The following is a 56,516-nucleotide window of genomic DNA, read 5'->3' on the forward strand; positions in this document are numbered from 1 at the left end:
GGCGCCGGTGTGGACGATTGGGGCGGCGTCTCACCGCTCACCCCCGATCACGTCAACCCGGAGCGGCCGTGGCCCGCGCTGGACGAGCTGGCTGCCGTCACCGCCGAAGCCGGTTACGACCTGGTGCAGCGGCTGACCGCGCAGCCGCAGTACGTGCAGGCCGGCGCGGCGTGGATCGATCCGCGGGTACGCGGGCACGTCGACGCGCTGGCCGACCCGGACACCGGCCTGGCGCGTGACGTCAACCCGGTGGGGCGGCCGTGGCAGGAGCCCGACGAGGCCACCGAGTCACTGGGGCGCACGGATCTGCACACCGCGATCGACTCCGAGGGGCGGCTCACCGAGACCCGCAGCGACCTGGGTAGCGCGTTCGGGGACTGGGAGTCCATTCGCGAGAAGGTGCACGAGCTGGCCGCCCGTGCCCCCGAGCGCGTCGACACCGACGTGCTGGCGGCGCTGCGCTCGGCCGAGCGCGACCCGGCCGGCTGCAGTGACGACGAGTATCTGGCGCTCGCCACGGCCGACGGACCGGCGCTGGAAGCCGTTACGGCACTGGCTGATTCGCTGCGCCGTGACGTGGTCGGCGACGACGTGACGTTCGTGGTCAACCGCAACATCAACTTCACCAACATCTGCTACACCGGCTGCCGGTTCTGCGCGTTCGCCCAGCGCAAGGGCGACGCCGACGCGTACTCGCTGTCGACCGAGGAGGTCGCCAACCGGGCGTGGGAGGCGCACGTCGCCGGCGCCACCGAGGTGTGCATGCAGGGCGGGATCGATCCCGAGCTTCCGGTCACCGGCTACGCCGACCTGGTGCGTGCGGTCAAGGCGAAGGTGCCCTCGATGCACGTGCACGCGTTCACCCCGATGGAGATCTCCAACGGCGTGACCCGCAGCGGCATTTCGACCCGCGAGTGGCTGACCAGCCTGCGCGAGGCCGGGCTGGGCAGCATCCCGGGCACCGCCGCGGAGATCCTCGACGACGAGGTGCGTTGGGTGCTCACCAAGGGCAAGCTGCCGACCTCCGCGTGGATCGAGGTCATCACGACCGCGCACGAGGTGGGCCTGCGGTCGAGCTCGACGATGATGTACGGACACGTCGACACCCCCAAGCACTGGGTCGGACACCTCAACGTGTTGCGCGACATCCAGGACCGCACCGGCGGGTTCACCGAGTTCGTCCCGTTGCCGTTCGTGCACCAGTCCTCGCCGTTGTACCTGGCCGGCGGAGCTCGTCCCGGCCCGACGCACCGCGACAACCGGGCCGTGCACGCGTTGGCCCGGATCATGTTGCACGGCAGGATCGATCACATCCAGACCAGCTGGGTCAAGCTCGGTGTCGAGCGCACGCAGGTGATGCTCACCGGTGGTGCGAACGATCTCGGCGGCACGCTGATGGAGGAGACCATCTCGCGGATGGCCGGCTCCGAGAACGGTTCGGCCAAGACGGCGGCGGAGCTCGCCGCCATCGCCGAGGGGATCGGCCGTCCGGCCCGGCAGCGCACCACCACGTACGCCCCGCTCGCCGCGTAGTCCCCTTCTCCCGCGAGCGCGTGTCTGTCGCACGGCACGCCAGTGTGTGACCTGCAAACGCGCGCGCTCGCGCGCCAATCTGTGGATCGTGCAAGGAAACCCCCCGACTAGGAGCGTCTCTCTTTCGCGCGTGTGGTGTCCATCACATGATGCTGGCATCTGCTGCGAGCAGGAGGTCCATCATGCAGTTGACGCAACTGAGTGTGGTGCTCATCGCGCTGGGTGTGGCAGTTGCCGTTGCCCTGTTGGTGTGGCGCGGGAGGCGACGCCGTCCGGCCGGCGAGGATGCGGAAGCCCGATATCGTCGGGACGCGCACGCCCTACGCAGCGCACGCAAGGTCCGGGCCGCCGTCCCTGGAGATGTCTGGTCGGCCGGGGCTTCGGATGGTCCGCAGTCACGGGCGAAGAAGACCACTGCCTGGGTGGCTGTGGCGTCCACGTGCGGTGGCTGCGGCGGGTGTGGTGGCTGCGGCGGCTGCGGCGGTTGCGGCGGTTGACCCCTACGTTCAGTCAAAGTCATTGGATGGCAACATGAGTGACAAGATGTGGCGTCGGCATGGCACCGGGTTCGATCGGTCGTTCGCTGCGGTGGCAAACCTCGAGCTCCCGCCTGCAGTGTTCAAGACGTGCCCGTGGCAGCCACGCGATCTCGTCGAGACCGGTTTGCGGCAGTGGCTGCGATGTTGCGCGGCCGGGCTGCGTGACCGCCAGGTGATTGGGATGCCATCGCACGCGGTGGACGAGGCATGGCACGGCCTGATTCTGCACACCGCGCACTATCAAGCCTTCTGCACCAAGGCTTACGGACGATTCATGCACCACCACCCGGCCGGCGCTCCAACCGAGGGCATGCCAGCCATGGATCCGATGGACGAGCAGTTGCGGAGGACCGTCATCGCGTGGTCGCTGGTTGCGCGGCCCGGCGAACAGTGTGTCCTCTGGGATCTCGACAACCGTGTCGGAGTGCACCAGCCGTGGGGCCTCGAGCCGGCTCGCATCGAGACGATCGAGCTTGCCGTAGCCAGACTCGGCCCCCGCCTCCGGAATTGATGTACTCCGAACGCCGCGCACGCCGACGAATCTGTGGATCGTGCAAGGAAACACCCGGATGAACCCCACGCCCATTCCATGCGACGTGGCGCGCGTCACATCATGGTCGACACCAACGACAAGAGGAGGCACATCGACATGCAGTCGACGGAGCAGGCCAGTGGCGGATCGCGTCGCACGAGATCCGTTGCCGGCAACGTGATCCGCGGATCGCTCGGCAACCTGATCGAGTGGTACGACTGGTACGCCTATGCGGCGTTCAGCATCTACTTCGCGAGTGTCTTCTTCCCGTCGGGCAATCCGACGGCGCAGCTGTTGAACACCGCTGGCATCTTCGCGGTGGGCTTCCTGATGCGGCCGCTCGGCGGTTGGCTCTTCGGGATGTATGCCGACCGATTCGGGCGCCGAGCGGCACTGACCCTTTCCGTCACCATGATGGGCGTCGGTTCGCTCGCCATCGCCTTGACTCCGGGGTATGGCCAGATCGGTGCGCTGGCACCGATACTGCTCGTCCTCGCGAGGCTGTTGCAGGGGCTGTCACTGGGCGGCGAATACGGAACCTCCGCAACGTATCTCAGCGAGGTGGCGACCCCACACCGCCGCGGGTTCTACTCGTCGTTCCAGTACGTGACGCTGATCGGCGGCCAACTCCTCGCGCTGGGCCTGCAGATCGTCCTGCAGCAGACGCTCACCTCGGCGCAGATGCAGTCGTGGGGCTGGCGAATCTCGTTCGTCGTCGGTGCAATTGCGGCGGTGACGGTCATGTGGCTGCGCCGCACCATGGATGAGTCGGAGAACTACCAGCTCGCTGTCAAGGAAGACACCGAACGGGGCAGCCTGAAGGTCTTGCTCGCGTACCCGCGCGAATGCCTGACCGTCGTCGGCCTCACCTTGGGCGGCACCATCGCCTTCTATACGTTCACCACCTACATGCAGAAGTTCATGATCAACACGACCGGCCTGCCGAAGGAGCAGGTGACGTGGATCAACTTCGTCGCGCTGCTGCTGTTCGTCGGGCTGCAGCCGCTGGTCGGCGCGTTCTCGGATCGCGTCGGCCGTCGCCCTCTGCTGATCGCCTTCGGTATCGGCGCGACACTGGGCACGGTGCCGTTGCTCACCGCGGTCGGTCACGCCGGTTCCGCGCTGTCCGCGTTCGGCCTGATGATGATCGGCCTCGTCATCGTGTCGGGTTACACGTCGATCAATGCGGTGGTCAAGGCGGAGCTCTTCCCCGCTCGGATCCGGGCGCTCGGCGTCGGTCTGCCATACGCGCTGACGGTCGCGATCTTCGGCGGTACGACGGAGTACGTCGCGTTGGGGCTGAAGAACATCGGCCACGAGAATTGGTTCTTCTTCTACGTCGCCGGCTGTGCGTTGATCTCGCTCTTGGTCTACGTCTTCATGGGCGAGTCTTCACGTCGTTCCCACTTGGAACGGGAGACAAAAGAACTCGATGCAGACAGGGCAGAGCCCGCAACCGCCTAGGTGGTTGGGTGCCAGGGTCATACCATCAGCAACATGCAGGTGTTGCTCGTCGAAGACGACGAGGGTGTCGCGTCGGCGCTGGCCGAACTTCTCGGCCAGACCGGCGCGACCGTCGTGCGGACCGGCCGTGGCGCCGACGCTCTGCACCGCGTCAAGGGTTGCGATCTCGTCCTATTGGATCTCGGGCTGCCCGACATGGATGGCCTCGAGGTTTTGCGCACCCTGCGGCGCGCATCGGCCGTGCCCGTGATCATCATGACCGCACGGGACAGTGACGGCGCGGTGGTGCTGGGGCTGCGCGCGGGAGCCGACGACTACTTGGTCAAGCCGGTGCGAAAAGCGGTGCTGCTGGCGCGAATCCAGGCAGTGATGCGGCGCGTCAACCGGTCCGGGAGCGACGCCGCTGCGCATGCCGCGCCGGTGGTGGCCGGTCCCGTGACCATCGACCGGGAGCGCCGAGAAGTCACTTTGGACGGCACCCCACAGACGCTCACGAAGACCGAATTTCAGCTTCTCTCCTTGCTGGCCGGTCGCCAAGGCGAGGCGGTCAGCCGCGAAGAACTGATGCTCGAAGTGTGGGGAACCGCGGTCGTGGGCCGTTCGCGGTCGCTGGACTTCTTCATCGGCCAGGTAAGGGCCAAACTCACCGGCCTTCCGCTGCAGACGGTGCGCGGGTTCGGCTTCCGGCTGGACACCTGACATGGGCCTGCGGGTTCGCATCGTCCTCGTCGTGCTTTCGCTGCTCACCACCGTCGCACTTGCCGTTCCGCTCGCGGTCAGTTCGGCGGCCCGGCGCACTGCAGTGCTCGCCGAGGAGCGGGGCAGGCAACTCACCGCGCTCGCGGATTCGGCCGCCGTGGCAGGCATGCCCGTGCAACCCCTCGTCGACCGCTACTACGACGTCTACGGGGAAGGCGTGCTGATCGTCGACACCGACGGACAGCCGCTTGCCTCGCGTGGACTCAGCACCGACGAATCGGCCGTCGCGTCCGCGGCGAATGGCGCGCTGGTCGATGCGCCCGCGCCACCATGGGCGCGAATCCTGCCCTGGCACCCCGATCCCGTCCTGACTGCCGTGGGTGTGCGACGCGACGGCGAACTGGTCGGCGCCGTCGTGGTGGCGGTGGACACCACGACGGCGGCACGCGATGTCGCCCGCGCCTGGATGTGGGTGGCGTTGGGCTGCTTGGGTTTACTGGCCTTGGCCGTCCTCGCGGCTCGCGCGATCACGAGGTGGGTCCTTCGGCCGCTCGATGGGCTCGAGCGCGCGGTGGCTGAGATGACGGAAGGCGTTGCCGGACCGCCCGTCGACGTCACGGGTCCGCCGGAAGTGCGCCACTTCACCGCCGCCTTCAACACGATGGCACGTGCGGTGCGGGCGTCGCTCGACCGCCAACGCCGACTCGTTGCCGACGCGTCTCATCAACTGCGCAATCCGCTGGCCGCCGTCCGGCTGCGCGCGGACAGCCTGGACCACTACGTAGCGGAGGACGGGCGATCGACGTACGGCTCGATGACCGCGGAGTTGGATCGTTTGGAACACCTCCTGCAGCAGTTGCTCCGACTGGCCCGGGCAGAGGAGGTCAGCGGCAGTCGCAAGGTCGGTCTGCATGCCGCCGTGGCCGAGTCGACCGACCTCGATGACCTCATCGGCGAGCGCATCGCGTTCTGGCAGCCCGTCGCCGAGGGGCAGAATCAGCGACTGCGCCACCACGCCGGCCCCAGGGGTCTCGCAGTCCGGGTCGCCCGCCACGACGTGGAACAACTGCTCGACGTCGCGCTGGACAACGCGCTGCGCTACGCCGGTGCGGACACCACGGTCAGTGTGTCGACCGTGGTGAACGATCAAATGGTGGAGCTGATCGTCAGCGACGACGGACGCGGACTGCCCAGTGCGGACCTGCAACGGGCAGCGATGCGGTTTTGGCGAGGACAGCAGGACGGTGGTGCAGGGACGGGCCTCGGCCTGGCGATAGCCGGCGAGATCGCGTCTGGGTACGGCGGGGCAATCTCGGTGGAGGCGTCGCCGGAGGGCGGCCTGCTCGTCCGTTGTTCGCTCCCCATGGCAGGGGATGAGACGTGATCGACGGGCGATCGGCCGAAATGAGCCGTCGCGCATTCGTTCTCGGGGCCGCTGTGCTGGCGGCCAGCGCGTGCGTCCCCGGCGGTCCACGCGCCAGTGTGCGCCTTGCGGCGGGACAACGGGGCGGGCTCTACATCGCGTTCGCAGCGCTTCTCGCGGAACGCATCCAAGCCCGCTATTCGGGCATCGGCGTCGAGGTGGTTCCCACGGAAGGCAGTGTCGACAACCTCGCGTTGCTGCGGGCTGGTGATGTCGACCTGGGGCTCGCACTGGCCGACGTCACCGAGCAGGATCGGGCCGCAGGTGCGGTGGGCACCGCACCGCCGGCCGTTGCCAGGGTGTACGAAAACTACCTACAGGTCGTGGTGCGTGATTCCGCTGCCGTGCAACGACTCTCAGACCTCGCGGGAAAGAGGGTCTCCGTCGGCGCTGCCGGATCCGGCGCTGCGGCCACCAGCCAGGTGCTGTTCGACACCGCCGGCCTCACCGGTCGCGTCCAGATGTTCGGGTATCCCCTGCAGGAGAGTCTCTCTCGACTCGGGGACGGCACCGTAGACGCACTGGTGTGGTCCGGAGGAGTGCCGACGCCCGCCCTCGCCGAGCTGGACGCCACGGTGCCGCTGCGGATGGTCGACCTCGGCCAGCAGGCGACCTTGATGGCGCGTTCCGGGTACCCCTACCTCGCCCGCCGCGTGCCGACCGTGAACTACGTGCCGCCCGGACTGCGTTCGATCGGCGTGCCGGATCTCCTGCTGTGCCGCCAAGACACGGCGTCCGACGTGGTCGCCGCGGTGGTCGACGTCCTCGCCTCCGAAGCCCCGCGGCTGGTGCCGCCCTACGTCCGCGGGCTGCAGTATCTCGACCCGCCGGCGATGATCCAGACCGGTCGGGTGCCGTTGCACTCGGGCGCGGTGGGTGCGTACCGCAAGCTGCACGGCTGACGTGAATCACCTGAAACGGGCCGGATATCTAGCCGTCGGGTCCGTTGCTGCCAGCCGAACCGTTGCTGCTGCCGGGCGTGCCGGCACCCGCACCGCCGGAACCTGCGGCACCTCCCGGCGCGCCGAGCCCACCGGCACCGCCGTTGCCACCCTGGCCGCCATGACCGACGCCGGCAGTGGAAGTACCGGCACCGCCGACTCCGCCAGGACCGCCTGCTTGTCCCGGCGAGCCGCTGGCGCCGTTGCCGCCGGCGCCCCCGCTGGCCGTCCCTGGGGCCGTGCTGGTGCCGGCGCTGACGGCGCCTCCGCCGTTGCCGCCTGATGCTGCTGCGCCGGGGCCGTTGCCGAGAACGCCGCCCTGGCCCGCGTTCCCGCCGTCGCCGCCAATGGCATCACCGCCATTGGTGACCGCCCGTCCGCCGTTTCCGCCGTCACCGCCGATGCCGGAAACACCGGTGCGCCCACCATCGCCGCCCGCTCCGCCGCTGGTGTTACCGACGCTGGTCTCGACGTTGCCGCCGTTGCCACCGTCGCCGGCATCGCCTGCGACGACCCCGCTTTGGCCGCCATTGCCACCCGCACCGCCGCTTGCATTGCCGGTTACGCTGATGCCACCGCCTCCGGCACCGCCGCTGCCGCCGCTACCCGTCAGCAGGCCACCGTTGCCACCCGTTCCACCATGACCGCCGGTGACGTCGACATCCTCGCTGAGACCCGTAGCGCCTCGACCGCCGTTACCGCCGTCGCCGGAAAGGATGCCACCGTTGCCACCGTTTCCTCCGGCACCGCCGATGGCGACGTCATTGCTCGCGCTGGCCGAACCGCCGGCACCGCCGTTGCCGAACAGGCCTGCGTTGCCGCCATTTCCACCGGCCCGTCCTGCGAGACCGACGCCGCCGTTGCCGCCGTTGCCGAACAGCAAGCCGCCGCGGCCGCCGTTCTGGCCTGGGAGGCCGTCGCCGCCATTGCCGATCAGCAGCCCAGCGTTCTGTCCGGGACCGCCGTTGCTGATGAATATTCCGATGACGCCGCCGATGAGGGTGCCGATCGCGTCACCGGGATTGACTGCGGCCATCGGCACCGGCGCGTCGGCGGTGCCTGGGCTGATCGCCGCCAGGGCCGCGGGGCCGACGAGGCCGGATGGCCCGCCGCCCGGTACCGCCGTTGAGTGTGCGAACACACCGGGAGCGAACATGCTGGGCGTCAACGGGTTCAGCGCGGGTGCCGCGACGCCGATGGTCGTTGCCGCTGTGGTGTGGTCACCAGTGTCCGCGGCCGGCCCGGACCTGGCTGTGCGGCCGACGCCTAGGCTTCCGCCGGGGCGCACCACCATCAGCCGGGGCACCCCACCTGCGGCGAACAGGATGTTGGGTGTGATGACCGCAGCCAACGCCGGAGCCGAAATGCTCACGGGGGTCGTGGATGTGGCCGACGACGCGATGGGCGGCGCGCCTGTCGGCATGGCGGTGCCCGCGCCGGCTAACACGCCCGCCGCCAACACGGCGGTGATCATGGTGGATTGCTTGGTCATGGTCGCTGTCGGAACCTTCCCTCAAGGCAGAGGGTTTCGGTCCTCGGCCGGCTAATCAACTTGGGATGCTTTTCGCAAAGTGTTCGGTACCGCGACCTCGACTCGAAAGGACTCGGTTCACTGAGCGGACCGGCCTTACCAAGGCGGGCAGCGTTGCGGTCGATCAGCTAGCTGCGTATCCGTGGCTTGGCTTCGTTTTGCTTCACAGTCAGCATCGATGACTGCTCGAGCGGTGCCAATGACCGAGAACCCGGAAATCCTGTCCGGAACACCGGATCGCGTGGTGATGTCGGTCGATTGCTTGGCAAGCATTGCTTCTGAAACCTGCCCTCAAGACAGAGGGCGTTGGTCCTCAGCCGCGAATCACCCTGGACGGGTGTGCCGCAGAAGTTTTCGCCACCACGACATCAACGCGAAAGGGCTCGGTGCACTGAGCGGACCGACATCACCCACCGGCACGCCCAAGGTTGCGGGTGATCTCGCGTGTGGCCTTCAGCACCAGCTCGGGCAGTCCGGCAGGCACGGAGGACGTGAGCGAGATGGCGCTGATCGACGCGATCAGCTCACCGTCTGGGCACCGAACCGGGGCGGCCACGCAACACACGCCGGCGAGCACCTCCTGATGGTCGACCACTAGATTCCCGGGCCGGGCAAAATCGGCGTGTGCCTGACGCCACTGCGAGGAAGTGAAACCGGAAGGCGGTTCGTCGTTCGGGCCCCGCTGGGTCAGCCGTAGCAGTAGGCCGCCGGCGTGGGTCGGCGGGATCTCGTCGTATGGCTGCATTCGCGGAACGTCGGTCACCACCCCTCGAGTCGCCGTCACGACCCGGACCCGATCCTCGTGCAGTACCGAGATGGAGACGACGGTCGTGGTCAACGCCGACAACGTCCGCGCTGGCGCACGAGTCGCGCCCTGCAAACCGGGGTGCGGTTGCCAGGCGTTGCCCAGGCGAGCGAGTCCCGGTCCGACGAAGTAGCGGCGGTCGTGGCGCTGCGCCACGCCGAGGTCCACCAGCTGCTCCAAGAGCCGATACGTCGTCGACTTGGGGAGCGCGGCTTGGCGGGCGATCTCCGACAGGCCGACGCCTACCTGCGACTGGGCCAGCACGCCGAGCACTTGAAATGCGCCCTCAAGCACGCCACGTCCACCGAGATTCCCAGCAGAAGCCAAGCCGGTGATTATCTGGCCGACGTCTGGGTCAGCCCCGTCGCGACCACCCGTGTCCACAATGGAGCCTCGTTCCCGGCTGCAAACGCGCAGCTCGAGGAGCATACTGCCTGGTCTGCCCCCAATGCGATCGAACGTAAGCACCCACGGACGAGGCAGGTTCGATCCGGATGCGCGTCCACGACGTATATAGGGGGAGACGACCATTGCGGCGTCCGATCCGCCGAGCCGAGGAGCAAGTGTGTGACCACCATTAGCGGGTTGCCCGCCCATGTCTTGTTCGTGCACGCCATCGTCGTGCTGGCGCCGCTCACCGCGGTGTTGGAGATGCTGTGCGGCGTGTGGCCCGCCGCGCGTCGCCGATTGGTGTGGCTCGTCGTGGCGCTCGCCGCGGTGACGGCCGTGCTCACTCCGCTGACGACGGAGGCCGGCGAGTGGCTGTACGACCAGCGGCCCCAGGTCAGCCCTATGCTCGCGGAGCACGCCTTGCGAGGCGGGTGGATGATCTACTTCTCGGTCGCGCTGCTGGTGGTGGCGGTGGCTCTGGCGGTGTTGCACCTGCTCGAGGGGCGGTCGGACAAGCCGAGGACCGTGGCGACCGTCGTGGTGGCGGTCGTCGCCCTTGCCGTCGGCGTGTCGTCGATCGTGACCGTGGTGCGAATCGGGGACTCCGGCGCGCAGTCCGTGTGGGGCGGCGGCTGAGCGTCGGTCAGCCGTTTGGGCGGCGGCGTGCTAGTCAGGAGTGTGACTTCACCCCAGACGCACACTGCTGACGGACGACCGCGGGCCCGTGGGCTCGGGATCGACCTGCCCGGCGAGCCAGGACCGCTCAACGCGATCACCGACGTCGCCGGCGTCGAGGTCGGAGCCGTCACCCTGATCGACGGGGAGGGTCCGCTGGAGGTCGGTCGGGGACCGGTGCGCACCGGTGTCACCGCCATCCTGCCGCGCGGGCGTGACGGCGTCGGGCAACCGTGCGCGGCGGGCTGGTTCTCACTGAACGGCAACGGCGAGATGACCGGCACGACGTGGATCGAAGAGTCCGGCGCCTTCAATCTGCCTGTGGTGCTGTCGAATACGCATGCCGTTGGCTCCTGTCACACCGGGGTGGTGAGTTGGGTGAACCGGGTGCATCCAATGGTCGCTCGACAATGGCTGCTACCCGTCTGCGCCGAGACGTGGGACGGCTACCTGAACGACATCAACGGCAACCACGTGCGGCCCGAACACGTCGAAGCCGCGCTCGATGCCGCCGTGTCAGGCCCGGTGCCCGAGGGATCCGTCGGCGGCGGCACCGGAATGAACTGCTACGAATTCAAGGGCGGCAACGGCACCGCGTCCAGGGTCGTGCGGTACGGCTCGCACGACTTCACCGTGGCGGCGTTCGTGCAGGCGAACTTCGGCTCGCGCAGCGAGCTCACCGTGGCGGGCAGGTACGTCGGTGCGCTGCTCGCCGACGACAACCCACTCGACGAGGACTGGTTCGCGGCGGACCTCGGCGTGCGGCCACCGCCCGGTGCGGGGTCGGTGATCGCCATCGTCGCGACCGACGCGCCGCTGCTGCCAGGACAGTGCAAGGCGCTGGCCCGCCGGGTGCCGCTGGGGCTGGCGCGGACGGGCACCGCGGGCAGCCACTTCTCGGGCGACATCTTCCTCGCGTTCTCGACGGCCGACGCCCCCGGCCTGCAGAGCGCCTTTCCGCTCGGCCCGCCCGGCGACGACGAGTTCGGCACGATGCGCTTCATCCCGTGGGGCCGGATGGATGCGTTCTATGCCGGCGTCGTGCAGGCCGTCGAAGAAGCCGTGCTCAACGCGCTGGTCGTGAACGACGACATGGTCGGCCGGGACGGTCACCGGTCACCTCGGCTGCCCCTCGACCGCCTGACGGAGATGCTCGCCTGAAAAATCCGGACCGGAGTCCGGAACAAATTCGGACTGTGGTCCGTTTGGACTGGGTGAGGCGCCGGGAAGGCCGGCGCTCCCAGCCAAGGAGAACGACATGACCGCAGCAGTAGCGACCGACCTGAGCACCGGCACCTGGGCCATCGACCCCGCACACTCGTCGATCGGCTTCTCGGTTCGCCACCTCGTGGTGAGCAAGGTCCGCGGCACCTTCGAATCGTTCAGCGGCGCGATCGTCGTCGCCGAGGACGGCACTCCTTCGGTGAGCGCCGAGATCGCGGTCGACTCGATCCACACCGGCAACGAGCAGCGCGACGAGCACCTGAAGGCCGCTGACTTCTTCGACGCCGCCAACCATCCGACCGCTACCTTCGTCTCGACCGGCGTGCGCGCCGATGGCGACAACTACCTGCTCGACGGTGACTTCACCCTCAAGGGCATCACCAAGCCCGTCACGCTGGCGCTGGAGTTCGACGGGGTCAACCCGGGCATGGGACACGGTGAGGTGGCCGGCTTCGAGGCCTCGGTCGTCTTGAACCGCAAGGACTTTGGCATCGACATCGACATGCCGCTGGAGACCGGTGGCGCCGTCGTCGGCGACAAGGTCACCATCACGCTCCAGATTGAGGCGCTCAAGCAGGCCTGAGTTACAGCTTCGCGGCGAGCTCGGTGCCTTGGCGGATCGCACGCTTGGCATCGAGCTCGGCCGCGACGGCCGCACCGCCGATGACGTGGGGCTCGATACCGTTGCGGCGCAGTCCTTCCTCGAGATCACGCACTGGCTCCTGGCCGGCGCAGATGATCACGTTGTCGACTTCGAGCAGCCGCCGATCGGAGTGGTCGGGCCCGAAGCTGATGTGCAGGCCGTCGTCGTCGATGCGCTCGTAGTTGACGCCCGACAGCTGATGCACGCCCTTGGCCTTCAGCGACGCGCGGTGCACCCAGCCCGACGTCTTGCCGAGTCCACGGCCCTGCGGCCCCTTCGTCCGCTGTAGCAAGTAGACCTCGCGGGCGGGCGGCGCAGGCAGGGGAGTGGTGAGTGCGCCGCGGGCCTCCTGCGGATCGACGACACCCCACTCGGCCTTCCACTCCTTGAGGTTCAGCGTCGGTGATTCGTCCACGACGAGGAACTCGCTGACGTCGAAGCCGACCCCACCAGCGCCGACCACCGCCACGGTCTTGCCGACGGGCTTTCCGGTGATGGCTTCGGCGTAGGACAGCACCATCGGGTGATCGATGCCGGGGATGTCGGGCATCCGCGGCGACACGCCAGTCGCCAGCACGACGTCGTCGAACCCGGCCAGCTCGTCGACGCCCGCTCGGGTCGCGAGCCGCACGTCGACGCCGTGCTTGTCGAGCATCCGGGTGTAGTAGCGGATGGTCTCCGCGAACTCCTCCTTGCCGGGAATCCGTCGTGCCAAGTCGAATTGGCCGCCGATCGTGCTGCTCGCCTCGAAGAGCGTGACGTGGTGGCCGCGCTCGGCCGCCGTCACTGCCGCCGACAGACCCGCGGGTCCGGCGCCGACCACCGCGACCCGTTTGGCGCGCCGCGTCGGTCCCAGCACCAGCGTGGTCTCGTGGCCTGCCCGCGGATTGAGCAGGCAGGACACCGTCTTGTGCACGAAGGCGTGGTCGAGGCAGGCCTGGTTGCAGGCGATGCAGGTGTTGATCTCGTCGGCAGCGCCGGCTAGTGCCTTGTTCACCCAGTCTGGGTCCGAGAGCAACGGGCGCGCCATCGAGATCAACCGCACCTGGCCATCGGCGAGGATCTGCTCGCACGCCTCGGGCATGTTGATCCGGTTCGACGCCACCACCGGAATGCCGACGTGCTCGGCCACCGCGTTACTGACGTCGACGAACGCGCCGTTGGGCACCGACGTCACGATGGTGGGCACGCGGGCTTCGTGCCAGCCGAAGCCCGAGTTGATCATGGTAGCCCCGGCGGTCTCGACTTCCGTTGCCAGCGCGACGATCTCATCCCACGTCTGGCCGCCCTCGACGTAGTCGGCCATCGACATGCGGTAGCAGATGATGAAGTCCTCACCGACCGCGGCACGGGTCCGGCGCACGATCTCCACCGGCATGCGGCGCCGCTTCTCGGCGGTGCCGCCCCAGGCGTCGGTGCGCTTGTTGGTCCTCGGCGCGAGGAACTGGTTGAGCAGATACCCTTCGCTGCCCATGATCTCGACGCCGTCGTAGCCGGCCTCGCGGGCCAGCAGCGCACAGCGCACGAAGTCGTCGATGGTGCCGTTGACGTCCCGCAGCTTGCGCGGCCGGAACGGATTGATCGGCGCCTTGATCGACGACGCGCTGACCGAGAGTGGGTGGTACGCATAGCGTCCGGCGTGCAGTATCTGCAGCAGGATCTTGGCGCCCTCATCGTGGACGGCCTTCGTGATGCGACGGTGTCGCCGGGCTTCCGACGAGGACACCAGCTGCGCGGCGAACGGAAGCAGCCACCCGGTGCGGTTGGGGGCATAGCCGCCGGTGATGATGAGCCCCACTCCGCCGCGAGCGCGCTCGGCGAAATACGTTGCCAGCCGGTCGATGTCGCGGCTGCGGTCCTCCAGCCCGGTGTGCATCGAACCCATGACCACGCGGTTGCGCAGTGTGGTGAAGCCGAGGTCCAACGGCGACAACAGGTTCGGATACGGGTGTTCAGGCATGTGTTCCTCCCAATGCGGTCAGCACTTCGTCGAGCCAGTCGACCGAGCCTTCCTCGGCGCGGATACCGCCTCGCAGCACCAGATACTGATGTAGGGCTGCACCGTGCAATCCGGCCGGATCGGGAAATTGGCGTTTCGCGAAATTCAGGTAGGTGTCCAGCAATTCGGCGCGTTCGCGCCGCAAACCGGCCACCTGGTGACGAACCGCGGCGAGCGTCGACTCGTCGCCGTACGCGGCGCCGCGGATCTTCACCGCCAGCTCGCGGGTCCGGGCGTCGGTGACGGAGCTGCCTCGGCCGGACAGTGGTTCGGCGATCCAGCGGATCAACTCGGCGCGGCCGGCCTCGGTCACCCCGTACACCTTCTTGTCCGGCCTGCCGTGTTGCTCGACGACGTCGACGTGCACCCAGCCGTCGTCCTCCATGGCGCGCAGCGTCCGGTAGATCTGCTGATGAGTGGCGGACCAGAAGTAGCCGATGGACCGGTCGAACCGGCGGGCCAGCTCGTAACCGGAGCCGGCCTGCTCACTCAGCGACACCAGGATCGCGTGGGGCAGGGCCATCTCGGCAGCGTAGGTGATACCGGGAGTCCTATGCAACTAGTTGCACAGCATCGGATCGGCAGCCGGTGTGGCGACTGGTCGACTTGTATCTGCAACGTCTAGTATCAGTAACCACGCGCGCCACCCGTCATACGGGCGGCGCGCAAAGTTAGGGCACACTGAGACAGGCGTCCAGGTTTGCGCAACGCATACTTGCGGCGGCTCCTCACCGAGCCCGAACAGACTGAACCAACCGGCAGCCCTAACAGGAGTCGAGGAGACCTTCGTGACGTACACGATCGCCGAACCTTGCGTCGATATCAAAGACAAGGCATGCATCGAGGAATGCCCTGTCGATTGCATCTACGAGGGCGCCCGCATGCTGTACATCCACCCCGACGAGTGCGTGGATTGCGGTGCCTGCGAGCCCGTCTGCCCCGTCGAGGCGATCTACTACGAGGACGACGTCCCCGACCAGTGGAGCGGCTACACCCAGATCAACGCCGACTTCTTCGCCGAGCTCGGCTCGCCGGGTGGCGCTTCCAAGGTCGGGCAGACCGACAACGACCCGCAGGCCGTGAAGGATTTGCCGCCGCAGGGCGAGGACTGACCAACGGCCAGGTCGCTCACCGGTCCGGTTTCCGGATCGCTGCCCGTATTTCCCTGGGACACCCTCGCCGACGTCACCGCTGCGGCCAAGGCCCATCCCGGCGGCATCGTCGACCTGTCGGTCGGCACGCCGGTGGACCCGGTCGCCAAGCTGATCCGCCAGGCACTCGCTGACGCGAGCGGCGCGCCTGGCTACCCGACCACGGCGGGCACTCCCGCCCTGCGCGCCTCCGCGACGGCGGCACTGCGCCGCCGCTACGGCATCACCGACCTCGCCGACGACGCGGTGCTCCCGGTGATCGGCACCAAGGAACTGATCGCCTGGCTGCCCACCCTGCTCGGTTACGGGGCGGATGACCTCGTCGTGGTGCCGGAGCTGGCTTACCCGACGTACGACGTCGGTGCCCGCCTGGCCGGCGCGCAGGTCGCCCACGCCGACTCGCTCACCCAACTCGGACCGCGCGTCCCGAAGCTGGTGTACGTCAATTCGCCGAGCAACCCCACCGGCGCCGTTCTCGGCGTCGAACACCTCCGCAAGGTCGTCGGCTGGGCGCGTGACCGAGGTGTGCTCGTCGCCTCCGACGAGTGCTATCTCGGGCTGGGCTGGGAGGTCGAGCCCGTGTCGGTGCTGCATCCGTCGGTCTGCGACGGCGACCACACCGGCCTGCTCGCGATGCACTCGCTGTCGAAGACGTCGTCCCTTGCCGGTTACCGCGCCGGCTTCGTCGCCGGTGATCCTGCCGTCGTCGCCGAGCTGTTGGCCGTGCGCAAGCACGCCGGGATGATGGTCCCGACGCCGGTGCAGGCCGCCATGGTCGCGGCGCTCGACGACGACGCCCACGAGAAGGAGCAGAAGGAGCGCTATGCGCGCCGACGTGTCGCTCTGCTGCGTGCGGTGCGCGACGCCGGCTTCACCGTCGACCACTCCGATGCCGGCCTCTACCTCTGGGCGACGCGCGGCGAGCCGTGCCGAGACACGCTCGCGTGGCTGGCGCAACGCGGCATCCTCGTCGCCCCTGGCGAGTTCTACGGGCCGCGCGGCGCCGAGTACGTGCGGATTGCCCTGACCGCCACCGACGAGCGCATCGACGCCGCGGTGGCACGCCTGGCGGCCTAGCCGTGCCAGAGGGCGCCATCGCCGGACCACACGGTTCGATCCACTACCGCACCGTCGGTGACGGGAATGCGGTGCCGCTGTTGGTGATTCACGGTGGACCCGGCATGCCGCACGACTACCTGCGTGACCTGGACGCGCTGGCCGACGAGCGGCAGGTGGTCTACTACGACCAGATCGGCTGCGGCAGATCCGACCGGCCCGAGGACTCCGCGCTCTGGACGCTGGGCACCTTCGTCGACGAGATCGACACCGTACGCAGCGCGTTGGGCCTCGACCGGGTCCACCTGCTCGGCCAGTCCGCAGGCGGCTGGGTTGCCCTCGAGTACGCACTGCGCGACCCGTCCGGGCTCGTCAGCCTGCATCTGGCCAACACCTGCGCGAGCATCCCCACCTTCGAGCGCGAGGTCGCGGCGCTGAAGGACGCACTGCCCGACGGGGCCGGCGCCGTCATCGACTGCCACGAATCAGCCGGAACCACAACGGATCCCGAGTACCTGGCCGCCTTCGCGCTGTTCAACCGACTACACCTGATGGGTAGCGACGCCGTCCCCGAGCACGTGCGGACCGCGCTGGCCGGCATGAACGAGGCGGTCTACGCGGCGATGATCGGCGCGGAGTGGAAGTTCACCGGCACGATGGCAGGCTGGGACGTCACGGATCGACTCGGCGAACTGGACCTTCCGGTACTGGTGACGTCCGGTCGCCACGACGAGATGACGCCCGGCTGCGTCCGGCCGATGGTCGATGCGATCCCCGGCGCGCGGTGGCACGTCTTCGAGGCGTCCGCCCATCTGCCCATGGTCACGGAGACCGACGCGTTCATTCGGACGGTGCGGCAGTTCCTGGCGTCGGTGTGACCGAGGGATCGGGTCAGCGCGGCCCGTAGGCCGGCCACTCGATCATGGGACAGCGGTCCATCACCACGGTGAGGCCGGCGGCCATGGCCCGTTCGGCGGCGGCTTCGTCGACCACCCTCAGCGGCGTCCACACGCCGGCAGCCCCGATCTCGACGGCCTCGTCGAAGTGTGGGCCTGCGAATTCCGAACGGCGGTAGACCGCCACGACGTCCACCGGGAACGGGATGTCGCCCAGCCTGGCGTATCCGCGTTCCCCGAGGACCGACTGGGCGCTGGGGTGAACGGGCACGCAGCGCACGCCACGAGGGCTCAGGAAGTCCGCCATCTCGAACGCGGTGCGATAGGGGTCGTCGGTCAACCCGACGAACGCCCAGGTCTTCGCGGCCAGGAGTCGACGGATGGCCTCCGGGTTGCTGTGCGTCGTCGCTGTGGTCACGGCATCTCTCCTCTCACCAACTGGTTTCCGCGTACCCCTCGGAGGCTCGGTCAACCCGTCGCGCGCAGGCTCAACGAAAGCAACAGTCGCACATCGGCATCGGCAAGTGACGTGCCCAGCGTCTCCTCGAGCCTGCGGATGCGGTAGCGCACCGTATTGGGGTGTACGTGCAGCCACTGGGCCGCGGCGGCGACGTCACCGAAGCTGTCCAGGTAGGCCCGCAACGTCTCGGCCAGGACGGCGTCCTTCTCGCGGAGTTCGCGCACCCGCGGGTCGATCAGCCGTTCGTCGGCGCCGATCATCGTGACGATCTCGTCGAGCAGGACCGTCGTGCGCGCCTCCGCGAGGGAGGTGACCTGCCCGATGGCACCGGGATGGCGCCCCGCGCTGTCGAGTACCCGGTCCACCTCGGCGCGCGCGGCGGCGACCGCGCTCAGTCCCGTTGCGGGCGTGGCGATCACGGCCCGCAGCTCGAGGCCCAACTCGGTGCGCAGCGCCCCGATCGTGCCGCGGATCCACGACGTCACCGATGCGGCACGGCCGGTGTGCGGGAACAACACGTAGACCCGCGATCCGCTCGCTGCCACCTGCGCGTCGTGCCGAAACGCGCTGGCGCTCAACGCGAGAACGTCTGCCAACCGTGACGGCGCGTCGGTGGCGCAGTCGAAGCCGACGACGGCGGCGCGTCCGTCGGCGACGATGCCGAGGTCGCGGGCGAGTTCGGCGACGGGCGTTTCGTCACCGCCACCCAGGCCCAACAGTTCCTGCACCTGCACGGCATGCGTCGAGGGCGTCGCTGCCAGCCGCGACATGATCCTGGCGGCCAGCACCGCTGCGCCCCGCAGCACCTCGTCGGCGTCGTCGGCGAGCGGACGCGACCCCTCCTGTACCCAGATGGTGCCGACGAACATGGCGGCGCGGCGCCGATCCGTGCCGGGCTGGTGGATGCCGATGGCGCGGCGTGGCCGCAACCCCAGCTCGGGGCGCTCGGCGACGCGGACGACGTCGTCGCGGGCGCGCAGGGCGTCGAAGATGCCCCACTGGCCGATCCATGCGAGGTGCTCGGGTGGGCCCGCGCGTCCCAGGATCGAGAGCCGCCGCAGCTCGTCGGCCTCGTCGTTGGAGGCGGAGTAGGCCAACACGTGCGACTGGGCGTCCTCGATGCTGACCATGCCGTGGGTGCGGTCGGCGATCGACTGTGCGAGGCCGAATAGGTCGGTGCCCGAGTCGTACATCGGATCGCCGTGGTCGCCGTGATGTTCGAAGACGTGATCGACCAACCGGTAGAGGCGCTCCCAGCGCGCCCGCGGTTCGACGGCCACGACCGCCGTCCCCGCCGCGACGGCCCGCGCCACCACGGCGGCGGCGGGCTCCTTGACGAAGAGGGCCGCGGGGACGCGCCGTTTGACCTGCTGGTCGAGCCAGCCGACCGCGTCGTCGTCGCTGATGCCGAGCAGGAAGAACACGTCGGCCGAACCCGAACCCGCCGCCAGACCGAGCCGGACGTCGTCGCCATCGATGAGTGCGGCCGACGCGACGGGCAGGTCCAACCCTCGCGGCGCCTCGACCAAGGTCACCATGGTTGCGTCCAGCGCCAGGATCAGCTGACCGAGGCTCACGCCGGACTTCATCATGTTGTGTGATCTTACCGACACTATGGGCAGAGCTTGTCCGATCGGCCAAAGGTTCGCGGACCGGAGTGCGAGATCGTTGTGCATATGAACGCCTTCGCCGCCATCACCGACGTCCCGGCGCCGTCCAACGAGCCGGTCCGCGAATATGCCCCAGGCAGCCCCGAACGCGCCCGCCTGACCGCCGCGCTGGACGCGCTCGTCGGCGACGCCATCGACCTTCCCCACGTCATCGGCGGCACGCACGCCATGAGCGACGGGGAGCGCATCGACGTGGTGCAACCGCACCGCCACGGTGCGGTACTCGGCACGCTGACCAACGCCGGGCACGCCGAAGCCGCTGCCGCGGTCGACGCTGCCATCGCCGCCAAGGACGCATGGGCGGCGACCCCGTTCGACGAGCGGGCCGCGGTGTTCCTGCGTGCCGCCGATCTGCTGGCCGGCCCCTGGCGCGAGAAGTTGTGCGCGGCGACCATGCTCGGCCAGTCCAAGTCGGCGTATCAGGCCGAGATCGACGCGGCGTGCGAACTCATCGACTTCTGGCGGTTCAACGTCGCGTTCGCCCGGCAGATCCTGGCACAACAGCCGGTCAGCGCGAGCGGGGTTTGGAACCGCACCGACTACCGTCCGCTCGAGGGTTTCGTCTACGCCATCACGCCGTTCAACTTCACGGCCATCGCGGGCAACCTCCCGACCGCGCCCGCGTTGATGGGCAACACCGTCGTGTGGAAACCGTCCGTCACCCAGACGTTCTCGGCGTACCTGACCATGCAGCTACTCGAGGCTGCGGGCCTGCCGCCCGGCGTGATCAACCTGGTCACCGGTGACGGCTACGCGGTCTCCGACGTGGTGCTCGCCGATCCGCGGCTCGCCGGCATCCACTTCACCGGATCGACCCCGACGTTCCAGCACCTGTGGCGCGAGGTCGGCACCAACATCGACCGCTACCACACCTATCCGCGGCTGGTCGGCGAGACGGGCGGCAAGGACTTCGTGGTCGCACATGCATCGGCACGGCCAGACGTGTTGCGCACGGCGCTGATTCGCGGTGCCTTCGACTACCAGGGGCAGAAGTGCTCGGCGGCATCGCGGGCGTTCGTCCCGCGATCGGTGTGGCAGCGGATGGGCGACGACTTCCTCGGCGCGACAGAGGCACTGACCTACGGCGACGTCACCGACCTGTCCAACTACGGCGGCGCGCTGATCGACGACCGCTCCTTCGCCAAGAACGTGGCAGCCATCGAACGCGCCAAGAGCGCGCCCGGCGTCACCATTGCCACAGGCGGCGAATACGACGACGCCCAAGGTTACTTCGTGCGGCCCACCGTGCTGCTGTCCGACGACCCGACCGACGAGGCGTTCCGCAACGAGTACTTCGGCCCGATCCTCGCCGTGCACGTGTACGACGACGACCGCTTCGAGGACGTGCTCGGCATCATCGACGGCGGATCCAAGTACGGCCTCACCGGTGCGGTGATCGCCGACGACCGGTCGGCTGTGCTGACGGCCCAGAACCGGTTGCGGTACGCCGCAGGCAACTTCTACGTCAACGACAAGCCCACCGGCGCCGTCGTCGGCCAGCAGCCGTTCGGTGGGTCGCGCGGCTCGGGCACCAATGACAAGGCGGGCTCGGCGCAGAACCTGCTGCGGTGGACGTCCGCCCGCTCCATCAAGGAGACGTTCGTTCCGCCCACCAACCACACCTACCCACACATGGAGGCGTGACAATGGCCGACGTTTTCAGCCGGGTCGTCCGCCCGGCCATCCTGGCCGCCAGCCGCGCCGACGGTCTGCGGCGCGTCAGCGAGCGACTGCCCGTCACGCGCAAGGTCGTGCAGCGCTTCGTGCCCGGCGAAACCGCCACCGACGCGCTGAATGCCGTTGAGCTACTTCGGGATTCCGGTCGGCTGATCTCGATCGACTATCTCGGCGAGGACGTCACCGACATCGACACGGCGAACGCCACCGTGGATGCGTACCTGGCACTGCTCGACGGGCTGAGTAACCGCGACGAGCCGACGGCAGCGGCGCGACCGCTGGAGGTGTCGCTGAAGCTCTCCGCGCTGGGCCAGGCGCTGCCGCGCGACGGCGAGAAGATCGCATTGGAGAACGCCCACACCATCTGTCAGCGGGCGCAGCAGGCCGGCATCTGGGTGACCGTCGACGCCGAAGATCACACCACGACCGACTCGACGCTCTCGATCGTGCGCGAACTGCGTGCGGACTTCGACTGGCTGGGCACGGTTCTGCAGGCGTACCTCAAGCGCAGCCGCGCCGACTGCTCGGAGTTCGCGGCGTCCGGTGCGCGGATCCGGTTGTGCAAGGGGGCGTACGACGAGCCCGCGTCGGTAGCCTTCCGCGACCGTGATGACGTCACCGACTCGTATCTCACCTGCCTGCGGATCCTGATGGCGGGTAAGGGCTATCCGATGATCGCCTCGCACGACCCGGAGATCATCGAGGCCGTGCCGGCCATGACGCGGGAATTCGGCCGCGGGGTCGACGATTTCGAGTATCAGATGCTGTACGGCATCCGCGACGCGGAGCAGCGTCGGCTCGCCGAGGAAGGCAACCACGTGCGGGTGTACGTGCCGTTCGGCACCCAGTGGTACGGCTACTTCGTGCGCCGGCTCGCCGAGCGTCCCGCCAACCTGACGTTCTTCCTGCGGGCGCTGGCCGAGCGACGGCACTGACCCCGGCGGACTCCGCGCTGGACAGCGGCCGCCGCTGCTGCAATACATGAACCATGACCGAATCAACTGCCAATCGGGTCTGGCTCATCACCGGCGCCAACTCCGGCTTCGGCCGGGCCATTGCGGAAGCGGCGCTCGCGGCCGGTGACACGGTGGTGGCCGCGGCCCGGCGCCCCGACACGCTCGCCGACCTGGTGGACGCCGCGCCGGATCGGGTGACCCCGCTGCGACTCGACATCACCGACCACGACCGCATCGCGGCCGCCGTCGACGAGGTGCTGGCACGCCACGGTCGGGTCGACGTGCTGGTGAACAACGCGGGCCGCGGCGCGATCGGCGCCGCCGAGGAGACCTCCGACGAAGAACTGCGCGCTCTGATGGATCTGCACTTCTTCGGGCCGGCCGCGTTGACGCGGGCGCTGCTACCGCAGATGCGCGAGCGCGGATCCGGCGCGATCGTCCAGATGAGCAGCATGGGTGGCCGGTTCACCTTTCCGGGCGTCGGCGCGTACTCGGCGACCAAGTTCGCCCTCGAGGGGTGGTCGGAGGCACTGGCCAAGGAAGTCGGCGGCTTCGACATCCGGGTGCTCATCGTCGAACCCGGCGCCTTCCGCACGTCGTTCAACGGGCCAGGCGCGCTGCTGGTGTCCACTCCGATCGCCGCGTACGACGATCAGATCGAGCCGCTGCGCACCGGCATGCCCGAGGACGACGGGAAGCAACCGGGCGATCCGGCGAAGGCGGCCGCGGCGATCCTGACCGCGCTGAACTCCGAACAGCCGCCGTTGCGTCTCGCCCTCGGCAACGACGCGGTCGACGCGGTCGCCACGGCGCTGGAGGATGCGAAGGCCGAGCTGGCGGCGTGGGAGAAGGTCGGCCGCGCAACGGTATTCGACGGCTAGAACGCCGCGATCAACCCTGGCTCTGCTGCATCGCCAAGCAGGTGCCGTAGTGCTCTGGCGTGCAGGGGATGCCGTTCACGGAACCGACTCCCGCGGGGTCGGGGGATACCACGGCGCCGGGCGCCGACGCCTGCGGCGGAATGACCACGGCAGGCGCATTGCCGCTCGACGCGCCACTGGTGCACACGCCGGGGAACCGGGTCGGCGTCGTCCCCCAGGGACAGCCGTCGGCGGATGCCGGCGCGGCGACCACCAACGGTGCAAAAGCAAACGCCACTGCACATCCGAAGATCAGAATCCCACGCTTCAGGGCAACCATCACGCTCCCAACGACTCACCCGGCCCGCGTCCACCCTAGCCTCGCGCAGGGTAGGTCCCGACTTTCAGTTGGCTGCGAACTCCTCGTGAATGACGGCGACGAACCGGTCGACGTCGGCCTCCGTCGTGTCCCACGCGGTCATCCAGCGCACTTCGCCGCGCGCGCGATCCCAGTCGTAGAAGCGCACCCGCTCCCGAATGCGGTCCGCCGTATCCGTGGCGAGCGTCGCGAAGATCGCGTTCGCCGGGCTGTCCTGCGTCAGCGCCAGCCCGGCCAGCGTTCCGTCGGCGATGCCGGCCTCGAGCGCCGAACGCAGGCGCGCGGCCATCGCGTTGGCGTGTGCCGCACTGCGCAGGCCGAGGCCGTCGTCGAAGAGCGCGAGCAGCTGCGCCGAGGCGAACCGCATCTTGCTGGCCAGCTGCATCGTCAGCTTGCGCAGGTAGACCAGACCGGTGGCGCGCTCAGGAGCGAGCACGACCACCGCCTCCGTGCCGAGGAGCCCGTTCTTGGTGCCGCCGAGGCTGAGGACGTCGACCCCTGCGTCCGTGGTGAAGTCGCGGAACGGCACGCCGAGCGCCGCGGCCGCGTTCCACAGCCGCGAGCCGTCCATGTGGACGGCCATGTCGTGTCCGTGGGCGAAGTCGGCGATGGCCCGAACCTCGTCGGGTGTGTAGAGCGTGCCCATCTCGGTGGTCTGGGTGATGCTGACGGCCAACGGCTGGGCGCGGTGCTCGTCGCCCCAGCCCCACGCCTCGCGGGCGACGAGCTCTGGCGTCAGCTTGCCGTCGGGGGTCGGCACGGTGAGCAGTTTGATGCCCGTCATCCGTTCCGGTGCGCCGGCCTCGTCGGTGTTGATGTGCGCGGTCGCCGCTGCGATGACGGCGCCCCAGCGCGGCAGGACGCTGGTCAGCGAGATGACGTTCGCGCCCGTGCCGTTGAACACGGGGAAGACCTCGGCACGCTCGCCGAAGTGCTCGCCGATCACCGATCGCAGTCGGGCCGTGTACTGGTCCTCGCCGTACGCGACTTGGTGGCCGCCATTGGCCGCGGCGATCGCGGCCAGCACCTCGGGGTGCACGCCGGCGTAGTTGTCGCTCGCGAAGCCGCGCCAATCGGGGTCGTGCAGTGGGGCGATCGTCACTTCGACCCACACAGCCGCAGCAGCGTCCACGCGGCGAGGGTCTGCGCGTCGGTGATGATCCCGTCGACGATCATCCGTTCGATCTGGTCCCCGGTGAACCACTCGCTGTGCATGTCCTGCTCCTCGGGCTCACGCTCGTGCTCGCCCTCGGTGATGCCGGTGGCCAGGAACACCCAGCCCCGCTGGCTGCTCATTCCCGGCGCGACGTCGAGCTGGCCGAGCACCACCATCGACGTGGCGCGAAGACCCGTCTCCTCGCGCAGCTCCTGGGCGGCGAGCTCGGCGGGCGGCGGCTCGTCGCCCTCCAGCGTTCCCGGCGCGGTGCCTTGCGGAAACTCCCAGCGGCGCAGGCCGATCGGGTAGCGGAACTGTTCGACGAGCCGGAACCGGTCGCCGTCCTTGGGGATCACCAGCGCGTAGGTCGGCTTGTCGATGACGCCATAGATGCCGACGTGGCCGTCCTGCCTGCGCACGTCGTCCTCCCTGACGATCATCCACGGGTTCCGGTACACCTCCCGCGAGGCGATGCGCTCGATGAAATCCACCGGTCAAGTATCCCCATGGCAGCTGTGGGCGCGCTCAGGGCTGCGATTGGGCCACCGGGTAACGTCGCAGTCGTGTTGCTGGCCTCGTTGAACCCTGCGTCGGTCGCCGCCGGCCACGACGTCGGCGACGCCGTCCGCATCGATGGAGTCACGCTGAGTCGCAGCGACCTCGTCGGCGCCGCGACGTCGGTCGCGGAGCGTGTCGGCGGCGCCCACCGCGTCGCGGTGCTGGCCACGCCGACCGCCGCGACCGTGCTGGCAGTGACGGGCTGCCTGATCGCGGGCGTACCGGTCGTCCCGGTGCCTGCCGATGTCGGCGTCGCCGAGCGCCGTCACATCCTCACCGACTCGGGTGCGCAAGCCTGGCTGGGCGACCTCCCGGACGAGACCGAGGGACTGCCCCACATACCGGTTCGGATGCACGCCCGGTCGTGGCACCGCTATCAGGAGCCGTCGCCAGATGCCACCGCGCTGATCATCTACACCTCCGGAACCACGGGCCCGCCCAAGGGTGTGCTGATCAGCCGCCGGGCGATCGCAGCCGACATCGACGCCCTCGCGCACGCGTGGCAGTGGACACCCGACGACACCCTGGTGCACGGACTGCCGCTGTTCCACGTGCACGGCCTGGTGCTCGGACTCCTCGGCTCGCTGCGGATCGGAAATCGCTTCGTGCACACGGGAAGACCGACGCCGCAGGCGTACGCCGCGGCGCACGGCTCGCTGTACTTCGGCGTGCCGACGGTGTGGTCGCGCGTCGTCGTCGACGTCGATGCGGCGCTGGCACTGGCGCCGGCGCGGCTGCTGGTTTCGGGCAGCGCCCCCTTGCCCGTGCCGGTGTTCGACGGGCTCGTCCGGCTGACCGGCCATGCGCCCGTGGAGCGCTACGGCAGCACCGAATCGCTGATCACGCTGAGCACCCTCGCCGACGGGGAACGCAGGCCCGGCTGGGTGGGGCTGCCCCTGGCCGGCGTATCGACCAGATTGGTCGACGACGACGGTGCGGAGGTGGCGCACGACGGGGAAACCATTGGGCGCCTTGAGGTTCGGAGCCCTACGCTCTTCGACGGTTACCTGAACCGGCCGGACGCCACCGCGGAAGTCCTCGACGGCGACGGCTGGTACCGGACCGGTGACGTGGCGGTGGTCGACGGCGGGGGAATGCACCGCATCGTCGGGCGCGAATCCGTGGACCTGATCAAGTCGGGCGGCTACCGCGTCGGCGCAGGCGAGATCGAGGCCGTGCTGCTGGGGCACGCCGGCGTCAGCGAGGCGGCTGTGGTCGGTGTCCCCGACGACGACCTCGGGCAGCGGATCGTCGCGTTCGTCGTCGGTGAGGCCCAACCGGCTGACCTGATCGACTTCGTCGCGGCGCAGCTTTCGGTGCACAAGCGGCCCCGCGAGGTGCGGGTCGTCGACGGTCTGCCCCGCAACGCGATGGGCAAGGTGCTGAAGAAGGAGTTGGTCACGTGGGCCTGACGTTCGACGAGATCTGCATCGACTCGCACGACGCCAAAGCTCTGGGCGAATGGTGGTCTCAGGTGCTGGGCTGGCCCTCCGACGTGGACTCCGACGGCGACGTCCTGCTGGTCGCCCCGCCCGGCGCCGGGCCCAACTGGTTGTTCATCGGGGTACCCGACGACAAGGTCGTCAAGAACCGCATTCACTTCGACTTCCGGCCCGACGATCAACAGGCCGAGGTTGACCGCGTCGTCGCACTTGGTGCCCGCCACGTCGACATCGGCCAGGGCGACGAGTCGTGGGTGGTGCTGGCCGACCCCGAGGGCAACGAATTCTGCATCCTCGCCGCCCATTCCTGAGGACCGTTCGCGGCGAACGAGAATCTGCCCGATACCCCCTGCTGCGTCCTATGCGCATTTTCCACGCCACGGCTGTGCTCGGGGCCGCGAGGCGGCGATCGACAACCCTGGGGTAGGACTGGCCGTTAGGGCGCAGACCGGTATGTTCGCGCCCTCAGCCCCGGATCAGTCCTTCGAGGAGGTCCGCGGCGCGCAGCCGCCCCGGCGAGGCCTGCAGCCGTCGTGACGCCGCCCCCAGTCGCTTGCCGAGCACCTCGTCGCCGATCAACTGGCCGATCGTCGAATGTAGCTCTTCGTCGGTAAACTCATACGTGGAAAGCCTTACGCCGTAACCGCATTCGTCGATGCGCTGCGCGTTGTCGTACTGATCCCAGAACAGCGGCAGCACGATCGTCGGCACCCCGAACGTGAACGCCTCGCCGACGGTGTTGTTGCCGCCGTGGGTGATCATCACGTCGCACTGCGGCACGATCGCCGTCTGCGGAACGAATTGCTCGCCCCACATCCGGTCGCCCAGCCTCAGCTGGTCGTGCAGCGGGCCCATCGACACGATCACCCGATGCGGCGTCCGATCCAGTGAGTCGATGACCCGCTGCATGAGCGGCACGTCCATGCAACCGAGGCTGCCCAGGGACAGATACACCAACGTGCCTGAATCGCCGACCCTTTCGGCCACGTCGAACGCGCCGTCGGAGTTGCGCGTCGAGGTGTCGATCCGGTGCCACGACGGACCGAGCGGTCGCGATCGCGGATAGTCCAGCTCGGCCGGGAACATGTAGAGGTTGAGGTACGGCGACTCGTACTGGAACGCCCCGTCGGGCAGCGGCTCGGCGTCACACTCCTGATGAAACGCGTTGTAGCGCTCCAATAGTGGGCCGGTGACCCGGCGGTACTCGGCGCGGAACTCGTCCCAGCCGGTGCGGTCGTCGGCCGGGTACCCGGAGAAGACGGGCGCGATGTCGACGTCGGGCAGCTCCAACGGGTTCGCCGACACCACACGCGCCCACGGACAGCCCGCCAAGGACACCGACGGGAAGCTTGCGACGCAGTCGAGCACGATGGCGTCGGGCTGCACTTCCGACCAGATCTCGGTCAGCCGATCGTGCGAATACTCGGCGCCCGCGACGAATTCGTCCCAGATCGGCCCCGTCACGGTTTCGAGCTGCTGGATGGTCGGTTTGCGGAACTCCGGTGACGTCACGCGAACGAACTCGGCCCAGCCCTCGCCGACCGCTTCACCGCCCTCTGGGGGCGGGGCCAACCGCATGAGGCGTTCCTCGAAGCCGCGGGCAACCAGCTCGCCCTCGAACGACTCCTCGACCACGAACACGGTGCGGATGTTCCGTTCGAGCAGGTGATTGCCCAGTGCGACGAGATTGTTGGTGGGTCCCCACGCGCCAGGTTCGGGAAAGAGGGCCACGACGGGCTGCGTCATACCGGCCGAATCTACGCGCGTGCGGCCGTTCAGGCGCTTCCAAACCGACTCCCAGGCTTCGATGCCACGATGGCGGCGTGCGTCGACTCATGAGCCTGATGGCGTGCGTGGCCGTGCTCGCCGGCTGCACGTCGACGACCACCGAGCCGGCCCTGTTGCGCACACCGCCGATGGGCTGGAACTCGTGGAACTCCGGTGTCCCGCTGACCGAACGGACCGTCGAGCAGACCATCGACGCGATGGTGTCGTCGGGGATGCGCGACGCCGGCTACCGCTACGTCAACCTCGACGCCGGCTGGGCGGCGCCTACCCGGGACGGCGAGGGCAACCTGCGTGCCGATCCGGACCGGTTTCCGCACGGCATCGCCGCGCTGGCTCGTTACGCGCACGATCGCGGGATGTTCCTCGGCCTCTATCAGAGCCCGTTCAACCAGGCGTGCGGTCAGGATCCGCGCATCGGGTCCGCCGGTCACGAGGCGGCCGACGCGCGTGCGTTCGCCGACTGGGGTGTCGACTACCTCAAGTACGACTGGTGCCGGCTACAGGCCGGGCACGACGAACAGGTGAAGTACTTCACGGCGATGCGAGATGCCTTGCGCGCCAGCGGCCGTCGGATCGCGTACAGCATCAACCCCAACAGTTCCGGTGACCCGTCGGCCGGGTCGGAGTACGACTGGTCCCACATCGCCGACATGAGCCGCGACGCCATCGACCTGGTGCCTGCCTGGGGCGACGACGGCTTGTGGTCGGAAGGGCTCGCCGGCGTCAGTCAGGCATTCAGCGCCGCAGGCCCGACGGCGTCCCGGAGCGGCCCGGCGCACGTGAATGACCCGGACATGCTGGTGGTCGGCATCCCGTGGCTCGCGTTCGCCAGCGGGCACCCGACCATGGCGCTCGGCCCGCGACGGCCCGACCTGACCGATGCCGAACAGCGCGCGCACTTCTCGTTGTGGGCCATGCTGGCAGCTCCGCTGCTGGCGGGCAACGACATTCGGTCGATGACCGACGAGACCCGCGACATCTTGACCAACCGCGACGTGATCGCCGTCGACCAGGATCCGTTGCTGGTTCAGGGGGGGCCGCTCCCGGGAGACCCCCGGGTGATCGTGAAGCGCCTGGCCGACGGTGCGGTAGCGATGGCGTTGTTCAACCCCGACGCCGAGCCCGCGTCGATTCGCGCCGACGCGAGTTCGAGCGGTCTGCGCCAGGCGAATTGCTACGCCGTGCGTGACCTGTGGGCGCATGCGGACACGACCACCACTGGCGACGTCGAGCGGACGGTGCCGGGACATGGCGTCGCGATGCTGCGTGTGACGCCGGGTTGCCCGTAGGCGTCAGTTGGCGTGCAGTGCTTCGTTGAGCGTGATCCCGGTGCCGTCACGCTTGACGACCTCGACCGCGCCGGACAGCGAATTGCGCCGGAACAGAAGGTTGTTCGCGCCCGACAGTTCGCGCGCCTTCACCGTCTCGCCGTCAGAGGTCGTCACCTTGGTGCCGCCAGTGACGTAGAGGCCGGCCTCGATCACGCAGTCGTTGCCGAGCGAGATGCCCAGGCCCGCGTTCGCACCGAGCAGGCAGCTCTTGCCGACGGAGATCACTTCCTTGCCGCCTCCGGACAAGGTGCCCATGATCGAGGCGCCACCGCCGACGTCGGAGCCGTCGCCGACCACGACGCCCGCCGAGATCCGGCCCTCGACCATCGACGTGCCGAGGGTGCCGGCGTTGAAGTTCACGAAGCCCTCGTGCATCACGGTGGTGCCGGCGGCCAGGTGCGCGCCCAGCCGTACCCGGTCGGCATCGGCGATCCGGACGCCCGCCGGGACCACGTAGTCCACCATCCGCGGGAACTTGTCGATGCCGTACACCGTGACGGTTCCGCGCCGACGCAGCCGGGCCCGGGTCAGCTCGAAGCCGTCGACCGCGCACGGGCCGTAGTTCGTCCACACCACGTTGGTCAGGACACCGAAGATGCCCTCCATGTTGGCGCCGTGTGGGGTGATCAGCCGGTGGGACAGCAGGTGCAGCCGCAGGTAGGCGTCGTAGGTGTCGGCAGGCTTGTCATCGAGGGACGCGATCGTGGTGCGCACCAGCACGATGTCGACGCCGCGGTCGTCGTCGCGACCGGCCAGGGCGCCCAGGTCCTCGGGCACCTCGGCCACCGACAGCCGCGTCGTACCGGATTCGCCGTCCGCGTCGAGCTCGGGAGCGGGGAACCACGTGTCGAGAACCGTTCCGTCGGCCGCAATGGTGGCCACGCCGACGCCTGATGCAGAAGTCACGTCGTCAAAGGCTACTGGACAAGATCCCCCGGTCGCTGCGCTCCTGCCCGCCGGAACTAGCCTCAGGACTTGTGGCCCTGGACTTACGCGCCGATCCGATCGCGCTGACCGCCGCGCTGGTCGACATTCCCAGCGAGTCGCGGCACGAACAGCGCATCGCCGACGAGATCGAGGCCGCCCTGCGAGCGCAAGCCCCCGGCTTCGAGGTCGTACGGAACGGTGACGCGGTGCTGGCCCGCACCAATCTCGGCAGGCCGTCGCGGGTGCTGCTGGCCGGACACACCGACACGGTTCCGGCGGCGGACAATCTGCCGAGCAGGCTGGTCGACGGCGAACTGCACGGCTGCGGCACGTCGGACATGAAATCGGGCGACGCGGTGTTCCTGCACCTGGCCGCCACCGTCGCGGAGCCCACGCACGACATCACGCTGGTGATGTACGACTGCGAGGAGATCGAGTCGAGCGCGAACGGGCTCGGCCGGATCGAACGCGAGCTGCCCGACTGGCTGCGCGCCGACGTGGCGATCCTCGGCGAGCCGTCGGGGGGATTCATCGAGGCCGGCTGCCAGGGCACCATCCGCGTCGTCGTCAGGGCTGCAGGCACGCGAGCGCACTCCGCGCGATCGTGGTTGGGCGACAACGCCATTCACAAGCTTGGTGCGGTACTCGACGGGCTCTCGGCGTATCAGGCCCGCAGCGTCGACATCGACGGCTGCACGTATCGCGAAGGACTGTCGGCTGTTCGGATCGACGGCGGCGTCGCCGGCAACGTGATCCCCGACGCCGCGTCGGTCACGGTCAACTTCCGCTTCGCGCCCGACCGCAGCGTCGATGCCGCGCTGGCCCACGTGCGGGAGGTGCTCGACGGCCTCGACGTCGACATCGAATTGACCGACGCCGCGGCGGGCGCACTGCCCGGGCTGGCCAAACCGGCCGCTGCCGCGCTGGTGGCGGCCGCAGGCGGACAGGTGCGCGCGAAGTACGGCTGGACCGACGTGGCGCGGTTCGCGGCGCTCGGCATCCCGGCGGTCAATTACGGGCCCGGTGATCCGAACCTCGCGCACCGCGTCGACGAGCGTGTGCAGGTCGCGCAGATCACCGCCGCCACGGAGATGTTGCGGAAATATCTGGTTGCGTGACGCGGCTACTATGGTCGTTGTACCTGTAGTCAGACAGAGGCGGGCCGCAAACATGCTGGGAGACGACATCTCCGGATAAAACCGGAGCACACGTCGTTCGTCCTTTCCTCGTGCCGCGGCGCGATGCCGCGGTCTCACCGAGAGACCTCTCGCATGTCTGACATTTCCATCGTCTTCTCACATCTGTCCTTCGGCTGGCCCGACGACACCCCGCTGTTCGCCGACCTGTCCTTCACGATCCCGGCGGGCCGGACCGGCTTGGTGGCGCCGAACGGTGCGGGCAAGAGCACGCTGCTCAAGCTCGCAGCGGGGGAGTACCAACCCACCGCCGGTTCCATCACCGTCGACGGCACGCTCGGATATCTGCCGCAGACGTTGCCGTTCGATGCGGAGCGGACCGTCGCCGACGTCCTTGGCGTCGCTCCGATCATCGGCGCGTTGGACGCCCTCGCCGCGGGCGACGCCTCGGACGAGGTCTTCGCCGCGATCGGCGACGACTGGGACGTCGAGGAGCGGCTTCGTGCCCAACTCGACCGGCTGGGCCTGGCCGGCCTGACACTCGACCGGCCGTTGGGATCACTCAGCGGTGGCGAGGTGGTGTCGGTCGGGCTGGCCGCGCAGCTGCTCAGGCGCCCCGACGTGCTGCTGCTCGACGAACCGACCAACAACCTCGACGCCGACGCCCGGCAGCGGCTGTACGCCGCGCTCGACGACTTCGGCGGCACCCTGCTGGTGGTCAGCCACGACCGCGTACTGCTCGACCGGATGGACCGCATCGCCGAGCTGCGCGGAAGTGAAATGACCTTCTACGGAGGCAGTTTCACCGACTACGAGGCCGCGGTGGAAGCCGCGCAACGCGCCGCCGCGGCCGACGTGCGCAACGCGGAACTGCAGTTGAAGCGCGAGAAGCAACAGATGCAGCAGGCAAGGGAACGCGCGGCGCGGCGATCGGGAACCGCCGCCCGCAACGTCAAGAACGCCGGCCTGCCCAAGATCGTCGCGGGCAAGCTCAAGCGCGACGCGCAGGAATCCGCCGCCCGGTCCGACGAGGTGCACGCCAAGCGGGTCGACGACGCCAGGGCTCGACTCGGCGCGGCAGAGCTCGCGTTGCGCGACGACGACGCGCTCGTGCTCGACCTGCCGGATACCGACGTGCCGGTTGGCCGCACCGTCCTCGCCGCGCGGGGTCTTCGGATGAGCAGGGGAGGGCGGGACCTGTTCGCGGACAACGGCATCGACCTGGACATCCGCGGACCGGAACGGATCGCGCTCACCGGACCGAACGGGGCGGGCAAGTCGACGCTGCTGCGCATCATCGCCGGCGACCTGACGCCGGAGCACGGCGACGTGCAACGAGCCGACGGGCGGATCGCGTATCTGTCCCAGCGGCTGGATCTGCTCGACCCCGAGCGCACGGTGGCAGAGAGTCTCGCCGCGTTCGCGCCCAGCGTGACCCATACCCGTCGCATGCACCTCTTGGCGCAGTTCCTGTTTCGCGGCGACCACATCCACCTGCCCGTAGGGTCGCTGTCGGGCGGTGAACGGCTACGGGCGACGTTGGTGTGCGTGCTCAACGCCGAGCCCGCACCGCAACTGTTGTTGCTCGACGAGCCGACCAACAACCTCGACCTCGTGAGCGTCGGTCAGCTGGAGTCGGCGTTGAACGCCTATCGGGGGGCGTTCGTGGTGGTCAGCCACGACGAAAGCTTCCTGGAAGCCATTGGGGTCCAACGGCGTCTGGTGCTCGCCGACGGTCGGCTCGGTTAGAGCGACTGCTGCGGACGGGTCTGCGCCGGTTCGCGACGCTCGGGTGTGGGTGGCGGTTCCGGTGCCCTGCCCTGCTCCGCGGACTTCCCGGGCTGGGCCTCGTCGCGCTGGCCGGACGGCGCCTCGCGCGGTTCGTTGCGGCGTTCGTCGTCCTTGGACTCCTTGTCGCCGGGCCGATCACCGTCCTTGGCCTCGTCGGCTCCCGCCCCAGCCGCTCCTGCGGATCCGGCAGCCGCCTGAACGATGCCCTGGACGCCCTGCATGACTTGTTGCGGAAGCTGTTGCAGCCCTTGGGCGAGACCCTGCAGCGGCTGCGCAATGGACTGCGCCATCTGACCGACCTGCTGTCCGATCTGTCCGACCATCTGGCCCATCATGTCGGCACCGCCACCCGCACCCGCACCGCCGGCGCCCGCCGCACCCCCGCCTGCGCCCGCTGCCCCGGCGGGCCCGCCACCACCGGGCGCGCCCCCAGCCTCGGCGGCCTGCATCGTCTCGGCCGCCTTCCGGAGCGTCTCGGCACCCTTCTGGTCGCCCTGCTCGTACATCTGGGCGGCCTTCCGCAACAACTCCGAGATGGTCTGACCGGACGTCGACGTGGCCTGCAACGTGCCCTGCCTGCTGCCGAGGACCTGTCCGAGGGCGGTGCTGACCGCTGACGCGATGGGGCCGTGCGACGTCTCGACACCGAGCGCTTCGGGTGCGGCCGATCCCATCACCTGCGAGAGGGCCGACACCACCTGGTCGTGAACCTGAGAGAAGTTGCGCACGCCATCGGGTTGTACGTACAGCGGTTCATTCACGGCGTGGCCCCCTCGACTGGCAACTCATCCTGCATGTCGATTTTAGGGTGTTGATCGGGGCTCGGAAGCAGCACTTTCCCACCCCAGCGCCGTGAATTCGGCATCCAACTTGCGGATCTCACCGGCGATCTTGGTCGCCTCGCCGTTGGATGTGGCGACGATCTGGCTGAGTTGACCGAGACCCGTCTGCACGATGCCCAGCAGGAGCTCGTCGCGGTTCTCATTGGGAGGCACGGCTGCGGCAGCATCGATTACCCACTGGCGCAACGCATCGAGATTCTTGCGGCCGCCGTCGACGACCTGAGACGACAGGTTCACCCGTGCGCTGAGCCGTTGATCGAGCGCGGCGAGTTTCCCCAACACCTCGGCTTGTTTGGTGTTGGCGACGGCGTACGGCATAGCGGCGCTGCCGATCCACGTCGAATCAGGCGCCGCCGACTCAACGATGGTCTGAATCTCCAGCAGCTGCCCACTCTGGTCGTACTGGGCGCCGGTTTCGGGAGTGCCCTCGCCGAACGTGGCCCGCGCGTTCGACCACGTGGATAGAAACGCATCCAGCACGCTCACACCGCCGCCCCCTCGCTCATACCGTCAGCTAATGATCTTAGGACCGCCGATAGGTGCATCCGGGCGGCAATTCTGGGATTAGGGTCGACCCTGATGTGGCTCACCATCGGCAAAGTCGCCCTCGTCGCCTTCCTCGCGCTGGCCGTCGCCTTCGTCGTCGCGGTCTACGTGCGCAACGCGCGAAGGAAGGGATTCCCGACGTGGGAATCCGACAGCCACCTCGACCAGATCCGCGGTGCCATGCCGCCGATGCCGAGGCCCGACGGAATCGACGACCCATCCGACAACGAGAGCCCGCCGCCGCGACACTGACCCCTACGCGCGCGCCCGATCGGCCTGCGCCGCGGCATCGGACGCGGCACCGTGCATCCCGATCCCGGCGAACGCCGCCGCCACGGCGTCCAACCCGTCCGCGTCGGCAGCCGCCAACGCGCGACCATGATCGAGGGCGAGCCTGCTCACCATGCAATCGAGGCCGAGCCGGGCGATTCCGTCGGCCGCTCGGGTGTCGCCGAGTCGCACACCGTCGTGCAGCGCCCGCAGGGCTACCGCGGACTGGCCGCCCCGCTCGGCCGCGCGCGCGGCGTCTCGCGCGGCGTCGATCGCGCCGTGGCCGTCGCGGCGGGCCGCACACGTCCACGCCTTCGCCATGGCCAGCTCGGGAGCGAACAGCATCGACTTGAGTCCATGCCGCGCTTCGGCTTTGGCGAGCGTGCGACTCGCCTCTGCCGTCTCGCCGAGCTGACCGAGGGCGTAGGCCAACGACATCCACGCGAGCGGGCCCCACGAATAGCCGGTCGGCGAAAGGGCCGCGGCGGCATCGCGCAACAGCGCCACCGCCTCCCGCAATTCGCCGCGGGCGATCAGCACGTCGGCCACCAACACTTCACCGATGGCGCGGCCCGGCTGCTGAGCTTGGGTGTAGTCGAGCAGGCCCTGCGCCAAGGCCTGCGCCCCGTCCAGGTCACCGGCCAGCAGCCGCGTCGTGGTCTGCCCGAAGCCGGACGTGAACCGCAATAGGCCGGGATGTCCCGCCGTCGCCGCCCGTTCGGCCAACGGGTCGACGTCCGCGAACAGGCCCATGCGCGCCGAACTCAACGCCGCCGCCGCGGCAGCCCAGCCGACTGCCGTGTCGTCCGCGTCGGGCGATGCGAGCACCTCGGTGGCGATCTGCATGGCGCGGCTCGGGCTGCCCGAGTTCATCGTGAACGTGGCCGACAACGCGTCGAGCGTGGCGCGAGCGGTCGGCGTCGTCACCCGGTTGCGGGTGGTCTGCAGGAACGCCGTCGCCCGCTCGGGCTCGGACAGCATCCAGAACTGGTTGGCCGCCCGCGGCAGGGCCCAGGCCATCAGCTCCGTCTCGGTCAAGGTGGCCGGGTCGACGTCGGCGAGCACGGCATCCGCATCCCGGCCCCGCCCCTGCCACGCCAGGGCGTACGCCAGCGGCAGCCGGGCAGCCAGACCGCCGTCGGCCAGGGCGGCGCGGCCGAACCGCTCGCTGAGCTCGAGATCGCCCAGCCGCAGCGCCTCGTCGGCCGCCGCGACGAGGTCGGCGGCCGGAGGCGGCCGGTCGCTGTTCAGTGCCAGCGCGGTGCGCCGCAGTCGTTCGACGACGCCTCCCGCGGCGGGCAGTTTCTCGACGAGGGCGGTACGCACGGCCCGTTCTCGGCTGGGGCTCAAGTGGTTTCGCGCCACCAACGTGAACATGGGGTGGACCGCCCGCACCTCGTCGCCGTCAACCGTCACCGCGCCTGCCGAGGCCGCCGCGGCCACGGCGTCGGCACCTACCAGATCGGAAAGCGCTGCCACGGAAAGCGGTTCGCAGACGGCGACGAACTCCAACACGGATGATGCCTGCCCTGGCAGTTCCGCGACGAAGTAGCTCACCTGCTCTTCGAGCAGGCGCGCGTCGTATCCCGTTGGGAGAACGTCTATTCGGTCCACCAGGTCGTCGCGCACCAGGGCCGCGAGCCCGTCGGGGATCGACTCGTCGGAGTCGACCACGACGATCAACCGTGCCGCTCCGCTGATCGCGAGTTGATGCAGCAGCGCGGCGGACAGCTTGTCCAGGGCGTGCGCGTCGTCGACGAGCAGCAACAAGTCCTCGCCCAGAGATTCGCGCGCGGCGCGCAGCACCGCCGCGGTCTTGCCGGTGTCGGGCACCTCGATCAGTCCGCCGAAGGCTGCGAACGGCACGGCCGAGTCGCAGACCGAGCCCGTCACCGTCGCGACCCGCGCGAATTCCCCCGAGAGACGAGCGACCGCCGTGCGCGCTAGCGACGTCTTGCCGACCCCGGCGGGCCCGATCAGCATGGCTCCCGCACGGTTGCGAACAGCGGCCTCGAGACGGCCCAGCAACGGTTCTTCCGGCGCGGTCACCCACTCGACAGGCACCGCCGGATCCTATGGCGCGGCCCCTGGCCCAAACCGCTGAATGCGCCAAATCTGGCCGGAGAGCGCTCGTCTAAGTTTGCGATGTGCCCGAAGACTCCGACTTCACCGAATCCAAGGACCGCCCCTGGGCCGTGTGCGTGTACTGCGCGTCCGGCCCGACACATCCCGAGTTGCTGGCGCTGGCGAACGGCGTCGGACACGCCATCGCCGACCGCGGCTGGACCCTGGTATCCGGGGGAGGCAACGTGTCGGCGATGGGCGCGCTCGCCGAGGCCGCCCGTGCGCACCGCGGCCACACGGTCGGGGTGATCCCCAAGGCACTGGTGCACCGCGAGGTCGCCGACGTCGACGCCGACGAACTGATCGTCACCGACACCATGCGCGAGCGGAAGCAGGTCATGGAGGAGCGGGCCGACGCATTCATCGTGCTGCCCGGCGGAATCGGCACGCTCGAGGAGTTCTTCGAGGCCTGGACCGCCGGCTATCTCGGCATGCACGACAAGCCGTTGGTGATGCTCGACCCGATCGGTCACTACGACGGGTTGCTGGAGTGGCTCCGCGGGCTGGCGGGTACTGGCTACGTTGCGCCTGCCGCGCTGGACCGGCTCATCGTGGTGGCCGACGTCGACGCTGCCATGGAGGCCTGCGCCCCGAGCGGTGGCGATACCGCTCACCTGCGCGGCTAGGGTACTTCGCGGATGACCACCAGAGGGGGACGTACGGAATGAGCGACCAGAAGCAGACCACCCGCAGCAGCGTCGGGCTGCTCGACATCGCCACCCACGTACCAGGTCTGCTGATGGACTTGCCCACCATCCTGAGTGGTGTGATCACCGGCTTCGGGGCCCGCCCCACGGCCAAGACGTCGATCGGCAAGGTGTTCCAGGACCGCGCCGCACGGTACGGCGACAAGGACTTCATCAAGTTCGGCGACGAGCGGCTGACCTACCGCGAATCCAACGAGACCGTGAACCGCTACGCCGCGGTGCTCGCCGCGCGCGGAGTCGGCCACGGCGACGTTGTCGGCGTCATGCTGCGCAACTCGCCGCAGTCGGTGCTGCTGATGCTGGCGGTGGTCAAGTGCGGCGCGATCGCCGGAATGCTCAACTACCACCAGCGCGGCGACGTCCTCAAGCACAGCTTCGGTCTGCTCAACGCGGCGGCGGTCGTGGCGGAAACCGACCTGCTCGAGCCGATCAGCGAAAGCGGCGCCCAGATCGACGGGTTGATGACCGTCGACGAACTGCAGCGGCTGGCGGCCACCGCGCCCACCACCAACCCGGCCACCACGTCGGCCGTGTTGGCCAAGGACAAGGCGTTCTACATCTTCACCTCGGGCACCACCGGCATGCCGAAGGCCAGCGTGATGACGCACTACCGCTGGTTGCGAGCACTGGCCGGGTTCGGGGGCCTCGGCATGCGGCTGAACAGCAACGACACCCTGTACTGCTGCCTGCCGCTCTATCACAACAACGCGTTGACGGTGGCGTTGTCCTCGGTGCTCAACTCGGGTGCGACGCTTGCCCTCGGCAAGTCCTTCTCGGCGTCGAAGTTCTGGGACGACGTGATCCGCTTCGACGCAACGGCCTTCGTCTACATCGGCGAGATCTGCGCGTATCTGCTCAACCAACCGCCCAAGGACACCGACCGCAAGCACAGGGTGCGGGTGATCGCGGGCAACGGGCTTCGCCCGGCCATCTGGGACGAGTTCACCGAGCGGTTCGGCATCGACCGAGTGTGCGAGTTCTACGCCGCGAGCGAGGGCAACACCGCGTTCGTCAACGTGCTCAACGTCGACAAGACCACGGGCATCTGTCCTACCCCTGTCGCGTTCGTCGAATACGACGGCGACACAGGCGAACCCGTGCGCGACGGCAACGGCCGCGTCAAGAAGGTGCGCAACGGCGAGCCGGGCCTGTTGCTGTCCAAGGTGAGCAACTTCCAGCCGTTCGACGGCTACACCGACAAGAAGGAGTCCGAGAAGAAGTTGATCCGGGACGCCTTCAAGGAGGGCGACGTCTGGTTCAACACCGGCGATTTGATGCGCTCGCAGGGCTTCGGGCATGCCGCCTTCACCGACCGGCTCGGCGACACGTTCCGCTGGAAGGGCGAGAACGTCGCCACCACGGAGGTGGAAGCGGCGGTGTCCACCGCCCCGCAAGTGGAGGAATGCACGGTGTTCGGCGTCGAGGTGCCGGGCACCGGTGGCCGCGCAGGCATGACGGCGATCCAGCTGAAGGACGGCGAGGAGTTCGACGGCAAGGCGCTGGCCAAGGCGGCCTACGACCGGCTGCCCGGCTACGCCGTCCCGCTGTTCGTCCGCGTGGTCGGCGAGCTGGCACACACGTCGACGTTCAAGAGCCAGAAGGTGGACCTGCGCAAGGAGGGCTACGGCGCCGGCGAGACCAACGTCGAGGACCCGCTGTACGTGCTGGCCGGCCGCGAGGAGGGCTACGTGCCGTTCTACGACGAGTACCTCGCCGAGGTGAAGGACGGCAAGAAGCCGAAGGGCTAGCGACGCGTGCACGGTTGGTCGCGGTGAACGCGACTACGGATGCACAAACCACACGTCCGTAGCCTGGAGTCGTGCAGTCGACCTTCTTGGGCCGCCCCGTGGCGGGCGATCGCGCCATGATCATGGCGATCGTCAACCGCACGCCGGACTCGTTCTACGACCGTGGCTCGACGTTCACCGACGACGCCGCGAAGACTGCCGTCGACCGGGTGATCGCCGAAGGCGCGGACGTGATCGACGTCGGCGGCGTCAAGGCCGGCCCCGGTAGCGACGTCGACGCCGAGGCGGAGACCGCCCGCGTCGTGCCGTTCATCGAATGGGTGCGCAGCACCTATCCCGACCAGCTGATCAGCGTCGACACCTGGCGCGCGGCGGTGGCCAAGCAGGCATGCGCGGCGGGCGCGGACCTGATCAACGACACCTGGGCAGGCGCCGATCCGGGTCTGGCGGAGGTCGCCGCCGAGTTCGGCGCGGGCCTGGTGTGCTCACACACGGGCGGCGCGACGCCGCGCACGCGACCGTTCCGGGTGAACTACGGGATAACCGAACGCGGTGTGGTCGACGACGTGATCGCGGAGGTTACCGCGGCCGCCGAACGCGCCGTCGCCGCGGGCGTCGCGCGGGACGCCGTGCTCATCGACCCAACCCACGATTTCGGTAAGAACACTCATCATGGTCTTAGTTTGTTGCGCCACGTAAAAGATCTTGTAAATACCGGATGGCCGGTCCTGATGGCGCTGAGCAACAAGGATTTTGTCGGGGAGACTCTGGGCGTGGGCTTGACCGAACGCCTGGAGGGAACCCTAGCCGCGACGGCACTCGCCGCCGAGGCGGGAGCCGCCATGTTTCGGGTACACGAGGTAGGGCCGACTCGGCGCGTACTGGAAATGGTCGCGTCGATCCAAGGGGTGCGTCCACCGACGCGGACCACGAGGGGACTGGCATGACACTCACACCTGAACTGACCGCCGCCGACGCCGTGGCGGGACACCGATGGATGACCGACCACACGTGGCGCAGGCCATCCTGGACCGTCGCCGACCTCGAGGCGGCGAAGGGGGGCCGGACGGTTTCCGTCGTCCTGCCCGCGCTCAACGAAGAGGACACCGTCGCATCGGTGATCGACACCATCACCCCGCTGCTCGGGGGACTGGTCGACGAGTTGATCGTGCTGGACTCCGGCTCGACCGACGACACCGAGATCCGCGCCCTCGCCGCTGGCGCCAGGGTGATCAGCCGCGAGGCCGCATTGCCCGAGGTCGAGCCGCAGCCAGGCAAGGGTGAGGTGCTGTGGCGGTCGCTTGCCGCGACCACCGGTGACCTGGTGGTGTTCGTCGACTCCGACCTCATCGACCCCGACCCGATGTTCGTTCCCAAGCTGCTCGGTCCACTGCTGACGACCGACGGCGTGCACCTGGTCAAGGGGTTCTACCGCCGCCCGTTGAAGGTGAGCGGCAGCGAGGACGCCAACGGCGGCGGGCGGGTCACCGAACTCGTCGCGCGGCCGCTGCTGGCTGCGCTGCGCCCCGAGCTGACCTGCCTGCTGCAGCCGCTGGGCGGTGAGTACGCCGGTACCCGCGAACTGCTGACCTCAGTGCCGTTCGCCCCCGCGTACGGCGTCGAGATCGGTCTGCTGATCGACACCTACGACCGGCTTGGGCTCGACGCCATCGCCCAGGTGAACCTCGGCGTGCGCACGCACCGCAACCGCCCGCTCACCGAACTGGCCTCGATGAGCAGACAGGTGATCGCCACGCTGCTGTCCCGCTGCGGCGTCTCCGACTCCGAGGTGGGCCTGACGCAGTTCTTCGCCGACGGCGACGACTACGCCGCCAGGACGTCGACGGTGTCGCTGGCGGACCGGCCGCCGATGATGACGCTGCGCCCGGGCCGGTAATAACACCCGCTTCCGCGGGCTAATTGACCTGACGACCCCAGAGGGGGACGATCAGCGGTTATGTGGGGGAAGAGCAAGCGGTAGCGACGTGACGGTCGACGTCGAGTACGCCCGTCGGGGGGACATCAGCATCGCCTTTCAGGCGATCGGCGATGGGCCCGTCGACATCATCTTTGGTGCCGGATTGATCTCGCACCTCGACCTGATGTGGGCCGACCCGTATGCGACGGCGTTCCTGCGTCGGCTGGCGTCGATCGGACGCCTCCTGCTGTTCGACAAGCCGGGCACCGGGTTGTCCGATCCGGTCGCCGGTATCCCGACCGTGGAGCAGCGGGCTGACGACTTCCTCGCCGTCCTCGACGCGGCCGGTTCGCGCCGCGCGGTGGTGATCGGCAGCTCGGAGGCGGCTCCGCCGGCCGTGCTGCTCGCGGCTACGCATCCGGAGCGCGTCGAGGCCCTGATCACGGTGTCCGCCGCGCCCCCGCGATTCACGCTCGGCGATGACTTCCTGCCGGGCGCCGAATCTCGATTCGAACCGCTCTGGGCGATGCTTCGACACTCCACCGACCATTGGGGCGACGGGGCGATGCTCCAAACCCTTTCCCCGTATGCGCGCGACAACTTGCTGTACCGCAGGTTGGCCCCGAACGTCGAGCGAGCGTGCGCGAGTCCCGGCATGGCGCGAGTCATGATCAACGCGATGCTCGACTACGACGTCACGGGCGCGGTCGATGCCGTCGATGTGCCGACGCTGGTGATTCACCGGACCGCCGACGTCACTCCCGTCGAGGCTGCACGGTGGACCGCGGATGCAATCGGCGGGGCCAAGATGCTCGAACTACCGGGGGCCGAGCACATCTGTTGGTTCAACGGGGACGACATGCTCGCGGGCATCGAAGACTTCGTCGGCGGCAGTGCGCCCCGCGGGCCCGTCACGCGCAAGCTCGTCACCGTGCTCTACACCGACATCGTCGAATCCACTGCGCGCGCGGTGCAGATGGGGGACGAGCGGTGGTCGACGCTGCTGGCCGTGCACCACGCCGAGGTGCGTGACCGGGTTGAGCGCCACGACGGCAGGCTGATCAAGACGATGGGCGACGGCGTACTGGCGATCTTCGACCGCCCGACGCTCGCCGTCCGGTGCGCGCTCGCAATCTCCCGGCATGCGCGCGAGGAAGGGCTACAGGTGCGCGCGGGGGTGCATGCCGGCGAGTGCGAGGTCACCGAAGACGACATCAGCGGTGTCGCCGCGCACATCGGGGCTCGCATCATGGCGCTGGCCGGGCCGGCCGAGGTGTTGGTCTCCGCCACGGTGCGCGATCTGGTCTTTGGCTCGGGCGTCGAGTTCGACGCACGGGGAGAGCACGAGTTGAAGGGTGTACCGGGCATGTGGTCGGTGCACGCCGTCGTCTCCGACCGCCGCGAGGACCAGCGGCCGGCGTCCCAGGCCACTCCCGAGCATGCCGCGTTGACGCCATCGCCCGTCGCGACGATGAAAGCCGCCGACCGGGCCCTCGTCGAGGTGGCGAACCGGGCGCCCCGGCTGAGCCGTGTCACGCTGCGGTTGCTCAGCCGCCGCCCGACCGCGGCGAGGGGTTGATCCGGCGGCCGGCTTGTCGGCGCCGTGCGGCAGTATCGATCTCGTGACCTTGATTCTTCTGTACCTGGTCGTGCTGATCCTGGTGGCCGTCGTCCTGTTCGGTCTTGGCAGCGTGCTGTTCGGCCGCGGTGAGCGGTTGCCGCCACTGCCGCGGGGGACCACCGCCACGGTGTTGCCCGCCTCCGGCGTGACGGGTTCCGACGTCGAGGCCGTCAAGTTCACCCAGACGCTGCGTGGCTACAAGACCAGCGAGGTCGACTGGGTGCTCGAGCGGCTCGGGCAGGAACTCGATCTGCTGCGCGGTCAACTCGCCGCCGTGCGCGGCGTCCAGAGCCTCGACGAGGATTCCGACGACGTCGGGAACGAGGTGCACCAGGGCGCGCATGCGCTGCACGAGGACGAGCGGACGGACCCGTGAGCGTCGCCGTCGACGGTGATGGCCGGATACGTTGCGGCTGGGCCGACTTCACCGGAACACGTTCCGCCGCACCGGATTCCGTGCTCTACCGCGACTACCACGACTACGAGTGGGGCCGTCCCCTGCACGGTACCCGGGAGCTGTTCGAGCGGATGTCGCTGGAGGCCTTCCAGAGTGGGCTGTCGTGGCTGATCATCCTGCGCAAGCGGGAGAACTTCCGGCGTGCCTTCGAGCAGTTCGACGTGCCGAAGGTGGCTGCGTTCACCGACCGCGACGTCGAGCGGTTGATGGCCGACACCGGGATCGTCCGCAACCGCGCCAAGATCGACGCGACCATTGCCAACGCCCGCGCGGCAGCCGAGTTGGACGTCGACCTCGACGAGTTGCTGTGGTCGTTCGCCCCTCCGGCCCGGCCCCGCCCGGTCGACATGTCCGCCGTGCCTGCCATCAGCCCCGAGTCCACGGCGATGGCAAAGGAACTGAAGCGGCGCGGATTCAAATTCGTCGGCCCGACGACCGCCTACGCGCTGATGCAGGCGACCGGAATGGTCGACGATCACCTCGATTCGTGCTGGGTTTCATTTCAGCCGTGAGCGCACCCCCGGACGCGCCGTCCAGTGACCTTGGCCGGGTCTTTGCACACCGAACGCCCACCATAGGGAACAATGTAGGAAGTTCAGTTGCAGTTCAGTGCCGGGAGCTGTCGACGGGTGGGCAGTCCCGGCTGCAGACGGATCCGCTCACGCGGGCCCGCACGTTCGGAGGGAGCAGTCGATGGCGGCGATGAAGCCCCGGACCGGCGACGGTCCACTGGAAGCGACCAAGGAGGGGCGAGGCATCGTGATGCGGGTACCACTGGAGGGCGGCGGACGCCTCGTCGTCGAACTCACTCCCGACGAAGCCGCTGCTCTCGGCGACGAACTCAAGGGCGTCACCAGCTAGTCCCGCTGCACGCGCGGGGCCACCCGTTGCGCGGAGACCCGTCTCCGGCGCACGGCATCGCGCCGCTATCCCTCCGAGGCGACCTTGCGATAGATGTCGAGCGTCTGCTCGGCGATGTGCGCCCAGGAGAATTCGTCGATGCAGCGTTGGCGCCCGGCCTGCCCGTACCGCTTGGCGCGCTCGGGATCGGCGACCAAAGCGTTGACCGCGTCGGCGAGCCCGGCCTCGAAGGAGGCCGCGTCGGCCGCGTCGTAGTGCACCAGCAGCCCGGTCTCCTGCTCGGCCACCACCTCGGGAATGCCGCCGACGTCGGAGGCGACCACCGCCGTCGCGCACGCCATCGCCTCCAGGTTCACGATGCCCAGCGGCTCGTACACCGACGGGCACACGAAAACCGTTGAAGCCGAGAGTATTTCGCGTATCTTCGTGACCGGCAACATCTCTCGTACCCAGAACACCCCGCTCCTGGCGGCGGCCAAATCCTGCACCGCCGAAGCGACTTCCGCGGCGATCTCGGGGGTGTCCGGCGCGCCTGCACACAACACCAGCTGCACGTCCGGGGCGAACCGGTGCGCCGCCGCCACGAGATGTGCGACGCCCTTCTGCCGGGTGATCCTGCCGACGAACGCCACGATGGGCTTGGCCGGGTCGACGCCGAGGTCGGCCAGCACCGAGTCGCCCGGCTGCGGCTCGGCCGGGTACCACGCCTGCGTGTCGATGCCATTGCGCACGACGTGCACCCGGCTGGGGTCGAGGGCCGGGTACGTGCGCAGCACGTCGTCGCGCATGCCGGAGCTGACCGCGATGACGGCGTCGGCGGCCTCCACCGCGGTGCGCTCCACCCACGACGACACGCGATAGCCACCACCGAGCTGCTCGGCCTTCCACGGGCGCATGGGCTCCAGCGAATGCGCGGTCAGCACGTGCGGAACGCCGTACAGCAGCGCCGCGAGGTGGCCGGCCATCCCGGTGTACCAGGTGTGGGAGTGCACGACCGTCGCGGATGCGGCGGCGTTCACCATGAGCAGATCGGCCGACAGCGTGGCCAGCGCGGCATTGGCTCCCAGCAGCGCGGGATCGGGCTGGGCGACGAAGGCGTCGGGCCGTGGCGCACCCATGCAGTGCACGTCGACCTCGCAGAGATGTCGCAGCTGCGCGACGAGCTCGGTGACGTGCACTCCCGCGCCGCCGTACACCTCGGGTGGATATTCCCGTGTCATCATCGCCACCCGCATGGTGACGACGCTAGTAGCCCGCGCGGGTCACCGCATCCAATTGTCTTGACCGACAGCGGAGGAGAACTCGGTCAATCACCGCGAATGGCTAGCCGCATCTGGTGGGGGCCGATAGGTTTGAGGGATGAGGGAACTGCCACACGTGCTCGGCATCGTCCTTGCCGGCGGTGAGGGCAAGCGTCTTTACCCGCTCACCGCCGACCGCGCGAAGCCCGCGGTTCCGTTCGGCGGCGCCTATCGGCTCATCGACTTCGTGCTGTCCAATCTGGTCAACGCGCGGTACCTGCGGATCTGCGTTCTCACGCAATACAAGTCGCATTCGCTGGACCGCCACATCTCGCAGAACTGGCGGCTTTCCGGGCTTGCGGGGGAGTACATCACGCCGGTGCCCGCCCAACAGCGGCTCGGCCCGCGGTGGTACACCGGCTCGGCCGACGCGATCTATCAGTCGATGAACCTGATCTACGACGAAGACCCCGACTACGTCGTCGTGTTCGGCGCGGACCACATCTACCGGATGGACCCGGAGCAGATGCTCCAGTTCCACATCGAGAGCGGTGCGGGCGCGACGGTGGCGGGCATCCGCGTGCCGCGGAAGGAGGCCACCGCGTTCGGCTGCATCGACTCCGACGAGTCGGGCCGCATCCGCGCCTTCGTCGAGAAGCCCGCCGACCCGCCCGGCACGCCCGACGATCCGGAACAGACGTTCGCGTCGATGGGCAATTACATCTTCACCACCAAGGTGCTGATCGACGCCATCCGTGCCGACGCCGACGAGGACCACTCGGACCACGACATGGGCGGCGACATCATCCCGCGTCTGGTCAGGGACGGCATGGCCGCCGTCTACGACTTCAACAACAACGAAGTGCCCGGCGCCACGGAGCGCGACCACGGCTACTGGCGCGACGTCGGCACCCTCGACGCGTTCTACGACGCCCACATGGATCTGGTGTCGGTGCACCCGGTGTTCAACCTGTACAACCGGCGCTGGCCGATTCGGGGCGAGCCGGAGAACCTGGCGCCCGCCAAGTTCGTCAACGGCGGTTCCGCGCAGGAGTCGGTGGTCGGCGCGGGCAGCATCATCTCCGCGGCGTCGGTGCGCAATTCGGTGCTGTCCTCCAACGTGGTGGTCGACGACGGCGCGATCGTCGAGGGCAGCGTGATCATGCCCGGCGTACGCGTGGGGCGTGGTGCCGTCGTCCGACACGCCATCCTCGACAAGAACGTCGTGGTCGGCCCTGGCGAGCAGGTAGGTGTCGACCTGGAGAAGGATCGCGAGCGATTCGCGATCAGCGCCGGCGGCGTGGTGGCAGTCGGCAAGGGCGTCTGGATCTAGCTGCCAACCGCTCGCGCTTGACGGCGTCGCCGTCGACGCCGCAAGAGCGTCACGGCCGCCCAGATCAACGCGACCATCGCCACCAAGACCAGGACCGGCAGCAGGATCGCCGCGAACACCAGTCCGAGGCTGGTGACGTCTTCGAAGGTGGACAGCACCGGCGCGGCGATTCCCGCAGTGGCGACGTTGGCCGCGGGCCGGACGGTCGACTTGGTCAGCGACACCACCAGAGCGGTGACGACGCCGATGACGACGGGAATCCACTGGCCCGACTGCGCGAATGCCCCGGGGTCGGTGACCGCGGCCGTCTGGGAGGCCGTGCCCGAGCCGAACACGATGCCGCCCGCCGTCGGACGGACGAACGTCTGGATCGCATCGTTGACGCTGTCGAGCGCGGGGATCTTGTCGGCGACGATCTCGACGACCAGTAGTACCGCCACGATCGTCATGACCCAGCCGTTTTCCAGCCAGGCCCAGCCGTGGGGCAGTGTCACCAAGTCGGTGAACCGCGACAGCAGGCCGAGCGCCAGCAGCGGAATGTAGGCGTTGAGTCCCGCCGCGGTGGCCAGGCCGAAACCGGTAAGCAGTTCCACGGCTTCAGTATGTGTCGTTGATCAGTCCAGGAGGGCGAGGTCGAGTGCATGGAGTCGCATCGGATCCGCGACGATGTCGATGTCGCTGATCCTGTCGCCGGCGATGCCGAAGCGCAGCACCAGCGCCAGCCTTCCCAACGGTGCGACGACGATTCCGACGGCGCCGTCCACCAATGCGGGCTCGGCGAATCGTGCGTTGGCCGAGAAGGCGTGCGCGTTGGCGGCTACCGCGTCCGCGCCGCGGATCGTCGTCGGGGTGCCTGCCGCGGTGGCGTCGACGTGCAACTCCACATCGTCGTCCAGCAACGCGAGAAGCGCGTCGAAGTCACCATCGCGCGCCGCGGCGAGGAAGGCGTCGACGAGGCGACGTTGGTGCGCCAAATCCGTTGCAGGATCGGGAGTCTTGCCGCGCACGCGGCGCCGTGCCCGGGAGGCCAGTTGGGCGGCGGTGTTCTCCGAGCGGCCCACGATCGGTGCGATCTCGGCGTACGGCAGGTCGAACATGTCATGCAGCACGAACGCGAGCCGCTCGGCCGGTGACAGCGTCTGCAGCACCACGAGGAGCGCGATGCCGACGGAGTCGGCCAGCACCGCTTGCTGTTCTGGGTCGAAGGCGTCATGCGCGGGGATGGTCGCCGCTTCGTCGAGCGGCTTCTCGGGCCGTGCGTTTCGCGCCCGCAGCACGTCCAAGCAGATCCGTGCGACGACCGTGGTCAACCAGCCGCGCGGATTGCGGACGTCGCCGACGTCGGCGCGGTCCATCCGAAGCCACGCTTCCTGCACGGCGTCGTCGGCGTCGGTCAGCGAACCCAGCATGCGGAACGCGACCGCGCGCAGATGTGGCCGGTGCTGTTCGAATGTTGCCTCGTCCACGTCATGCCTCCCTCCAGTCATGTTCCACCGTCGTCATCCGTCATCTCTATGACGGATGACTGCCGGTTGGCATGACAGGAAGGAAATCTGATGAGGACACTGCGGGCCGTCTTGGTGATTCATGGGGTGATCACGCTGGCCGGTGCGTTCGTGTTGGTCGTGTTTCCCACCGCGATTCCCTCCGCGGTGGGCATCACGCTAATGCGACCCGACTACCTGCTGGTCTATCTCGTCGCTGCGGCGGAACTCGCCGTCGCGGTGCTGTCGTTCGGCGCGGTCCGCATCACCGACCGGGCCGCCTTGGGGCTCATCGTGGCTACGTTGGTCGTGCTGCATTCGGTGAGCGGCATCCTCGACATCGTCTACATGGCATTGACGGAGCCGAACGGCACGATGATCTCGAACGCCGTGCTGCGTTTCGCAGTGGTCGCCGTGCTCCTGGGCGCGTGGTGGGCCGCGCGTCGTCACCAGACGCCGGGCACCAGTCGGTAGCGCACCTTCTCGGTGTACTCGTCGTATCCGAGGAGGTCGTCGCGGAGCATCTTCTCTTCGTCGACGGTACGCAAGGCAAGCACCGCCACACCGGGCACGACAGTGGCGAGACCCCAATAGGAGTCGAGCGCGAGTGGCATGCCCGCCATCATGATTAGCGCACCGACGTACATCGGGTGCCGCACAACGGCGTACAACCCGGTGTCGACGACCGGCTGTTCCGCTTCGACCGTGACGGTGGCGGCCGCAAATTCGTTCTGGCCGACGACGAGCATCGACATGCCGAGGCCGAACGCGACCAAGACGTTGCCGACGACGACGACCGGCGTCGGCACGTGCGACCAGCCGAATCGATGGTCCAGCGCGCTGACGACGGCCATGGCGACGACCACGACGTATACGCCCACCGTGGCGATCTTCTGCATCGGCCGCGTTTCGGCGAGCGGTCCCGAGCGCAGGCGGCGCGCAAACACGTCGGGTCTGCGCATCGCCCAATACACGGTGGGGCTCAACGACACTGCGGTGAAGACACCGATGAAAACCCAGGCCTGCCAGTAGTCGAACGTGCCCGCGGGTCCGAACAACAGGGCGCCGAAGAAGGCCAGTCCGAACGCACTTGCGGCCGCGGCCTGAATCAAGGGCTTCATGATCACTCCGTCACCAGACGCCGGGGACCAAGCGGTAGTGCACCTTCTGCGTGTACTCGTCGTAGCCGTCGAGTTCCTCGCGGAGCATCTTCTCCTCGTCCTCGATGCGGGCCGCAAGCACGGGCAGGGCGAGCACGATCGCCAGCAGCCCCCAGTACGAATCGAGAGCGAGCGGGGTGCCGGTCAACATGACCAGCGTGCCGACGTACATCGGGTGCCGGACGACACCGTAGAGACCCGTCGACACGACTTTCTGGTCCGTTTCGACCGTGATCGTCGCGGCCGCGTAGCTGTTCTGAATCACTACGAACTGCGCCAACACGAGGCCGACAGCGACCAGGACGTTGCCGGTCACGACGACCGGCGTCGGTACCTGCGACCAACCGAACCGATGGTCGAGGGCGCTGAGTACCAGCACCGCCACGACCGCCAGGATCGTCCCGGTGATGACGAGCTTCTGCACCGCGCGGGTCTCGGCCGTCGGACCGGCCTTCATCCGCCGCTGAAGCGCCGCCGGATCCTTGACCGCGAGGTAGATGCTCGGGACGAGCGTGGAGACCAGGAATACGGCGATGAAAACCCATGCCTGCCAATAGTCGAGCGTGCCGGCAGGCCAGAAGAGCAGAGCGGCGAAGAACGCCAATCCGAAGATTCCGGACGCCACCGTTTGCAAGGCGAGCTTCATGATTCTCCTTTCAGGCTGCGTCGCGGCTGCGGTAGATCCAGCCGGCGACGATGGCGAGTACGGCAGCGGCGACGATCATCACCGCGAGTGCGGCGACGGGGAAGTCCGTCGGCGCCGTCGTGCGGCCCACGGGCGACAGATCGATGAGCCACCGCGGGAGCCGCAGCAGCGCACCCAAATACAGCGACACCACGACGAATGTCACCGCGAGCCAACCGATCCACGCGTGACGCACGGCGACGGCGAGCGCCGCGATTCCGGCGAGCACCGCCATCGCAGGCACGAACGCGAGGCCGGCCAGCGTCAGCCGCACGATGGTTTGCGGCTCGCCGAGCGTCAGGCCCGCGCCGAGTCCATTGCCCAGCCCGGCGAAGAACATCAGCACGGTGGCGCCCACCAATGCGGAGGCGACCGCGGTCAGCAGCCACCGCCACCGCGAAATCGCGCCCGCCAGAACCGCTTCGCCGAGGCCCTTCTGCTCGTCGCCGTATACGCGCAGCACGGCGCCGACGACGTACGCCGTGGCTGCCGCGGCGAGGAACTGCGTCATCGTGGTGTAGACGCCGTCGTTGCCCTGCGCCTCGAGCATGCGGGCCAGCAACTCGTTGCCCTTGGCGGCATCGAGCAGCGACTTCGTCATCGAGCCAAATGCCAAGCCAGCCAGGAAGAGACCGACCGACCAGCCGATGGTTTGGCCCCGCTGCAGCGTGAGATGCAGAGCGAACACACCAGAAATCGGGCGCGCGTTGGGGCGTTCGCCGGATGACGGGATGGTGCCGTCGTCGTACTGCCGTCTGCTCTCCAGCCACGCCGCCAGCGCCATCAGCCCGACCGCGAGCACCACCAGTAGCGCGAACGGCCACCACCGCAGGTCGACGAACGGCCGCATCTGCTGCGCCCAGGCGATGGGGGAGAACCAGCTCAGCGCACTGCCCGAGTTGTCGATGACGTCACCGATGCCGCGGACAAACGCCGCCAACGCGAGCGCGGCCATGGCCGCGCCGCTCGCGGTCCGCGCCTGACGCCACAGCTGCGCGGTGACCGCGGCCAGTGCACCGAACACCATGGCGACCCCGGTGACGCCAAGGCACATGGCGGCTGTGTCGACGACCGCGAATCCGGTTGCCGACATCGCCAGCGTCATCGTGACCGCCAGCACGGCATTGACCCCGCCGACCAGGATCAGCGCGGCGTAGGTGCGGGCATACCTGCCGACGACCGACGACAGCACCAGTTCGGCTGCACCGCTTTCCTCCTCGGTGCGGGTATGCCGAATCACCGTGGTGATCGCCAAGATCGATGTGGCGATGATCAGCGTGAGCGTTAGCTCGTTGGCCATCATCACGCCCAGGTCGGTCTCGTTGACGCCGAACATGGGGCCGCCCAAGATCATTCCCGCCGGCGTCTTGAGCAGGTTGACGCGCGCCAACCGCTGCGCCTCCTCGGGGTAGGCCAGTTTGATCGCGTTCGGGGCGTAGACCATCATCAGCGTCAGGATCGTGATCCATGCCGACAGTCGGACCCGATCGCGGCGCAGCGCGAGGCGAAGCAGGCTGGGCACTCCGGTGAACGGCGATCCCGACTGGGCTGCTTCGTGTCGCCCGGCGCGGGGTACCGCGGTGGCGGTGGTCATCGGGGCACCCCCTGATACTCGCGCAGGAACATGTCCTCCAGCGACGCCGGCGTCACGGTCAGTTCCTCGATGCCCAGTTCGGTGAGGTGTTCCATCGTGAAGTCCAGATCGTTGCGGTCGGCCGAGAACCGGACGTAGCCGTCTTGGCTGTCGAAGTCGTGTACGTACGGGACTTGTTGCAGCGCATTGGCGTCACCACGGGTGCGCACCGTGATCGTGGTGCGCATCAGGTGGCGCAACTCCTCGAGGGTGCCGGACTTCACCGCTCGGCCGGCGCGGATGATGGTCACGTTGTCGCACAGCTTCTCCACCTCGGCGAGGATGTGACTGGACAGCAGTACCGCGGCACCACGGTCGGCGACCTCTTGGACGCAGACCTGAAACGCCTTCTCCATCAACGGATCCAGGCCCGAGGTGGGCTCGTCGAGGATGTAGAGTTCGGCGTTGGTCGAGAACGCGGCGACGAGCGCCACCTTCTGCCTGTTGCCCTTCGAATAGGTGCGCGCCTTCTTGTGCGGATCGAGTTCGAACCGTTCGATCAGCTGATCGCGGCGCCGGGTATCGACCCCGTTGCCGCGCAGGCGGGCCAGGAAGTCGATGGCCTGCAAGCCGGTCAGGTTGGGCCACAACGTCACGTCGCCGGGTACGTAGGCTATTCGCCTGTGCAGAGCGACGGCATCGCGCCACGGATCGCCGCCGAGCAGCCGGACCGTGCCGCCGTCGGCGCGCAGCAGCCCGAGCAACACGCGGATGGTGGTGGACTTGCCCGCGCCGTTCGGCCCGAGGAAGCCGGTGATGTCGCCGGGCGCGACCGTCAGGTCGAGGCCGTCGAGCGCCTTGGTGCGGCCGAAAGACTTGGATAGACCGCGGATTTCGACGGCGAGCTGGGAGTGGTTCGTCTCAGCCCGCTGTGGGGACCCGGTTGTCTGAGCCGTCATCGCCTTCTCCTTCTTTGGATGTGAACGAAATGCCCTTCTCACGCGCTTCGAGGAACGCGTCGTACATCGTGGAATCCGTCATCAGGCCGTTGGTGTAGACCTCGAGGGCTGGCAACACCATCTCCTCGCCGTAGTCGCGCAGGACGGCGCGCAGATCGGTTGGCGTGTCGTGCATTTGGATGAACAGGAAGAATGCGCCGCCGCCGGTGAGGCCCAGGAACCTGGCACGGGCGCGCGGGTCGCGGCTGGGTTTCAGCGTGCCTGCGCGGACACCCGCTTCGAGGTACTCCTCGGCGTTGTCGAGCATCCGCTGCCAGAAGGCCTTGGCCAGGTCGCTGCCGGACTGCATGCTGCGCACCAGGTACGCCATCAACGGTGCGTACGACTCCATCTCGGCCATCTGCGCGAACCATGCCGCCGGATCGGATGTCGTGACGGATTCGGTCTTCGCTCCGCGGATCTCCTCGGCGATGTAGTCGTCACACGCCTTGCGCAGACCCTCCTTGGACCCGAAGTGGTGGATCACCAGGGCGGCGGACACGCCCGCGGCCTCGGCGACGCGGCGCAGTCCGACGTTGAACCCGTGCTGGCCCCATTGGTCGATCGCGGCATCGCGGATCCGCGCGACGGCGGTCCGATCGTCTGAGGCTGAACGCATGTTTAGTATGCTAAACACGCGTTCAGTCGAGGGTCAAGCGTCTGCCCATCAAGAACCCGTAAAGATCGCGAAAATCAGAACTCCGCCAGCGCCGCGGCGAGAGGGGATGGTCAGTCGCGGGCGGCGGCGAGAAGACCGTCGCCGAGGGGGACCAGCACCGGAGTCAGCCGCTCGTCCTCGGCGATCAGGCGCGCGGCCTCCCGCACGGCGCTGACCTCCTTGTCGGCGGCGTTCGCGTCGCCGGCTCGGCCACCGAGGGCGGCGCGGTGCAGCACGATCGCCCCGCCCGAGCGCAACAGCCGCACGCCTTCGACGACGAATTGCGGTTGATCGACCGGGTCGGCGTCGATGAACACCAGGTCGTACGAGTCGTCGGCCAGGCGGGTGAGCACGTCTTGGGCGCGGCCGCTGATCAGCCGCGTCCGGGACGGCCCGATGCCCGCCTCGGCGAATGCCTGCTTGGCCAGCCGCTGATGCTCGGGTTCGACGTCGATGGTGGTCAGCACCCCGTCGTCACGCATTCCCGACAGCAGCCACAGCCCGCTGACTCCGGCGCCGGTGCCCACCTCGACCACGGACTTGGCCCCGGCCAGCTTCGCCAGCACGCTCAACAACGCACCGACGGCAGGGGTGACGGCACCAGCTCCGCTGTCGTCGGCACGCTCCCGGGCGGCCGCGGTGATCGCGTCCTCGGTGATCGACTGCTCGGCATGCCTCACGATCGATTCGGCGCGACTGGGCCGTGCCTGACTCTCGCCGGTGCTGCCCATGCCCGCAGCGTAAGGGAACCCGATTCGCCCACGCGGCGACACGCCCGCGCGGGGCCATGGGAATCCCCCGTCGCGCCCGCAGTTTGCCCAGCTCGCGTATGGGGTAGCCCGCTTTCTCAGGAAATGTTCAGTTTGCTCATATGCCAAGCTCACCAGGGTCGGAAAAGGTACTCGCATGGGATACGACGGAAGCGGCCGACCACGGAATAACCATGGAGCGGATACCGTTGCCGCCGATGTGGAGCCGACAACCCGCAATGCCGGCTCAGTTAGTGATCTGGAGGATCCGACGACCACCACCTCGACGCCCGTTTTCATGGCACACCTCGAGCAGGCCGGCGACGGCGATTGGGTTGAGCCGTCCGACGAGTTGACCGGCACTGCCGTGTTCGATGCGACCGGTGACATGGCCGCCATGCCGTCGTGGGACGAGCTGGTCCGCCAGCACGCCGACCGCGTCTACCGCCTGGCCTACCGGTTGTCGGGTAACCAGCACGACGCCGAGGACCTGACCCAGGAAACGTTCATCCGGGTGTTCCGGTCCGTCCAGAACTACCAGCCCGGCACGTTCGAGGGCTGGCTGCACCGCATCACCACGAACCTGTTCCTCGACATGGTTCGTCGCCGCAGCCGCATCCGGATGGAAGCCCTCCCCGAGGACTACGACCGCGTGCCCGCAGAGGACCCGAACCCCGAGCAGATCTATCACGACTCACGGTTGGGCCCGGACCTGCAGGCCGCGCTCGACTCGCTGCCGCCGGAGTTCCGCGCCGCCGTGGTCCTGTGCGACATCGAAGGTCTGTCCTACGAGGAGATCGGCGCCACCCTCGGCGTCAAGCTCGGCACCGTGCGCAGCCGTATTCACCGCGGCCGGCAGGCCTTGCGCGACTACCTGGCCAGCCACCCGGACACCTATTCCGACGCCGGATCCGACACGCAGGTCAAATCCGCCTGACGTTCACAGGTGTCGGGTCCGCCTGTCCGCGCTACATTCAAGGTAGGGAAGTAGTTCAATTCGTGATGCGAGCGAACGAAGGGGAGTGGGTGATGGTCGACCCGGGAGACGTGTTCCGTCGCGCACTCTCGTGGCTACCAGCCCATTTTGCGTCGCAGAGCGACGCGCCCGTCGGTCCTCGCCGCTTCGGATCCACCGAGCACCTGTCGATCGAGGCCGTCGCCGCCTTCGTGGACGGCGAGCTGACCATGAAGTCGCACCTGCGCGCAGCGACCCATCTGTCGCTCTGTCCACAGTGTGCAGCCGAGGTCGAGGCCCAAGGTCAGGCCCGTAGTGCTTTGCGGGACTCCTGCCCGATCGTCGTGCCCAGTTCGTTGCTTGGCATGTTGTCGCAGATCCCGCATCATCCGCCGCCCGATCCGCCCGTTGAGTCGGAGGATCGGCAGTTTGCTGAAGGGACCATGCGGGCCCGTCGTAAGCGCCGGTAGGCTGGAGCTGCGTTGATCGTCTGCGGCCGCCGGGTTGGCGGCCGCTCTAATGGAGAGTGACTACGGGTGACCAATCAGGACCAGTCCGGTAACGGCAACCGTCTGGCACCACGCCCGGTGTCGCGACCGCCCGTCGATCCCGCGGCGTCGCGCGCGTTCGGCAGGCCCGACGGTTTCCAGGGTTCGTTCCTCGGCGCCGACAAGCACCGTGACCAGGGCGCCTACACGCCCGTCGACCTCGCGCCCGACCCCGTCCTCGCCGACGCCTTCGGCCCGCAGAACGGCAGCGGCGAGTCGCTGCAGCGCCACCCCGCCGACGCAGGCGCGTTGGACGCCGAGAACGAGCCGCCGGAGCAACCCGCCGACCCGTGGCGCGATCCGAACGCCGCCCCGTCGCTGGGCACCCCCGCAGTGCCGCCGTCGTCTCCGACCGTCGCACTGGCCCCGGTCGGAAAGCTGGGCGTCCGTGACGTGCTCTTCGGCG

General features: G+C 68.5%; 58 protein-coding genes (1 of these 58 running past the window's edge). 35 read left to right on the forward strand and 23 right to left on the reverse strand.

What is annotated here, in order from left to right; translation table 11 throughout:
* From cofH to N536_RS0123840, 7 genes are all read left to right on the forward strand, one after another.
* A partial coding sequence (cofH, locus tag N536_RS0123815) for a 5-amino-6-(D-ribitylamino)uracil--L-tyrosine 4-hydroxyphenyl transferase CofH (RefSeq protein WP_029115903.1) occupies positions 1 to 1,533 on the forward strand: 1,533 nt, incomplete at its 5' end.
* Between the two features lie 182 nt (positions 1,534 to 1,715).
* Complete coding sequence (locus N536_RS41680) at positions 1,716 to 2,030, forward strand: hypothetical protein (RefSeq protein WP_155948702.1); 315 nt, start codon at positions 1,716 to 1,718, stop codon at positions 2,028 to 2,030.
* Between the two features lie 34 nt (positions 2,031 to 2,064).
* Positions 2,065 to 2,583 carry a hypothetical protein gene (locus tag N536_RS0123820; protein WP_231514616.1) on the forward strand — a complete coding sequence of 173 codons (519 nt, stop codon included), beginning with the start codon at positions 2,065 to 2,067 and terminating at the stop codon, positions 2,581 to 2,583.
* A 138-nt stretch (positions 2,584 to 2,721) separates the two neighbouring features.
* Positions 2,722 to 4,068 carry an MFS transporter gene (locus N536_RS39315; RefSeq protein WP_036437518.1) on the forward strand — a complete coding sequence of 449 codons (1,347 nt, stop codon included), beginning with the start codon at positions 2,722 to 2,724 and terminating at the stop codon, positions 4,066 to 4,068.
* 33 nt (positions 4,069 to 4,101) lie between these two features.
* Positions 4,102 to 4,767 (forward strand): response regulator transcription factor, encoded by a 666-nt coding sequence (locus tag N536_RS0123830; RefSeq protein ID WP_029115905.1) that lies wholly within the window; start codon positions 4,102 to 4,104, stop codon positions 4,765 to 4,767.
* A gap of 1 nt (position 4,768) precedes the next feature.
* Positions 4,769 to 6,151 (forward strand): HAMP domain-containing sensor histidine kinase, encoded by a 1,383-nt coding sequence (locus tag N536_RS0123835; protein WP_029115906.1) that lies wholly within the window; start codon positions 4,769 to 4,771, stop codon positions 6,149 to 6,151.
* The gene (locus N536_RS0123840; RefSeq protein WP_029115907.1) at positions 6,148 to 7,092 is read left to right on the forward strand and encodes a TAXI family TRAP transporter solute-binding subunit; all 945 of its coding nucleotides are present in this window, start codon (positions 6,148 to 6,150) and stop codon (positions 7,090 to 7,092) included. Before N536_RS0123835 ends, N536_RS0123840 begins: the two co-directional genes overlap by 4 nt.
* A gap of 28 nt (positions 7,093 to 7,120) precedes the next feature.
* Here N536_RS0123840 and N536_RS43450 read toward each other — a convergent pair whose 3' ends face one another.
* A complete protein-coding gene (locus N536_RS43450; RefSeq protein WP_051574732.1) occupies positions 7,121 to 8,623 on the reverse strand; it encodes a PGRS repeat-containing protein in 1,503 nt (500 codons plus the stop codon).
* Positions 8,624 to 9,068: 445 nt separating this feature from the next.
* Entirely contained in the window at positions 9,069 to 9,794 is a 726-nt protein-coding gene (locus N536_RS39325) for an IclR family transcriptional regulator (RefSeq protein ID WP_197040221.1), read from the reverse strand.
* A 240-nt stretch (positions 9,795 to 10,034) separates the two neighbouring features.
* On the opposite strand from N536_RS39325, the gene N536_RS0123855 reads away from it, so the two are divergent.
* The 3 genes from N536_RS0123855 (at position 10,035) to N536_RS0123865 (ending at position 12,339) form a co-directional block, all read left to right on the forward strand.
* Positions 10,035 to 10,493, forward strand: a complete 459-nt coding sequence (locus tag N536_RS0123855; RefSeq protein WP_029115908.1) for a DUF2231 domain-containing protein — start codon at positions 10,035 to 10,037, stop codon at positions 10,491 to 10,493.
* A gap of 42 nt (positions 10,494 to 10,535) precedes the next feature.
* Positions 10,536 to 11,693 carry a P1 family peptidase gene (locus N536_RS0123860; protein WP_029115909.1) on the forward strand — a complete coding sequence of 386 codons (1,158 nt, stop codon included), beginning with the start codon at positions 10,536 to 10,538 and terminating at the stop codon, positions 11,691 to 11,693.
* Positions 11,694 to 11,790: 97 nt separating this feature from the next.
* A complete protein-coding gene (locus N536_RS0123865; protein WP_029115910.1) occupies positions 11,791 to 12,339 on the forward strand; it encodes a YceI family protein in 549 nt (182 codons plus the stop codon).
* A gap of 1 nt (position 12,340) precedes the next feature.
* Here the strand turns inward: N536_RS0123865 and N536_RS0123870 are convergent, their stop codons facing one another.
* Together N536_RS0123870 and N536_RS0123875 are read right to left on the reverse strand one after the other, a co-directional pair.
* On the reverse strand, positions 12,341 to 14,359 hold the full coding sequence (locus N536_RS0123870) for an NADPH-dependent 2,4-dienoyl-CoA reductase (protein WP_029115911.1): 2,019 nt from the start codon (positions 14,357 to 14,359) through the stop codon (positions 12,341 to 12,343).
* Positions 14,352 to 14,921, reverse strand: coding sequence for a PadR family transcriptional regulator (locus N536_RS0123875; protein ID WP_029115912.1), 570 nt, complete (start codon positions 14,919 to 14,921; stop codon positions 14,352 to 14,354). The genes N536_RS0123870 and N536_RS0123875 overlap by 8 nt, the downstream gene beginning before the upstream one ends.
* 265 nt (positions 14,922 to 15,186) lie before the next feature.
* Here N536_RS0123875 and fdxA point away from each other — a divergent pair, with 265 nt between their 5' ends.
* Genes fdxA through N536_RS0123890 form a run of 3 tightly spaced genes read left to right on the forward strand, consistent with a single transcriptional unit; the run spans position 15,187 to position 17,483 of the window.
* Positions 15,187 to 15,510: a ferredoxin gene (fdxA, locus tag N536_RS0123880; RefSeq protein ID WP_029115913.1), complete on the forward strand. Its 324-nt coding sequence runs from the start codon at positions 15,187 to 15,189 to the stop codon at positions 15,508 to 15,510.
* 39 nt (positions 15,511 to 15,549) lie between these two features.
* Complete coding sequence (gene dapC / locus N536_RS0123885; protein ID WP_029115914.1) at positions 15,550 to 16,626, forward strand: succinyldiaminopimelate transaminase; 1,077 nt, start codon at positions 15,550 to 15,552, stop codon at positions 16,624 to 16,626.
* A gap of 2 nt (positions 16,627 to 16,628) precedes the next feature.
* Complete coding sequence (locus N536_RS0123890; RefSeq protein ID WP_029115915.1) at positions 16,629 to 17,483, forward strand: proline iminopeptidase-family hydrolase; 855 nt, start codon at positions 16,629 to 16,631, stop codon at positions 17,481 to 17,483.
* 13 nt (positions 17,484 to 17,496) lie between these two features.
* Here the strand turns inward: N536_RS0123890 and N536_RS0123895 are convergent, their stop codons facing one another.
* Together N536_RS0123895 and N536_RS0123900 are read right to left on the reverse strand one after the other, a co-directional pair.
* Positions 17,497 to 17,919: a CoA-binding protein gene (locus tag N536_RS0123895; RefSeq protein ID WP_029115916.1), complete on the reverse strand. Its 423-nt coding sequence runs from the start codon at positions 17,917 to 17,919 to the stop codon at positions 17,497 to 17,499.
* Between the two features lie 50 nt (positions 17,920 to 17,969).
* Positions 17,970 to 19,553: a CdaR family transcriptional regulator gene (locus N536_RS0123900; protein ID WP_029115917.1), complete on the reverse strand. Its 1,584-nt coding sequence runs from the start codon at positions 19,551 to 19,553 to the stop codon at positions 17,970 to 17,972.
* Positions 19,554 to 19,637: 84 nt separating this feature from the next.
* Between N536_RS0123900 and pruA the strand changes: the two genes are divergently transcribed.
* The 3 genes from pruA to N536_RS0123915 are packed head-to-tail and all read left to right on the forward strand — an operon-like array spanning position 19,638 to position 23,145.
* Positions 19,638 to 21,275 (forward strand): L-glutamate gamma-semialdehyde dehydrogenase, encoded by a 1,638-nt coding sequence (gene pruA, locus N536_RS0123905; RefSeq protein ID WP_029115918.1) that lies wholly within the window; start codon positions 19,638 to 19,640, stop codon positions 21,273 to 21,275.
* A gap of 2 nt (positions 21,276 to 21,277) precedes the next feature.
* Positions 21,278 to 22,243, forward strand: a complete 966-nt coding sequence (locus tag N536_RS0123910) for a proline dehydrogenase family protein (RefSeq protein ID WP_029115919.1) — start codon at positions 21,278 to 21,280, stop codon at positions 22,241 to 22,243.
* Positions 22,244 to 22,296: 53 nt separating this feature from the next.
* Positions 22,297 to 23,145 (forward strand): oxidoreductase, encoded by an 849-nt coding sequence (locus tag N536_RS0123915; protein WP_029115920.1) that lies wholly within the window; start codon positions 22,297 to 22,299, stop codon positions 23,143 to 23,145.
* Between the two features lie 10 nt (positions 23,146 to 23,155).
* Here the strand turns inward: N536_RS0123915 and N536_RS0123920 are convergent, their stop codons facing one another.
* The 3 genes from N536_RS0123920 to N536_RS0123930 all read right to left on the reverse strand — a co-directional run bounded on the left by N536_RS0123920 (position 23,156) and on the right by N536_RS0123930 (position 25,150).
* A complete protein-coding gene (locus N536_RS0123920) occupies positions 23,156 to 23,464 on the reverse strand; it encodes a hypothetical protein (protein WP_029115921.1) in 309 nt (102 codons plus the stop codon).
* Between the two features lie 64 nt (positions 23,465 to 23,528).
* A complete protein-coding gene (locus tag N536_RS0123925; protein ID WP_029115922.1) occupies positions 23,529 to 24,605 on the reverse strand; it encodes a low specificity L-threonine aldolase in 1,077 nt (358 codons plus the stop codon).
* Positions 24,602 to 25,150 carry an NUDIX hydrolase gene (locus N536_RS0123930; RefSeq protein ID WP_029115923.1) on the reverse strand — a complete coding sequence of 183 codons (549 nt, stop codon included), beginning with the start codon at positions 25,148 to 25,150 and terminating at the stop codon, positions 24,602 to 24,604. Before N536_RS0123930 ends, N536_RS0123925 begins: the two co-directional genes overlap by 4 nt.
* Positions 25,151 to 25,222: 72 nt before the next feature.
* Here N536_RS0123930 and N536_RS0123935 point away from each other — a divergent pair, with 72 nt between their 5' ends.
* Complete coding sequence (locus tag N536_RS0123935) at positions 25,223 to 26,629, forward strand: acyl-CoA synthetase (RefSeq protein WP_029115924.1); 1,407 nt, start codon at positions 25,223 to 25,225, stop codon at positions 26,627 to 26,629.
* A complete protein-coding gene (locus N536_RS0123940; protein ID WP_029115925.1) occupies positions 26,620 to 26,970 on the forward strand; it encodes a VOC family protein in 351 nt (116 codons plus the stop codon). The genes N536_RS0123935 and N536_RS0123940 overlap by 10 nt, the downstream gene beginning before the upstream one ends.
* 154 nt (positions 26,971 to 27,124) lie before the next feature.
* Here N536_RS0123940 and N536_RS0123945 read toward each other — a convergent pair whose 3' ends face one another.
* Complete coding sequence (locus N536_RS0123945) at positions 27,125 to 28,405, reverse strand: nucleotide disphospho-sugar-binding domain-containing protein (RefSeq protein WP_029115926.1); 1,281 nt, start codon at positions 28,403 to 28,405, stop codon at positions 27,125 to 27,127.
* Between the two features lie 77 nt (positions 28,406 to 28,482).
* Between N536_RS0123945 and N536_RS0123950 the strand changes: the two genes are divergently transcribed.
* Positions 28,483 to 29,736 carry a glycoside hydrolase family 27 protein gene (locus N536_RS0123950; RefSeq protein ID WP_029115927.1) on the forward strand — a complete coding sequence of 418 codons (1,254 nt, stop codon included), beginning with the start codon at positions 28,483 to 28,485 and terminating at the stop codon, positions 29,734 to 29,736.
* Positions 29,737 to 29,739: 3 nt separating this feature from the next.
* On the opposite strand, the gene dapD is transcribed toward N536_RS0123950, so the two are convergent.
* The gene (gene dapD, locus N536_RS0123955; RefSeq protein WP_029115928.1) at positions 29,740 to 30,684 is read right to left on the reverse strand and encodes a 2,3,4,5-tetrahydropyridine-2,6-dicarboxylate N-succinyltransferase; all 945 of its coding nucleotides are present in this window, start codon (positions 30,682 to 30,684) and stop codon (positions 29,740 to 29,742) included.
* A 71-nt stretch (positions 30,685 to 30,755) separates the two neighbouring features.
* Between dapD and dapE the strand changes: the two genes are divergently transcribed.
* Entirely contained in the window at positions 30,756 to 31,823 is a 1,068-nt protein-coding gene (gene dapE, locus N536_RS0123960; RefSeq protein ID WP_029115929.1) for a succinyl-diaminopimelate desuccinylase, read from the forward strand.
* Between the two features lie 153 nt (positions 31,824 to 31,976).
* Positions 31,977 to 33,590 (forward strand): ABC-F family ATP-binding cassette domain-containing protein, encoded by a 1,614-nt coding sequence (locus tag N536_RS0123965; RefSeq protein ID WP_029115930.1) that lies wholly within the window; start codon positions 31,977 to 31,979, stop codon positions 33,588 to 33,590.
* Here the strand turns inward: N536_RS0123965 and N536_RS39330 are convergent.
* Complete coding sequence (locus N536_RS39330; protein WP_064751584.1) at positions 33,587 to 34,393, reverse strand: ESX-1 secretion-associated protein; 807 nt, start codon at positions 34,391 to 34,393, stop codon at positions 33,587 to 33,589. The two genes, N536_RS0123965 and N536_RS39330, sit on opposite strands and share 4 nt — an antisense overlap.
* Positions 34,394 to 34,435: 42 nt before the next feature.
* The gene (locus tag N536_RS39335; RefSeq protein ID WP_051574734.1) at positions 34,436 to 34,960 is read right to left on the reverse strand and encodes an EspA/EspE family type VII secretion system effector; all 525 of its coding nucleotides are present in this window, start codon (positions 34,958 to 34,960) and stop codon (positions 34,436 to 34,438) included.
* A gap of 93 nt (positions 34,961 to 35,053) precedes the next feature.
* Here N536_RS39335 and N536_RS39340 point away from each other — a divergent pair, with 93 nt between their 5' ends.
* Positions 35,054 to 35,272, forward strand: a complete 219-nt coding sequence (locus N536_RS39340) for a hypothetical protein (protein ID WP_036437477.1) — start codon at positions 35,054 to 35,056, stop codon at positions 35,270 to 35,272.
* Positions 35,273 to 35,275: 3 nt separating this feature from the next.
* Here N536_RS39340 and N536_RS0123985 read toward each other — a convergent pair whose 3' ends face one another.
* The gene (locus tag N536_RS0123985) at positions 35,276 to 37,354 is read right to left on the reverse strand and encodes an ATP-binding protein (protein WP_029115931.1); all 2,079 of its coding nucleotides are present in this window, start codon (positions 37,352 to 37,354) and stop codon (positions 35,276 to 35,278) included.
* 83 nt (positions 37,355 to 37,437) lie between these two features.
* Here N536_RS0123985 and N536_RS0123990 point away from each other — a divergent pair, with 83 nt between their 5' ends.
* From N536_RS0123990 to N536_RS41700, 8 genes are all read left to right on the forward strand, one after another.
* The gene (locus tag N536_RS0123990; protein ID WP_029115932.1) at positions 37,438 to 38,040 is read left to right on the forward strand and encodes a TIGR00730 family Rossman fold protein; all 603 of its coding nucleotides are present in this window, start codon (positions 37,438 to 37,440) and stop codon (positions 38,038 to 38,040) included.
* Between the two features lie 38 nt (positions 38,041 to 38,078).
* Positions 38,079 to 39,869 (forward strand): long-chain-acyl-CoA synthetase FadD6, encoded by a 1,791-nt coding sequence (gene fadD6, locus N536_RS0123995; RefSeq protein ID WP_029115933.1) that lies wholly within the window; start codon positions 38,079 to 38,081, stop codon positions 39,867 to 39,869.
* 116 nt (positions 39,870 to 39,985) lie between these two features.
* Entirely contained in the window at positions 39,986 to 40,816 is an 831-nt protein-coding gene (gene folP / locus N536_RS0124000) for a dihydropteroate synthase (RefSeq protein ID WP_231514622.1), read from the forward strand.
* Positions 40,813 to 41,766 (forward strand): glucosyl-3-phosphoglycerate synthase, encoded by a 954-nt coding sequence (locus N536_RS0124005; protein ID WP_029115935.1) that lies wholly within the window; start codon positions 40,813 to 40,815, stop codon positions 41,764 to 41,766. Before folP ends, N536_RS0124005 begins: the two co-directional genes overlap by 4 nt.
* A gap of 88 nt (positions 41,767 to 41,854) precedes the next feature.
* Positions 41,855 to 43,366: an adenylate/guanylate cyclase domain-containing protein gene (locus tag N536_RS39345; protein ID WP_036437479.1), complete on the forward strand. Its 1,512-nt coding sequence runs from the start codon at positions 41,855 to 41,857 to the stop codon at positions 43,364 to 43,366.
* A 43-nt stretch (positions 43,367 to 43,409) separates the two neighbouring features.
* A complete protein-coding gene (locus tag N536_RS0124015; RefSeq protein WP_029115936.1) occupies positions 43,410 to 43,784 on the forward strand; it encodes a DivIVA domain-containing protein in 375 nt (124 codons plus the stop codon).
* Complete coding sequence (locus N536_RS0124020; RefSeq protein WP_029115937.1) at positions 43,781 to 44,377, forward strand: DNA-3-methyladenine glycosylase I; 597 nt, start codon at positions 43,781 to 43,783, stop codon at positions 44,375 to 44,377. The genes N536_RS0124015 and N536_RS0124020 overlap by 4 nt, the downstream gene beginning before the upstream one ends.
* Before the next feature lie 181 nt (positions 44,378 to 44,558).
* The gene (locus N536_RS41700) at positions 44,559 to 44,726 is read left to right on the forward strand and encodes a DUF3117 domain-containing protein (protein ID WP_003406247.1); all 168 of its coding nucleotides are present in this window, start codon (positions 44,559 to 44,561) and stop codon (positions 44,724 to 44,726) included.
* Positions 44,727 to 44,791: 65 nt separating this feature from the next.
* On the opposite strand, the gene glgA is transcribed toward N536_RS41700, so the two are convergent.
* Positions 44,792 to 45,961: a glycogen synthase gene (gene glgA, locus N536_RS0124030; RefSeq protein ID WP_029115938.1), complete on the reverse strand. Its 1,170-nt coding sequence runs from the start codon at positions 45,959 to 45,961 to the stop codon at positions 44,792 to 44,794.
* Positions 45,962 to 46,085: 124 nt separating this feature from the next.
* Between glgA and glgC the strand changes: the two genes are divergently transcribed.
* Positions 46,086 to 47,300, forward strand: coding sequence for a glucose-1-phosphate adenylyltransferase (gene glgC, locus N536_RS0124035; protein WP_029115939.1), 1,215 nt, complete (start codon positions 46,086 to 46,088; stop codon positions 47,298 to 47,300).
* On the opposite strand, the gene N536_RS0124040 is transcribed toward glgC, so the two are convergent.
* Both N536_RS0124040 and N536_RS0124045 read right to left on the reverse strand, forming a co-directional pair.
* Positions 47,297 to 47,893: a DUF4126 domain-containing protein gene (locus N536_RS0124040; protein WP_029115940.1), complete on the reverse strand. Its 597-nt coding sequence runs from the start codon at positions 47,891 to 47,893 to the stop codon at positions 47,297 to 47,299. The genes glgC and N536_RS0124040 overlap by 4 nt on opposite strands.
* A 21-nt stretch (positions 47,894 to 47,914) precedes the next feature.
* Positions 47,915 to 48,787: a sigma-70 family RNA polymerase sigma factor gene (locus N536_RS0124045; RefSeq protein ID WP_051574735.1), complete on the reverse strand. Its 873-nt coding sequence runs from the start codon at positions 48,785 to 48,787 to the stop codon at positions 47,915 to 47,917.
* A 69-nt stretch (positions 48,788 to 48,856) separates the two neighbouring features.
* On the opposite strand from N536_RS0124045, the gene N536_RS0124050 reads away from it, so the two are divergent.
* Entirely contained in the window at positions 48,857 to 49,258 is a 402-nt protein-coding gene (locus N536_RS0124050; protein ID WP_029115942.1) for a hypothetical protein, read from the forward strand.
* Here the strand turns inward: N536_RS0124050 and N536_RS0124055 are convergent.
* The 6 genes from N536_RS0124055 to N536_RS0124080 all read right to left on the reverse strand — a co-directional run bounded on the left by N536_RS0124055 (position 49,231) and on the right by N536_RS0124080 (position 54,589).
* Positions 49,231 to 49,905, reverse strand: coding sequence for an isoprenylcysteine carboxylmethyltransferase family protein (locus tag N536_RS0124055; RefSeq protein WP_029115943.1), 675 nt, complete (start codon positions 49,903 to 49,905; stop codon positions 49,231 to 49,233). The genes N536_RS0124050 and N536_RS0124055 overlap by 28 nt on opposite strands.
* A 10-nt stretch (positions 49,906 to 49,915) precedes the next feature.
* Complete coding sequence (locus N536_RS0124060) at positions 49,916 to 50,590, reverse strand: isoprenylcysteine carboxylmethyltransferase family protein (protein WP_029115944.1); 675 nt, start codon at positions 50,588 to 50,590, stop codon at positions 49,916 to 49,918.
* A 10-nt stretch (positions 50,591 to 50,600) separates the two neighbouring features.
* The gene (locus N536_RS0124065) at positions 50,601 to 52,223 is read right to left on the reverse strand and encodes an ABC transporter permease (RefSeq protein WP_029115945.1); all 1,623 of its coding nucleotides are present in this window, start codon (positions 52,221 to 52,223) and stop codon (positions 50,601 to 50,603) included.
* Entirely contained in the window at positions 52,220 to 53,161 is a 942-nt protein-coding gene (locus tag N536_RS0124070) for an ABC transporter ATP-binding protein (RefSeq protein ID WP_029115946.1), read from the reverse strand. Before N536_RS0124070 ends, N536_RS0124065 begins: the two co-directional genes overlap by 4 nt.
* Positions 53,124 to 53,819 (reverse strand): TetR/AcrR family transcriptional regulator, encoded by a 696-nt coding sequence (locus N536_RS0124075; protein WP_029115947.1) that lies wholly within the window; start codon positions 53,817 to 53,819, stop codon positions 53,124 to 53,126. Before N536_RS0124075 ends, N536_RS0124070 begins: the two co-directional genes overlap by 38 nt.
* A gap of 110 nt (positions 53,820 to 53,929) precedes the next feature.
* The gene (locus N536_RS0124080; protein WP_029115948.1) at positions 53,930 to 54,589 is read right to left on the reverse strand and encodes an O-methyltransferase; all 660 of its coding nucleotides are present in this window, start codon (positions 54,587 to 54,589) and stop codon (positions 53,930 to 53,932) included.
* 175 nt (positions 54,590 to 54,764) lie between these two features.
* Here N536_RS0124080 and sigE point away from each other — a divergent pair, with 175 nt between their 5' ends.
* The 3 genes from sigE to N536_RS0124095 form a co-directional block, all read left to right on the forward strand.
* Positions 54,765 to 55,544, forward strand: coding sequence for an RNA polymerase sigma factor SigE (gene sigE / locus N536_RS0124085; protein ID WP_029115949.1), 780 nt, complete (start codon positions 54,765 to 54,767; stop codon positions 55,542 to 55,544).
* Between the two features lie 92 nt (positions 55,545 to 55,636).
* Positions 55,637 to 56,032 (forward strand): anti-sigma E factor RseA, encoded by a 396-nt coding sequence (gene rseA, locus N536_RS0124090; RefSeq protein ID WP_029115950.1) that lies wholly within the window; start codon positions 55,637 to 55,639, stop codon positions 56,030 to 56,032.
* Between the two features lie 66 nt (positions 56,033 to 56,098).
* Positions 56,099 to 56,516, forward strand: partial view of a S1C family serine protease gene (locus tag N536_RS0124095; RefSeq protein ID WP_029115951.1) — the beginning only. The gene runs 1,073 nt beyond the window's last position; 418 of the gene's 1,491 nt are visible here — the first part of the coding sequence; its start codon is at positions 56,099 to 56,101; the stop codon falls past the right edge of the window.

The sequence above is a fragment of the Mycobacterium sp. URHB0044 genome, from assembly GCF_000620625.1.
Classification (GTDB): domain Bacteria; phylum Actinomycetota; class Actinomycetes; order Mycobacteriales; family Mycobacteriaceae; genus Mycobacterium.

Bases quoted from the DNA above. Each gene is read 5' to 3' on its own strand.
- N536_RS41680 (WP_155948702.1), top strand. From the start codon at position 1,716: ATGCAGTTGACGCAACTGAGTGTGGTGCTCATCGCGCTGGGTGTGGCA.
- N536_RS0123820 (WP_231514616.1), top strand. From the start codon at position 2,065: ATGAGTGACAAGATGTGGCGTCGGCATGGCACCGGGTTCGATCGGTCG.
- N536_RS39315 (WP_036437518.1), top strand. From the start codon at position 2,722: ATGCAGTCGACGGAGCAGGCCAGTGGCGGATCGCGTCGCACGAGATCC.
- N536_RS0123830 (WP_029115905.1), top strand. From the start codon at position 4,102: ATGCAGGTGTTGCTCGTCGAAGACGACGAGGGTGTCGCGTCGGCGCTG.
- N536_RS0123835 (WP_029115906.1), top strand. From the start codon at position 4,769: ATGGGCCTGCGGGTTCGCATCGTCCTCGTCGTGCTTTCGCTGCTCACC.
- N536_RS43450 (WP_051574732.1), bottom strand. From the start codon at position 8,623: ATGACCAAGCAATCCACCATGATCACCGCCGTGTTGGCGGCGGGCGTG.
- N536_RS0123865 (WP_029115910.1), top strand. From the start codon at position 11,791: ATGACCGCAGCAGTAGCGACCGACCTGAGCACCGGCACCTGGGCCATC.
- N536_RS0123870 (WP_029115911.1), bottom strand. From the start codon at position 14,359: ATGCCTGAACACCCGTATCCGAACCTGTTGTCGCCGTTGGACCTCGGC.
- N536_RS0123875 (WP_029115912.1), bottom strand. From the start codon at position 14,921: ATGGCCCTGCCCCACGCGATCCTGGTGTCGCTGAGTGAGCAGGCCGGC.
- N536_RS0123900 (WP_029115917.1), bottom strand. From the start codon at position 19,553: ATGATGAAGTCCGGCGTGAGCCTCGGTCAGCTGATCCTGGCGCTGGAC.
- pruA (WP_029115918.1), top strand. From the start codon at position 19,638: ATGAACGCCTTCGCCGCCATCACCGACGTCCCGGCGCCGTCCAACGAG.
- N536_RS0123910 (WP_029115919.1), top strand. From the start codon at position 21,278: ATGGCCGACGTTTTCAGCCGGGTCGTCCGCCCGGCCATCCTGGCCGCC.
- N536_RS0123915 (WP_029115920.1), top strand. From the start codon at position 22,297: ATGACCGAATCAACTGCCAATCGGGTCTGGCTCATCACCGGCGCCAAC.
- N536_RS0123920 (WP_029115921.1), bottom strand. From the start codon at position 23,464: ATGGTTGCCCTGAAGCGTGGGATTCTGATCTTCGGATGTGCAGTGGCG.
- N536_RS0123945 (WP_029115926.1), bottom strand. From the start codon at position 28,405: ATGACGCAGCCCGTCGTGGCCCTCTTTCCCGAACCTGGCGCGTGGGGA.
- N536_RS0123965 (WP_029115930.1), top strand. From the start codon at position 31,977: ATGTCTGACATTTCCATCGTCTTCTCACATCTGTCCTTCGGCTGGCCC.
- N536_RS39340 (WP_036437477.1), top strand. From the start codon at position 35,054: ATGTGGCTCACCATCGGCAAAGTCGCCCTCGTCGCCTTCCTCGCGCTG.
- fadD6 (WP_029115933.1), top strand. From the start codon at position 38,079: ATGAGCGACCAGAAGCAGACCACCCGCAGCAGCGTCGGGCTGCTCGAC.
- folP (WP_231514622.1), top strand. From the start codon at position 39,986: ATGATCATGGCGATCGTCAACCGCACGCCGGACTCGTTCTACGACCGT.
- N536_RS0124005 (WP_029115935.1), top strand. From the start codon at position 40,813: ATGACACTCACACCTGAACTGACCGCCGCCGACGCCGTGGCGGGACAC.
- N536_RS41700 (WP_003406247.1), top strand. From the start codon at position 44,559: ATGGCGGCGATGAAGCCCCGGACCGGCGACGGTCCACTGGAAGCGACC.
- glgA (WP_029115938.1), bottom strand. From the start codon at position 45,961: ATGCGGGTGGCGATGATGACACGGGAATATCCACCCGAGGTGTACGGC.
- glgC (WP_029115939.1), top strand. From the start codon at position 46,086: ATGAGGGAACTGCCACACGTGCTCGGCATCGTCCTTGCCGGCGGTGAG.
- N536_RS0124045 (WP_051574735.1), bottom strand. From the start codon at position 48,787: ATGACTGGAGGGAGGCATGACGTGGACGAGGCAACATTCGAACAGCAC.
- N536_RS0124050 (WP_029115942.1), top strand. From the start codon at position 48,857: ATGAGGACACTGCGGGCCGTCTTGGTGATTCATGGGGTGATCACGCTG.
- N536_RS0124055 (WP_029115943.1), bottom strand. From the start codon at position 49,905: ATGAAGCCCTTGATTCAGGCCGCGGCCGCAAGTGCGTTCGGACTGGCC.
- N536_RS0124060 (WP_029115944.1), bottom strand. From the start codon at position 50,590: ATGAAGCTCGCCTTGCAAACGGTGGCGTCCGGAATCTTCGGATTGGCG.
- N536_RS0124065 (WP_029115945.1), bottom strand. From the start codon at position 52,223: ATGACCACCGCCACCGCGGTACCCCGCGCCGGGCGACACGAAGCAGCC.
- N536_RS0124070 (WP_029115946.1), bottom strand. From the start codon at position 53,161: ATGACGGCTCAGACAACCGGGTCCCCACAGCGGGCTGAGACGAACCAC.
- N536_RS0124075 (WP_029115947.1), bottom strand. From the start codon at position 53,819: ATGCGTTCAGCCTCAGACGATCGGACCGCCGTCGCGCGGATCCGCGAT.
- N536_RS0124080 (WP_029115948.1), bottom strand. From the start codon at position 54,589: ATGGGCAGCACCGGCGAGAGTCAGGCACGGCCCAGTCGCGCCGAATCG.
- sigE (WP_029115949.1), top strand. From the start codon at position 54,765: ATGGGATACGACGGAAGCGGCCGACCACGGAATAACCATGGAGCGGAT.
- rseA (WP_029115950.1), top strand. From the start codon at position 55,637: ATGGTCGACCCGGGAGACGTGTTCCGTCGCGCACTCTCGTGGCTACCA.